The following is a 54817-nucleotide window of genomic DNA, read 5'->3' as shown; positions in this document are numbered from 1 at the left end:
ACCTCGCCTTGAAGAGCTTCGGCACTCCCTTTCACCTCCCATCCGTACTTCTCCTTCAGCCTGAGGAACTCCCGTTTGAGAACCCTCATGGCGAGTGAAACCCTCGGGTCAGGGTTCTTCAGGCAGTAGCCCTGAATGAGTCCGTGTAGCTCCTCCGCGCTCTTGGCTTTCGCGACGAGCCCCATGAAGTCCTCGAGAACCTTCTCCCTGTCGAAGTAGCCAACGACGTACTTCAGCCTCTCCCTAAGGCTCAGGCGTATCCTCTCCTCGATTGGGTACTCGGGAAGCTCGAAGCCGACCTCTTCAGTGTAGTACTCCCCTTTAACCTGCTTCTCGACGAGTCCTAGAGCCAAGGCTACTCCATACAGTATTTCCTCGGGCCTCGGCGGACAGCCGGGGATGTAAACAACGGGGCCAACGTATTCTCCCTCGTCCCTCAAGTCCTGAACCAGCTCGAATATTCCGCCCCTCCTAGGATATTCTTGTCCCTCCCTGCCGCTCTCAGGACGTCTGTATATCGGATAGCCGTTGTAGAATATCCCCCCGCTGCATGCGCACGTTCCTATGGCCACTATTATCCTCGGCTTCGGGGGCATCGCCTTTATTGCCTCTTTGGCCGCGTAGTAGGCCTGCCTCGTGAGCGGGCCCGTTGCGGCCATCGCGTGGGCGTGCCTCGGTGAAGCGGCAAGCCTGACGCCAAGCCTTTCAGCGTCATAATACGGGGTCAGAATGTCGAAGAGCTCTATCTCGCACCCGTTGCAGGCTCCGGTGTCGAGGTGGAAAACATAAAGCGAGCGGAGCCTCATTCTACCACCTCCCTGCTCGCCTCTACGGCATCATCAACGGTGAGCTTCCTCCGGCAGTTCCTGCAGAGGATTGCGCGTTTTCTGATTTCATCCCCGTCAAAGAGCCCCTCTGGGAGTATCTGGAGGGCCTTTTCGAGGGCCCTCTCGGTGTAGTCCGTGTAGCTTCCGCAGTTGGGACACCTGTGGAGCCTTAGCTCAACGACCTCGACGTGGTCTTTCCTGTCAAGGGTTGCCACCTCGAAGTTCCTCGTCATCCTTATCGCTCCCGTCGGGCAGGCCTCGTCACAGCGGGCACAGCGTATGCACCTGCCAACGTCGAGGACGATTTTCCTCGTTCCTTTTTCGTAATCGTCTATCCTCAGCAGCGCATCGGCGGGACAGGCGTTAACGCAGGCGCCACAGCCTATGCAGAGCCTCGGGTTTATGTGCGGAACTCCCCTGTACTCGGGAGGGGCCTCAATCTTCACGAAGGGGTACTTCAGCGTGACGGCCATTTCAGACCCCCCTGCTGGCCTTTCTTGACAGTTCGGTGAGCTCTTTCTCCGTGAGAACCCTCACCTTACCGCTCCTCGCGTCAACGACCTGAACCCTCTCGGTACAGGAGTAGCACGGGTCCATGGAGGCTATTATCAGAACGGCATCGGCCACGCTGTTACCCCTCATAGCGTCTGGCAAAGCGGGGAAGTTATTGTATGTTGACGCCCTTATCCTCCAGCGGTAGAGCCTGTTACCCTCACCCGTCATGACGTAGTGGACGTCTTCTCCCCTCGGCGCCTCGGTGAAGCCTACCGCTTCCTGGTAAGGAGGTATCTCCTTCCACTCCGCGAGGATGTCCCCTCCCGGCATCTCGTCGAGGGCCTGCTCTATTATCCAGATGGACTCAAGAATCTCCTCCGCCCTTACTAAACATCTCGCCAGAACGTCTCCCTCCTTGTAAACCGGAACCTTGAAGTCGAGGTACTTGTAGGCCGCAAACGGGTGGTCCCTTCTCGCGTCGAGGTCCCTTCCCGAGCCCCTCGCCCAGGGCCCGACCGAGCTCCACCTCTTCGCGTCCTTGTAGGAGAGAACTCCAACGCCCTCACAGCGCTTCACGAAAGTTTTGGTTGATAGCGTCTGGTCGGCCCACTTCTGGAAGCCCTCCCTGAGCTCCCTGATGACCTTCTCGATCATGCTCCTCCTGTATTCGAGGAAGTCCCTTCTGACGCCACCGATGACGACCATTCCGTAGGTCTTCCTGTTCCCCGTGAGCCTCTCGGCCAGCCACATCACGTGCTCCCTCAGCCTGAACGCATCCATGAAGCCCTTGTCGAAGCCGACGTCGTGGCAGGCCAAACCGAGGTTGAGGAGGTGGCTGTGGAGCCTCTCTATCTCCGCCATGACTGTCCTGATGTACTCGGCCCTCTCGGGGACTTCCACACCCCCCGCCGCTTCAACAGCCTGAGCGTAGGCGAGGGCATGGGCCGTGCCGCAGATTCCGCATATTCTCTCGGCTATGAAGTTGACCTGGTCGTAGGTCAGCCTGTTCTCGCCTATCTTCTCTATTCCCCTGTGCTGGTAGAACAGCCTGTAGTCAACGTCAACTATCTCCTCTCCCTTGACGTAGAGCCTGAAGTGGCCCGGCTCGTCGAGCGCAACGTGGTACGGCCCGAGCGGGAAGACGGCGGTTCCCTTGGGTGGCTCCCTATAGGGATACTTGGTCTCGTCGGTGAACTCTCTCTTCGGGCTGTCGGTGTAGTGGAAGTCCTTCCTGAGGGGATAGACCCCTTCTGGCCAGTCATCCGGGAGAACCAAGCGCCTCGGGTCAGGATGGCCCTCCGGGATGAGGCCGAGCAGGTCTTTTACTTCTCTCTCGTACCAGTTAGCGCCCGGGTGAATCGGTGTGACCGAGGGGAACTTCGGATCGTCCTCCGAGATGTAGGTCTTTATGCCGAAGAACACGTCCCCGCTTGCTCCGTTTATCGATATCCAGTAGATCAGGCTGAACTTGCCCCTCAGGGGTCTCTCGTCGGCCCCGACCATCGTGGACAGCTGGGTCTCCTTCCACTCAGGGTGGTTTATTATGTAGCCTATGACCTCAGGAAGGTCTTCCTTCCGAATCTCGATCATCCACTGGTTGTCAGCGTTCCTCTCGACGCGGATAATCTTATCCCTGAACCTCTCGATGACCTCGTTAACGTACCTCTCCCGAACCTTCTCATCGGTAATCTTACGCGCCCATTCCTTCATCTTCACCACCCCAGAGCCGCGAGGACGAGGACCGCTATGGAGCAGACGAACACCCCCGCGTTCTGCCTGATGATTTGCTCTATCCTGAGCCTCGCGTTCATGGATTCAATCACCGCTATGCTTGTGTAGAGCAGGAAGAGAACCATCAGCTGGATGACGAGGATTAAGGCCCCGCCGAGAGCACCACTCGCGATGTTCCTCACGAGAGGTATCGAGATGAAACTGCTGAGGAGCCACAGCAGGGCGAAGCGCTTTATCATGAGCGCCCACTTGAATATCCCGAGCAAGTAACCGCTGTACTCCGAGAAAACACCCTCGAGTATCTCCTGCTCCGCCTCTGCCACGTCAAAGGGTATGAAGCCTCCCTCGACGTAAACCGAGTAAGCCAGCAGGCCGTACGCGAGGAGAACCGAGAGCGTAAAGGTTACTGCGAACGGTATGGCCCCAATCCTGAGGGTGTGGGCGTTTAGGGCTAAGGTTCCTATCGCGAGGCCGAGGACGGGCTCTATGCTCAACATTATCATCATTTCCCTGTTGGCTCCGGTGTTGGTGTAGGTGTTGTTGAGGCTGAAGCCCGCTATCATGTAGGCTATCGAGACCATCGCCAGGACGTAGAGGAATACGAAGATGTCGCCGGTGAAGCTTACCGGTATGACCCTTCCGTAGGGGAGCACGAGCGCAGCTGAGACCGCGGAGGCGAAGGCTATATAGGGAGCCAACCTAAAGGCGAGCCTTTCGGTCGGGTAAACCGGCTCCATCGAGAGGAAGGTCACGAGGTCATAGTAGGTCTGGAGTATCGGCGCTCCCTGCCTGAGCTGAATCTTGGCCTTAATTTTTCTCGCTACCCCGTCGAGCAGTGGGGGGAGGAACAGTATGAGACAGACCGCGATGAAACTGAAGGCTATCCTCTCGTAACCGCTCATCTTCACCACCCCGCGAGGATTAGGAGGATTAGACCCAGCACGGCAACCGCAACGGCCAGCAGGAGGTTGTAGTTGAGCGAGAGTTCCTCCAGTCCTATTGCCAGTCCCTTGACCAGCTGGACGAAGGGCGACGCAACGGCCTCGTCGAGGTAAACTTCCTTCCCATTCTCCACGTACCACCTGCCCGCGCTCGTGATGCCTCTTCCAACCTTGTCGGCCCACCTGAGCAGTGTCTTACCAAGGGCAAGGTAGCCCCCCGCGACTGCGGAGCACACTCCGGAACCCCACTCGCTCAGAACATCCCCGCTGTGGTAGAGGCCGTGAATGTACTCCTCGAAGGGTCCGTAGTAGTGCATTGCTTTGAGCTTGTAGTGCTCCATCTTGACCGGCTCGCCCGTCGTCCAGACCTTGACGACTTTCTTCGGCCTGTTCGGGTAAGAGACGAGCATGGCTCCAGCTAAAACGCCGAGCACGCCGACGAGGAGCCAGGGGTTGAAGTACGTCTCGCCACCGCTCGGCATTCCGGGAGCTTTTATCGTCACGAGCCAGTACTTGGTGGATATCCAGCCCGAGAGGTCAGCACCGGTAAGCACCTTTCCAGGCGCGAGGAGGAGAGGTATTATAGACGACGGTATGAGTCCGAAGAGCAGGCAGAGGGCCGCGAGGAAGCCCTTTCCGACGAGCATTGAGGGGGGAACTTCCTCCGCGTTCTCAGTTACCCTGGTGGGCACCCCTCCGAAGGCTGTGGTGTAGAACTTGACGAAAGAGGCCAACGTCGCCGCGCTGATGAAGAGGGCCATCACACCGCAGAAGACGAGCAGTCCGTCGCCCGAGAGGAAAGTCCCCTGGTAAATCATCCACTTGCTCATGAAGCCGTTGAAGGGCGGCTCTCCCGCTATGGACATGGCCGCTATGAAGGTGAAGAGAGCCGTCAGTGGCATGAGCTTCGCCAGCCCGCCAAGGACGTTGAGCTCCCTCGTGTGCGTCCTGTAGAGGACTGAACCCGCTGAAAGGAAGAGGAGTCCCTTGAATATCGCGTGGTTGACGAGGTGGTAAAGTCCAGCGGCCATTGCTATCGCTCCGAAGGCGGCATAGGAACCTCCTTTGGCCATGAGGGCTATGCCCGCTCCGACTCCAAGCCAGATGTAACCCATCTGACCCACCGAGTGGTATGCTAAGAGCCTCTTCGCGTCGGTTTGCTTGAGGGCGTAGAGCGTTCCGACCGTCAGGGTCACCGTTCCGAGTATCGCCACGATGTAGCCGAAGGTTTCATTTAGCCCGAGTATGAAGCAGGTCGTCCTGATGAGGCCGTAGACGGCTACCTTAATCATGGCACCGCTCAGCAGGGCCGAGACGTTGCTCGGAGCGGCTGGGTGTGCATCCGGAAGCCAGAAGTGGAGCGGAACGACACCGGCCTTGCTACCGAAGCCGAGGAGGAAGAGGAGGTAGTAGATTGGGCCGAGGTGGAGTTTTGATAGGTTGTTGAAGTTGAGGCCTTCGATTGAGCCTGCCTTGGCGTAGAGCAGGGCGAGGGCCACTATAAGCGGTAGCGTGCTCGCGACGTGCATGGTGACGAAGTACTTCCATCCAGCTTTTCTGACGTACTCCTCGTCGTTCTCCCAGACCATGAGGAGGTAAGAGGTGAAGGTCATGACCTCCCAGAAGAACACGAACCACAGGAAGTTCGAGGTCGTCACTATGAGCACCATCGAAAGGACGAAGGTTGAGTAGAGAACCACGTAGAGCCAGCCCCTTCCGAAGCGCTCGTAGAACTCCATGTACTTCGGCGAGTATATGGAGGTCGCTAACCCAAGGCTTCCGAGGACGAGGCAGAGGACGAGCGAGAGACCGTCCACGTGGAACGGTATTTCTGCAACCCCGAGGTTGTAGGTGAACTCGATGGCCTTTCCTTTCAGGGCCTCTGGGAGGCTCATCGCAGTGAAGGCCAAGAGCGAGATTGAGGCTAACCCAGTGAAGACGTGGCCCACTGTTATTGACGCCCTGTAGTTCTTCCTTAGCGGGAGTACCGCGAGGATTGAGAGGAGATACAGGATTACGGTCAGGGTGAAGAGCTCCTTCATTTTCACCACCCCGTCCACACGTGGTTGCACACGAACTGGCTCGCGAGCGAGAGAATCAGGAGGATTATCACGGCTATGGCTATGCTAACCGGCAGTTTGCGCTTGACTTCGGGCTTTCCGTCGCTTATCACGTAGACGTGGATTGTTCTCAGGAAAATGATGAACGCTATAACCCATTCGAGCCCCACGAAGAGCGCCAGCCATCCGTTGACTTGGAAGAGCGTTTTAATGGCCTCGACCTTGTTGAGGAACAGGTTGAACGGTGGAACGCCTTCGAGGGCAAAGATTGAAGCTATCAAGAGCCCTGCCGTCGTCTGGTCGGAGTTTATCATGCCTTTCATCTCGTCCAGGTTCCTCGTGCCGAAGACGTAGAGTAGTGCACCAGTCGTCAGGAAAGCGGCCCCCTTGGCAAGGCCGTGAGCCAGAACGTAGTAGCTCACCCCCTTCTCGATTCCCGCAACTCCGAGTAATCCGGCGAGGAGGAATGCGTACATCCAGCCGATGTTGTCTATCGTAGACCAGGCGAAGAGCCTCTTAACGTCCGTCTGGTGCGGGTAGGTTATTATTGCTGAAAGCATGCTCAAGACCGCCATCGCTCCGACGAGCCAGGCTATCCAGCCAGGAACGCTCCAGTTCACCGCATCCAGGACTCTTATGCTCCCGTAGATGCCGAGCTCTACCATCGCACCGCTCATCAAAGCTGAGACGGGACTTGGGGCGGCCGGGTGGGCGTCAGGTAGCCAGAAGTGGAGCGGGAAGAGGCCTGCCTTGGCTGCGAATCCGAAGAGGAAGAGGGCAACTATGGCAGTTTTGTACTCGCTTATCGGGCCGAAGTTGAAGGTGCCCTGGCCGGCGTAGTAGAGCGTGACCGCGAGCATGAGCGGTGAGGTGTCGAAGAGGTGCATCGTTACGAAGTACTTCCATCCTGCCCTCTTGACGTTCTCCTCGGGCCAGTCGTAGATTATGAGGAAGTACGAGGCGAGCGTCATTATCTCCCAGAGGAAGAGGAAGCTCAGCCAGTCCTGAACCATCGGGATGAGTAGCATTGCGGCTATGAAGATGAACAGGGTCGGGTAGTAGGGTATCTTCGGCTTGAAGCGGTAGATTCCCATGTACTTCAACGACCCTATCAGCGCCGCTATTCCGAGTATCGCGACGTTCAGCGCGAAGAGGACTGAAATCCTGTCGAGTGAGAAGGTAAGCGTCACCTCGAACATCCTCACCACCCCACCTTAGCGACCAGCGGGTAGGCTATGTACGGGGCTATTATCGCCAGTATCAGCAGGATTACCATCACGACCTTCATCAGTGGCGTTATCTCGACTCTCTCGTTGCCTTCGCTGAAGACCATCGAGTGCACCCTCTTCAGCGACACCATGAGAAACACCGCCGAGTCCAGCAGGAGGAGGGCGAACATAGCCAGGACGAGCATGCTCTCCCTCATTGCGTTCGCGTTGCTGAGTATGCCGAGCTTTCCAAAGAACACGCCGAAAGGCGGGACGCCAGCCAAACCGAGGAGCGCAAAGGTCCAGCCGTAGCCGACCACCGGGGATTTGATTAGTCCCCTTATCCTGTCCATCTCAAGGGTTCCGAGGGCGTAGCTGAAGGTTCCAGCGGTGAGGAATGCTAAGCCCTTGATGTAGGCGTGGTTGAAGAGCTGGAAGACCGAGGCCTGAAGACCGCTCTCCATGCCGAGGACGGCCGTTGCGAGGGCGACGTACATCAAGCCAGATTCGGCTATCGTTGAATAGGCCAAGAGCCTTTTCGCATCCCTCTGGAAGGGATACATGAGGATGCAGATTAGCTGGGTGGCTATTATCAGGCCCGCCATGACGTAGAAGCCTTCCCTCGGAATCGGTTGCATGAACTGGATGAATCTCGCGAGGAGGAAGACACCCATCTCGACCATCGCCGCGCCGTGAAGGAAGGCGCTCGCTGGTGTTGGGGCAACCATCGCATCAGGTAGCCATGAGTAGAAGGGGAACTGGGCGCTCTTCGTGAAGGCCGCTATAACAACGGCCAGGAACACAATCAGCTTCAAATGGCTCTCGAGGGAGGAGTAGGCGAAGAGGCTCAGATTGTGGAGGTGTGTAATTCCAACGCCAACGGCAGTGTAGAGACCTATCATCGCGCCGAAGTTAGTGACGATGAAGGCCTTGTAAGCGGACCGCTTGGCCTCCTTGCTTCCGTAGTAGCTCACGACACCCCAGCAGGCGAGGCTCATTATCTCGAAGAATATCAGCAACTGGAGAACCGACGACGAGTACACGAAGGCAAGGGTCGCGCCTATGAAGAGCACCATCCAGGCGTAAAAGCGTCCCTTACCCTCGTAAACGGGATGTTCCCTGTTGTTCGGGCTCATGTAATCAACCGCGTACAGCATGAAGAGCAAGCCCGCCGTTGATACCACAAGGCCGACCGCAACGCTCATCGGGTCTATCAAAACGCCGTAAACCTCGCCCAGGCTTTTTGAGGTCAGCAGGGCCTTATGGATGGTTTTCATTCCAGAGGAGCAGAACTCGTAAACCCCGAGGACGTTGAGGAGGGTTGTGATGATGACAGTGATGAGCATGAAATAATCCGCCCGCTTACCATCGAGTTTGAACAGCATAAGCCCCGCGGCGAGAGGAATTGAGAAGGAAAGAAGGAAAAGTTCTTCCATGCCCACCACCTCAGAGGGCTCTCAGGGAGATTCTCTCCCCCTTCTTGGCTATCTCTATCGCTTTCTCCGTGAATTCCCTTCTCCTCATCCGCTGTATATCGTTGAAGTCCCCGAAGAGGAGCGCGTCGGTCGGGCAGGTCTCTACACAGGCCGGGAGCTTTCCTTCGGCCCTCCTGTGGGAGCAGAGGTCGCACTTCATCATTATCTTGTCGAGTACGTCGAGCTCTGGGATTCCGAAGGGGCAGACTATGCCACACATGAGACAGCCGATACACTTCTGCGGAGCGAGCAGGACTGCTCCATCCTCGTCGCGGTAGAGGGCGTTGGTGGGACAGACCTCGACACACGGGGCCTTCTCACAGTGGCGGCAGTTGAGGGCCATAGCGGCCATTTCCTGCCACTCGAAGACGTTGATGAACGACCTGCCGTTGTGCTCTCTCTCACAGGCGACCTCACAGGCGCGGCACTCAATGCACTTTGAAAAATCGATAAAGATGGTCTTCCTGGCCATTCAAATCACCCCTTCACGACCTCAAACTCGGGTATAACCTTTGGAACGGCCTTCATCAGCTCCCTCGCTTCCTCTTCGCTTATCTTCGCTATTCTGCAGGCGCAGGCCTTGGTTTCGGGTATCTTTGAGACCGGGTCGAGGGCGTCGTTGGTGAGGACGTTTGCCCCCCAGTGCCAGGGAACCGCTATTACCCCCTTCTTGACGGTCCTGGTGACCTTGGCCCTGACCGGGTAAGCACCTCTCTTCGTCTCTATCTTTATCCAGTCGCCGGTCTTTATGCCGAGCCTTTCGGCGTCCTCTGGGTGTATCTCGGCCAAGGGCTCTGGCCAGCGCTTGACAAGGGCCTTGCTCCTTCCCGTCATCGTGAGCGTGTGGTAGTGGCCGACGTACCTTACCGTGGTGAGCAGGAACGGGTACTCCTCGTCCGGCACCTCAGCTGGCCCCCTGTAGTCAACCGCCGCGAGGTGGGCTTTTCCGTCTGGAGTCAGGAACCTCTCCTTGTAGAGAACCCTCGTTCCAGGATGGTCTTCGCTCGGACACGGCCAGTGGATTCCGGCCAGGTTGCTCTTGAGCCTCTCGGGCGTTATGCCCCCGTACTGAGGCGTGCACGCGTTGATTTCCCTGAGAATGTCCTCAGGGGAGGTGTACCTGAATCCTCTCGCCCCGTCTCCGGAGAACCCTGCGGCCTTTCCGATTTCGCTCACTATCCACCAGTCGGGCCTAGCTTCACCTGGCGGGTTCAGCGCCTGGAAGCTCCACTGCACCCTCCTTTCCGTGTTGGTGAGGGAACCCTCGTTCTCAAGCATCGCGGCCGCTGGCAGGACTATGTCGGCGAACTCCATCGTTGGAGTTGGCACTATGTCCTGGACGACCATGAACTCAAGCTTCTGGAGGGCTTTGAGAACGTGGTTCGTGTTGGCGTCGCTTATGACCGGGTTCTCGCCCATGATGTAGTAGGCCTTCACCTTGCCCTTCTCTATGGCGTGGGCCGCTTCGATGACGGTGAGGCCGACTTCACCGCTCAGCTCGACGCCCCAGAACTCCTCAAAGAACTTCCTCTTCTCGGGGTCGGTAACTGCCTGGTAACCGGGGAAGACGTTCGGGAGGACTCCGAGGTCGCACGCGCCCTGGACGTTGTTCTGACCGCGCATCGGCGAGACTCCACAGCCCTCCTTCCCCTGGTAGCCACATATTGCCGAGAGCGTTGCGGCCAACCTGACGTTGTCGTGGCCGTGGGTGTGCTGGGTCAGGCCCATCGCCCAGGTTATGACACCCTTTCCAGCGGTTGCGAAGGTTCTCGCGGCCTGGACTATGAGCTCGGCCGGAACGCCGGTTATCTTCTCAACGTATTCTGGTGTGAACTTCTCGACGGTTCTTGCCAGCTCGTCGAAGCCGACGCACCTTCTCATCACGAAGTCCTCGTCGTAGAGGTTCTCCTTGATGATGACGTGCATCATGCCGTTGAGAAGCGCTATGTCGGTTCCTGGATAGTGCTGGAGGAATATGTCCGCGAACCACGCCGTCCTCGTGAACCTCGGGTCGGCGACGATGACCTTTGCGCCCCTCTCCTTGGCCTTTAGAACGTAGCGGAAGCCAACCGGGTGGGTCTCGGCGTAGTTGTGGCCTATGATGAAGATTACGTTCGCCTCCTCGATGTCCTTGTAGGTGTTGGTCATCGCCCCAGCGCCAAAGACGGCCTTCAGGCCGGAGACCGTTGAGGAGTGGCACAAGCGAGCACAGTGGTCAACGTTGTTCGTTCCGAGCATTCTGGCCAGCTTCTGGATGAGGTAGTTGGGCTCGTTGAAGGTTCTCGCGGAACCGAAGAACATCATCGCGTTGGGGTCGTCCTTGGAGTAGGCCCTAAGCCTCTCGGCGACCTCCTTTATGGCCTCGCTCCAGCTTATCTCGACGAACTTGCCCTGCTCCGTTGCCTTCAGAGGCTTCTTGAGCCTGTCCTTCGCCAGGAGGTACTCGAGAACGGCGTTGCCCTTCGGACAGAGCTTTCCGTTCTCGTTTGAGATGCCCGGTATGTCCTTTGCGTACTCGATTCCCCGCGGGTAGCCGTCAAGGCTTTTTATGTACAGCCTGCACCCAACCCCGCAGTACGGACAAACGACCGGTACGAGCTTTTCTTCCAACGGGAACACCCCCTTTATGTATTTTTATAGTCATCAATGCTCATCTATTACCTAGATGTCCATGTTTTCCTTCAGAATCAGCTTCGTGTTTTTGCTTAAAACGGTTTTTTAACAGCTTAGTTTCCAACCAAAGGTTTAGATATGGGAGAACAGTTAAAATAAGGCCCAATTTTCTCCGTTTTACTCTTTTGTATTCTTCCAAGTAGGAGGCAAACAATATAGATTAACAACAAGAGGGGTGTAAAATCATCAAAGAGAAAAGGGTCAGAATAGCTGTGCCATGTTCCTCTGCGCCCTGGCAACCTTTTCCCTCGCCCTCTTCAGAATGTCCCCGAGGACATGGGAACCGTCGCGGAGCTCTATGTAGCCCTCTTTTTCCGCCCCTTTCACAAGCTCCTCTCCGCGGGCGTTTCTCGTTATAAGTACCGTCCATCCTGGCTCGCTCTCGACGAATCCAGCCGAGACGTCGCTCCACAGTCCTGTGTAGTCGGTGCACACCAGACAGCCAGTCTGGAGGTAGGAGAAAGCCTCCTTCAGCGGTATCGCGAGAACCGTGCCGTTGTGGTGAACCTCCAGGAACTCCCTTCCCAGGCGGATGTTCTTTATGTTCTCCGCCCTGACGCCATAGCGGACGCGGAGGTAGTTCAGGAAGGCCTCGAACGCGAAGGTGCCCATGCAGAACAGGCTGATTATGTACTTAATCCTGTTGCCGAAGTCCGTCTCGAGTATCGGGAAGTCCCTCATCTGGCCGAAGAACTGGGCCTGGCAGGGCAGGCAGACTATCGCGACCTCCTTGAGGTCTTCCTCCTCGATCTTCGCCTTTATCCTGGCCGCGAATGGAACTATGCTCCAGCTGTTGCCAGCTGCCTCAAGCAGTTCCTCCTTGTTGCGCGCGACAACGGCTTTGCCCTCGAACCCCTTCACCCTCTTTGAGGTCACGACTCCATCGACGAGTCCCTTATCGAGGGCGTAGCAGAGGAGCGCCGTTACCGCCCCACCGCTCGCGACCTTCCTCTTGAGTATCTCCTCGTCCTTCGCCCGGGCAAGATAAACACCGCGAAACTGTCCGAGGAGGTTTTCACCGATTGGCATCATGGCTTTTCACCTCCAAGGCATATTAACTGGGACGCGCGCGGACAGCGGATGTAGCAGGTTCCACACCTTATGCACCTCTCCTGGATTATGGTTGGCCTCTTCTCCACGAGCCTTATCGCGCCGGTCGGGCAGGACAGCTCGCAGGCGCCACAGCCTATGCACAGGCCCGTGAGAACTATGTCGTCGATGAGGTCGAATCCGCTCAGCTTCTTCAGGCCAGCGGTCACCTTGAACAGCCTGAGCCTCGACTCGTTCCCCGCCATGAAGAACTTGAAGAACGACTGGAGCATCTGTGGCGTTGGGGGACAGCCTGGGATGGAGTAGTCAACTGGTATTACGCTGTTTATCGGCTGGAAGTTCCTGTGGTCTGGCCTCGGCTCTTGGCCCCCTCGGGCGAAGCGCAGTATTCCGCCGAGCGACGCGCAAGAGCCGAAGGCGACAATGACCTTGGCCTTTTCCCTTATCTCCCTCAGCTCCTCGAGGATTCTCGGTTCGTTCATGCAGGCCCCGCCCGTTATTAAGGCAACGTCGTATTCGTCGTACTTGGGAGGGCCGTCGCGGAGGTAGGAGATGTCGAGCTCTATCTCGTTCATCAGCTTGGGATAAGCTCTGATTATGCTGACGTTGCATCCCTCACACCCGGCAAAATCCACGTGGAGAACCTTGAGCTTCTCCATGAGCATCACCTCAACCTCACGACGTGGGTCGTGCAGGGTATACACGGGTCGTAGAGCCTCATAACGGCCTCTGCGGCTTTAACGCTCAGACCCTTCGCCATCTCCTCCATGACCGGGATGTTGAACATGGTTGGAACTACTATCCTTGACTTCAGAACCCTTCCCTCCTCCCCGAGCTCGACGTAGTGGATGAGCGTTCCCCTTGGAGCTTCGTAAACGCCAACACCCTTCCCCGGCCTGAAAGTTATGTCCCCAGCCCTAAAGGGCTCCTCCATTCTAATCTCGTCAAGGATTTCGCCGAGCCTCTGGATGGCCAGCCTCGTGTCCTCTATTCTCGCGAGGTGTAAACCGTAGAGGGATTCGTCCCTGAACTCGCGGTACGTAATCATCCTCGCCCTCGGTCCCGTCTCGACCTTCTCGCCGTTGTAGAACGAGACGAGCGTCGTTGATTCCCTCGCAGCCTCCTCCTTCCTGAATTCGTAGTAGGGAACGCTTGAGACCTTATCCCACTCGATGTTGTACCTGTCCCCGTAGAAGAAGCCGCTCGCGAGGTATTTGAAGGGCCTTTTGGCCCCCCTAAGCTCATCCGCAATCTCGGTCTGGATGTCCTCGTCGATTAGAAGCTCCTCGGTGGCCTCCCAGCTTGCAGTGAGGTCTTTGAACCTCGCCTTCAGGTTGTTGAAGACGCTCCACTTCGGGACTGAGAGCATTCCCCCTATAGTCAGGTTCGGTGGGTGGGTAGCAGCACCACCGAGCTTGAGCAGGTAGTCGCTTATTTTTGCGTGGAAGTCCATGAGCTTGAAGAGCACGTCGTTCCTCTTTTCCTCCTTAATCAGGTCGCCCGCGACCATGAGGAAGAGCAGAGCGTGGCTCTGGGCCCTGTTTATCAGGCCGAGGGCTTCCCGCATGAGCCTGCCGTTCCTCGGGGGAGTGACCCCTATGGCGTGCTCTATGGCTTCACTCGCCGCTATGCCGTGGGAGGCGTGGCAGAGGCCGCATATCCTCATGACGGCCTCGACCGCAAAGAGGGGGTTCTTTCCGACGACCATCTTCTCGAAGCCCCTAACGGGGGCGGTCGCTATGAAGAGGGCATCCTGAACAACTTCGTCTTCCTCGTACAGGATGAGCTTGGCCTCACCCGCAATCCTGCACACTTTGTCAAAGGTTACCTCGCCCAAAGTTTTCACCTCCACTTTCGCCTCATTTTTAGATTCAAAACGCACGATAAAAGCGTTTTTTGAACTAAAGGTTTAGAACTCTAATTTTTCAAGACGGGGAGAGTTTAGGCTATGAATCACTGGATTCACCAACGTTAATGCATTAAAAAAGAGAAATGGTTATCTAAAGGCTTTCAGGGTAGCCTCCCAACCCCCTCGAGCGGTATTGTTGACATCCTCTCCCTCGCTATCTTTTCGGCCGTCCTGCGCCTTATTTCGTCCTCGATTTCCTCGGGCTTTCCAAAGAATATTGCCTCGGCAGGACACATCTCACTGCACGCGGGGGCCATTCCGAGCTTTCTCCTGTCGGCGCACATGTCGCACTTGGTCATGACCTTGAGCTTCACGTCAAAGGTTGGGACGCCAAAGGGGCAGACGGCCAGGCACATCATACAGCCTATGCACTTGTCCGGGTCTATTATAACCGCCCCGTCGTAGTCCTTGAATATCGCTCCAGAGGGACAGACGTCCATACAGGGGGCCTTTTCGCAATGTCTGCAGGTTATTGGAATCGGAATGCCCGTTACCGTGTAGTAGACCCTTATGTTGGGCTTTCCGTGATGGATGAACTCGCACACTCCCTCACAGGTTTCACAACCGATGCAGAGGCTGTAATCCACGTGGAGAATCCTCCTCATTCTCTCACCTCCATAAGCCAGTAGTGGAGGCTCTCGGCCGCGTACAGGCCGTCCTTCACGGCCCTTCCAACCTTCGAGGGCCCGAGCACAACATCGCCGGCCGCGAAGACGCCTTCCCTGCTCGTCATGTGCCTGCTGTCAACGACTATCCTCCCCTTCCTATCGAGGGCTATCCCCGTGTCCTTGGCAAAGGGAGGAGTTGGCATCTGGCCAACTGCACAGACCACGTAGTCAACCTCAATCTGGAAGTTCGAGCCCTCGATGGGTATTGGCCTTCTCCTTCCCGTCTCGTCGGGCTCGCTCAGCTTCGTCTTGACGAGCTCTATGGCCCTGACCTTCCCGTTCTCGCCGATTATCCTCACGGGCATCGTCCTCTCGAGCCACTTCACGCCTCTCTGCTGGAGGAGGTTTATCTCGTAGGCTCCAGCTGGGGCCTCGCGAATGGTCCTGCGGTAGCTGAGGTAGACCTTCTCGGCCCCAAGGTTGACGCTCTCCAGGGCAGCGTCAACGGCCGTGTGTCCCGCCCCTATGACGATGACTCTCTTTCCCTCCACGGGGGGCACCTTGTCCCAGTCCATGTGCCCGAGCTTGGCGCTCTTGATTTTGAACAGGTATTCGAGGGCTGGGAAGACCCCCTCGAGGTCGGAACCCGGTATGGTTGGCACGTAGGCGTTCCACGTTCCCGTCGCTATCAGAACCGCGTCGTAGTTCTTCACAATGTCCTCGAACTCTATCCTCCTCTCCACGAAGTCGTCGCCGTTCTCGTGTGGATTGCCGAAGCACACCTTTGTCCTCGGGAAGAACTTTACCCCGAAGGCGTTTTCCAGCCTCTCACAGCCGTCCCTTACCCTGTAAATCGGAATCCTGAACTCTGGAATGCCGAAGAGCATCAGCCCCCCTGGCTCTGGGAGCTTGTCGTAGACGTGAACCTCGTGCCCCTGGCAGACGAGGTAGCCAGCCGCGGCGAGGCCGGCCGGTCCGGCACCGATTATTGCGACATTCTTTCCAGTAGGCTCGGGTTTCTCCCGGCACAGGAAGGCGAAGTTCATACCTTTCATCTTCATCACCTCACGTAGGCTTCATAACTTCGGGCCACGTCAAATATCCGCTTCCTCTTGCAATCATCGCAAAGGTAGACGAGCGTATCATCCTCACCGGCTTCCCTGAGCTTTGAGGCCATGTATCCGGCCTCTTTGACGGTGTACGGAAGTTTCCTGCCGCAGGCCCGACAGCGGGCGAACTCAAAGGTGAGCGTCACCCCATCTGGAATGCCCCTTATGGCCCCCAGGGGGCACGCTTCGTTGCACTCAAACCCACAGCTACCGCACCTCTCGGGCTCAAAGGTTATCCTGCGAGTGCTGTCGTTTACGATTGTTATTGCATTGAAGGGGCATGCTTCGGCACAGAGCCCACATCCTATGCACTTCTCAACCTTCAGCACGTTTATCCCCTCTCTGGCCCATATTGAACTTTTCAGTGCTTTTATGCCCATATTTTTGTTGGATTCGTTTTCTGTACACTGAAATTTCCATTATCGGGGTTAAAAAGCGTTTTTTGAACCGCTTTTACTGAACCAAAGGTGTCCAACGAAGCGTTGGAGAAAAGGAATTAAGTCAATGCATCCCTTGTCACGCACCTGAGGTGCATGAAATGCTCGCGGTCAGATGGCACGGAAGGAGGGACCTGAGGCTTGAGGACATCCCCGAGCCCCAGCTTAAGCCGGGTTTCATCAAAATCAAAGTGAAGGCCTGTGGAATATGCGGAACCGACCTGAACGAGTACCTCAACGGACCGATTTTCATACCCACAGAGGGGCCCCACCCTCTCACCGGCAGAACCGCTCCAGTAACGATAGGGCACGAGTTCGCTGGGGAAGTCGTTGAGATTGGTGAAGGCGTTAAGGGCTTTGAAGTCGGGGACAGAGTTGCTATCTTTCCGGTAATCCACTGCGGTGAGTGCTACTTCTGCAGGAGGGGAATGGAGAACCTCTGCGTGAACTTTGGAGTTACGGGCCTCAGCGAGGACGGGGGTTTTGCCGAGTACGCCCTGGTCAGACCATATCAGGCCTACAAAATCCCCGAAAGCGTTTCGTTCGAGGAGGCCGCGTTGGTCGAGCCTCTCTCAGTCGGGCTGAGGGCGGTCAAAAAGGCCGGCCTGTTACCGGGGGACAGCGTGGTGATAATAGGAGCGGGTCCGATAGGCCTCAGCGTGCTCCTCGTTGCGAGGGCCTCCGGGGCGGGAAAGGTAATCGTCGTGGAGCCCTCAAAGGTGAGACGGAAAAGGCCCTCGAGCTTGGTGCTGATATTGCAATCGACCCGAGCGGCAGGAGCACGGAGGAAGTCGTTGATGAGATAGTGGGCGAAACTGAACTCGGAGCCGACGTCAGCTTCGAGTGCGTTGGGCTCAACGAAACTTTCAAGACGGCCGTCGAGAGCATAAGGAAAGGCGGGAGGGCCGTTATCCTGGGGGTTTTCAAGTGCCTGACGTCCTTCAACGCAAAAGGCCTCGTCGTTGGGGAGAAGAGTATAGTGGGCTCGGTTTCCCACAGCGCGGATGACTTCTGCAGGGGAATTTCCCTCATTGCATCCGGGAGGGTTGACGTTGGGCCCATGATAACCTCAAGAGTTGGGCTTGAGGAGATAATCGAGAGGGGCTTTGAGGAGCTTGCGAAGAACAGGGAGGGGCACGTTAAGATACTGGCCGTGATGAACTAATGGTGTTGGAATGGACTGGTAAGGTTATTCTTTGAGATTTTTTGTTAAGCGAATGAACGATGCAAACCTTTATATACCCTCGAACCTACTTCCCAACGGGACTCTTCTCGGAGTCTTTCGGGAAGGTTCCAGAAATGTGTAGGTTGTGTTGTGTATGTACGGAGACAGGTTTGGTGGATATGGAAGGGACTACGGAAACGAGGCCCCTGTTAAGGTTGGAGAGCGCTACACCGTCAAGATTGAGAGCCTTGGTAAGGGCGGCGATGGAATCGCCAAGATTCAGGGCTTCGTGATATTCGTCCCGAACACCCAGGTCGGAGACGAGGTTGAGATTGTGATTAACTCCGTCAAGAGGAAGTTCGCCTTCGCCTCGGTCATCGAGTGATTCTTTTCCCTTTCCTAATCTTATTCCCAGTTCTGAACCATATATTTTTTAAGGCCCTCCCTGGAGCGCCCACCGATGGTTAAAGTTCACGTCGAGAGCTACGGTTGCTCAAGGAACAAGGCAGACGGCGAAATAATGGAGGCCCTTCTTCTGAAAGCGGGCCACGAGTTAGTCGAGACTCCGGAGCAGGCTGATTACGTCGTCGTCAACACCTGTGCGGTTAAAGACCCGACCGAGCTCAAGATGGCGAAGAGGATTAGGGAGCTCCTCGATTCTGGAAAGAAAGTAATTGTTACTGGATGTCTCGTCCACGTTAACCCCGGTGCAATAGACCCGCGCGTCTCGGGGATTTTAGGCGTTAAGAGCATAGACAGAATCGCCGAGGCGATTGAAACGGCGGAGCGCGGTGGAAAGCTCGTCAGTGTGGAAGGCTGGCGCGAGAGGAACCCTGACAAGCTCGAACTTCCCCGGTTGTGGAAGCCCGGCGTTTCCTTTGTCGTCCCGATAAGCGAAGGCTGTCTGAACGCCTGCACTTACTGCGCGACGCGCTTCGCGAGGGGCGTTTTGAAGAGCTACAAACCCGAACTCGTCGTAAAATGGGTGAAGGAAGCCATAGCGAGGGGCTACAGGGAAATTATCCTGTCGAGCGAGGACACCGGTTGCTACGGCTTCGACATTGGGACGAACTTAGCCAAGCTCCTTGACGAGATAACCTCCATAGAGGGGGAGTTTAGAGTTAGGGTCGGCATGATGAATCCCAACCACGTCCTCAAGTTCCTCGACGAGCTGATTGACGCCTATCGGGACGAGAAGGTTTACCGCTTTCTTCACCTGCCCGTCCAGAGCGGTGACAACGAGGTTCTCAGGAGGATGGGGAGAACCTACACCGCTGAGGAGTTCGAGGAGATAGTTCGTGCCTTCAGGAAGGAGATTCCGGACTTGAACCTCAACACCGACATCATCGTTGGCTTCCCGGGGGAGACTGATGAGGCATTCATGAACACGGTCGAGCTTGTGAAAAGAGTTAGGCCCGACAAGATTAACGTCTCCCGCTACTCGGCAAGGCCGGGAACGATAGCGGCAAGGTGGAAGCAGTTGCCGGGCTGGCTCGTCAAGGAGCGCTCGAGGCTTTTGCACCGCCTGAGGCTCCAGATAGCCTACGAGATGAACAGGGCCTACATCGGAAGAACCGTGGAGGTTCTCGTCCACGGGCCGGGCAAGAAAGGTGGAGTCGAAGGAAGAACCTTCAACTACAAGGAGGTAATCCTCGACTCGGGCAGTGCCGGGGAGTTCATTGAGGTCAAGGTCACTTGGGCCGGCTCCACTTACCTAAGGGGCGTTCCTGTGGAGGATTAGATTGGGGTTTTCTTGTTGGAGATTTTTCAAAAACTGCTGGTTTTAATTGTGTTCAATCTAATGCAGAAATCGAACCATTAGGGTTCATTTTAGAAAACTATTTATACCACAGCCTCCAAGTGAGAAGAGAAGCTCAAACGGAGGTGGCTTGAATGAGGAGGAACGCCAGGAAGAGGTTGCTCCCGCTTGTTTTTGCCCTTGTGCTTACCGTCGTCGGTGCGGCTTTGGCTGTCCCGCAGATTAGCGTCAAGCTCCAGCCCCTTGGCCAGGGTCAAGAGTCATATCCGAGCCAGTATGACATAACCGCCGCTGTTAACTTCTATCTCAGCAACGATGGTTCTACTGTTACTGGCGTTAAAGTGTATATTGTTGACAATGATCCGAATGTCAATGTCCAGGTAGGCGACACTGTTTATGTTCAGCTCATTGGTTCAGATGGTACCACCGTTCTTTGGTCTGGAAATGATCAGATACAGCAGGATACCAGTGGAAATCTCTACGTTGAAATTACAGGCATTAGTGTCTCAGTTGAGGAACTTAGCTCGGTTAAGGTCACCTATCAGGGCCAGGAGATAACCAGCTGATTTACCTGCCCCAACCCCCTTCTTTTTTCCAGCCTGCGAATATTTGGTGCTCAAATTAGGGTGGTAAAATGAAGAAGCGCGTGGACTGGTATTCCCTGCTTTCATACGCGCTTGCAATTTTTGTCGCGGTCGTGTTAGTCCTCCACTTCGTCTTCGGCTTCCAGTACGTCGTTATACTGACCGACTCAATGAAGCCCCACATAAACCCCGGAGACCTAGTCGTCACCAGGCCGGTTCCTCCCTCCGAGCTTCACGTCGGCGACGTGATACTCTACGAGATTCACCTCGGAAACGCCACTTACAGGATAACCCACAGGATAGTGGCAGTCAAACGTGACGATTCTGGCCGAATCTACTTCGTGACAAAGGGTGACAACCGAAGGTACACCGACCCCTGGCGCGTTTATCCTGAGCAGGTGATAGGCAAGGTTGTTCTCGTGATTCCGAAGGTTGGCATGGTCTGGTACTACACTCCTCTAATAGTCCTCCTTATCTTCCTGTTCATCGTCGGTAGCCTAGCCTACGAGATTGCCCTCATACTCCTCGAAGAAGAGCCTCCGAGGCCCAAGTGGGCCAAACCTTCACTGCTCGCAGTCAAAAGGAAAAAGCTGAAGAGGTACTACCGCCGTTAAGCCCACTCCTCCTCGGGGATGGCCTCTTTCTTGGCCGGAATGAGGCAGAGGAACTCGAAGGTGTCAGTTAGGGCTTTGTAGCCGTGGGGCTCGTTGGGCGGGACGTAGAGGAAGTTCCCGGCCTTGACGTGGTACTCTTCCTTTCCGTTGGTTATTATCCCCTCGCCCTTCATTATGAAAATCTCGTGCTCCCAGTCGTGCTGGTGTATCGGAATTTCGGCGCCCTTCTTGAGAACGAAATAGCGCATCGCGAAGTTCTTCGCTCCGAGCTTCGGAGAAACGAGCCACCTTATCGTCACACCCTCAAAACCGGTGTCCTTCTCGGGGACCTCCTTGTAGTGTCCGACGAACATAATACCACCAATTGCCTTCGGGCGGTTTTGTATTTAAACCTTCACGCTTTTAAGGCTAACACAGAGTTTTGACGGGTGGTTGCATGAGGCGTTTGATTGCACTTGCCTTGGTTCTCGTTGTTCTAGTTAGTGGTTGCATAGGCTCAAACCCTGACAACGGCTCAACGACTCAAACTCCCCAGTCGAGCGGGATTAACTTCGCCAAGTATCCCACCGGGAGGGTCATCGGAAGCTGGTGGGAGCTCTTCAACGAGACGTTCTACGTCAGCGACGGCTACGAGGGTCTGGTTAAGCACTACTTCCCGAACGCAAAGGTCGAGCCCTTCTCCCAGTTCAAGGGAAGCGGGATAGTCGTTCTCTCGCCCGGGGACGAGGTTAAGTCTAGGATACTCTTCGGAAAACCCGTCCAGGTTCAGAGACTTGAGCCCTTCGGCTACATAGCCTACAAGCAGGGGACACACCTTCCGGGCCCCTGGCTCGGCGCAATAGCAGTTCTCAACTCCGATAAGGGCCCCCTCATGGTCGTTACTGGAACGAGCAGGGCCGGCGTCGGTGCTTCGCTCTACTTCCTTAAGGGACTCAAGGACGGAAAGCTTTCCGTTGACCCCAACGCTGTCGTTCGCTCAGGTTCCTTTGAGGGAATTCTCCTCAAGGAGTTCGGCGACGTTAACTTCAACGGAATCCCAGATAGCGATGAGCACTACGAGCTCTACCAGCTCCTCTACGATGAGCCCTTCAACTACTACTGGAGGGTCGTGAAAGGCGAGAACGTCACCGTCAGCGGCGGCTTCATAAGGCTCGTCAACGGCACGACGGTCTACATAAGAGCCCTCGGCTTCAACGTCACCGTGAAGGTTGAGAACCCGAAGAACGTCCAGCTGACATACGTCATCGAGAATGTCAACCCGGAACTCATGGTTCTCCCCGAGGGGGCCAAAGTCCTTGACAACACCACGATAGAAGTCACCACGAGTGAGCCGAGCTTGTCGATAGTGGCAAAGAACGTCAGCGAATACCGCGTCCTCGCTTTCGGCGACCACAGGCCGGCGAGCGGTGACAAGCCACCCAAGGTCTTCCTCAAGATAATGGCTGACGTCAACAACGAGAGCGGGGCCTTTGTCATAGACGGTGGCGACCTCGTTTACTCCGGCACAATCTACCAGTGGGCTGAGCTCATGAAGGTCTGGCACTGGAACAAGCCCATCTTCATAGCGGTCGGAAACCACGAGTACCAGGGCGAGGGAGTTAGCATATTCCACTACTACTTCGGCCCGACTGATTACGCCTTCAGCCTTGGAAACTATCGCTACATCTTCGCCAACGACATAAGCAACGGCTACAGCCTGACCGACGAGCAGGTCGCCTGGCTCAAGAAGCAGTTTGAAATAGCCAAGGAGCGCGGTGAGAGGCCGGTCGTCGTTATGCACGCACCGCCCTACGACCCGAGGCCCGGCGGAGACGACCACGCGATGAGCGAGGAGAGCGCGAAGGAACTCCTAAGGCTCATGAAGGAGTACAACGCCTTCGGAATCTTCAGCCACATCCACATATACTGGAACGGGACTTACGAGGGAGTTCCCTTTATCATAACCGGCGGAGGGGGCGCGCCCCTCTACGCGAAGCCCGATGAGGGTGGCTTCTACCACTACGTTGTCCTCACCATGCGGCCCAGCAAGGAAATTGACGTTAAGGTGGTTAAAGTCTCCACCTGAGCTTTTCTCTTTATTCTATTTGTGTCTATATAGAGACCTTTAGCGGGCTATATTTTATTGCGACAAGGTATTTATTTTGTGCTATTTAGTTCCGCCAGGTGGTGTTGATGGACCCCTGGTTGCTAATCACAATCCTCCTGGGTTTTGCCATGGCTTGGGCGATAGGTGCCAACGACGCCGCCAATTCGATGAGCACGGCAGTGGGAGCGAAGGCGATAACGCCAAAGCAGGCGGTGGTCATAGCCGGAGTGCTTGAGTTCACGGGTGCTTACTTCTTTGGAAAGAGCGTTACCGAGACGATAAGGAAGGGAATCCTTGACCCGAGCGGAATCACCGACCCCAACGTCCTCATTTACGGCTCGATAGCGGCCCTTTTAGCCGCGACGATTTGGCTGATAATAGCGACCAAGTTTGGACTGCCTGTTTCAACTACTCACTCAATAATCGGCGGAATAGCTGGCTACGGCATCGTTTACGCCGGGATGAGTATCGTTAACTGGGGCAAGATGGCCCAGGTGGTCCTCAGCTGGATTCTCTCCCCAATCGTCGGCGCGATAATGGCCTACATCGTCTTTAAGGCCCTCACGCGGAGCATTTTTATGAGCAGAAACCCCGTCAAAAGCGCCCGTGTGTGGTCGCCGTTCTGGATTGGGCTCGCCTTCGTGGTCATAGGGACTATGTTCTACATCAAGGTTCTCCACGGCAAAGACCTGAAGGCGGGCGTTCTCTTCTATGGAATTCCTGCCGGTTTCTTCGTTTTCCTAATTACCTACGCTCTGATACGGCTCAGGTTCCCCATAAACGACCCCTACATCGGTGTTGAGAGCATATTCCGGCGCGTTCAGGTCGTCACATCTGGCTACGTGGCTTTAGCGCACGGTGCCAACGACGTCGCGAACGCCATTGGTCCCGTCGCTGTAGTCTATGCCGTCGCGAGCATGGGAATGGCGGGCATGAAGGTTCCCGTGCCGAGGTGGATTTTGGCCCTCGGAGGTCTCGGCATAGCGGTCGGCGTCGCCACCTACGGCTACCGCGTCATGGAGACAGTTGGGAAGAAGATAACCGAGCTGACGAACACGCGCGGCTTCACGATAGACTTTTCGGCGGCAACTGTCGTCCTCTTCGCGAGCTGGCTCGGAATGCCGATTTCGACGACGCACACAGTAGTTGGTGCCGTCGTTGGCATCGGCCTGGCGAGGGGAATCAAGGCGATAAACACTTCAATCCTGAAGGACATAGTAATCTCATGGTTCGTTACCGTTCCGGTCGCAGGCCTAATCAGCGCCGTCATATTCAAGGTCTTAATGCTCGTGGGGTGATACCATGCAGGTTTGGACAAAGCTCTTCGCGAAGAGCCCCTTCAAGCCCCTGATAAAGCACGCGGAAGTGGTCATCCAGACGGTTGAAACCCTTGAGAAGGCCCTCCAGGCCTGGCATGATGGAAACACGGAGGAGATGGAGAGGCTTGCCATCGAGGTTGACAGGCTTGAGGACGTCGCCGACAGGATAAAGGAGGAAATCCGTGACTCGCTCAGCTCGAAGCTCATGATGGCGGTCTCTCGCGAGGACGTTCTCATATACCTCCACATGCAGGACAAGGTTGCCGATTCGGCCGAGGACACCGCCAAGTGGCTCCTCGTCAAGAAGTCCGTGGACGTTCCAGCGGAGATAAAGGACGTGATTCTACAGATGGGGAGGGAGAGCATAAAGGCTGCCAAGCTCGTCTATGAGGCGATAGTGCAGATGGACAGGGTTATAGAGAGCGGTTTTTCCGAGAAGGAGATAGCGAGGGAGTATGAGCTGATTCACGCCATAGAGGACGTAGAGAAGGTTATTGACGACCTGGACACGAAGCTGATGAGGCTAGTCTTCGAGAACTCGGACAGGCTCGACTGGGGCACGGGCTTCTGCATCCTGAACATAGCGAGAACGGTAAGCAACATCTCGGACAAGGCAAAGGACGCCGCCGAGAGGATAAGGCTGATGATGAACAAGTAAAATCCCCACTGTTTCCTCTTTTCATTCTGAGAAGGCTTTGCGGAGAATAATGCGAGAGAAGAACGAGAGAATCAGATGGCTATCATCGTCGAGGTCATCTGGATTTCCGGCATGCGCCTTATCTTCTCGGTTATGAACTGGTCGAGGTCTTTGAGCGTGTCCGTCTCAACTTTGACAACGAGGTCGTACTCGCCGTAAACGACGTAGGCCTCCTTAACTTCTGGCATGGCGAGAAGCTTCTCCATGACTTCCCTTTCCTTTCCAGCAGCCGTAACCATCAAAATAAAAGCCGTCACCATGGGCTATCACCAAAAATATTTAACCCGCGACCTATTTAAGCTTATCGAGATGACGTTTGAAAACATCATCTGTCGTAAGAAACTGGAGCGGTTTCTGAACCACCTTGAGGTTCTCGGGTTAAGTGAGGTCAGGCCGTTCTCCAAAGGAACCACGAGCCTCGTCTTCCTCGGCGAGTTTAAGGGGAGAAAGGCCGTCGTGAAGCTCCAGAGGCCGGATTCGCCGAGGAACAACTTCGAAAAGGAGGCAAGAATACTGAAGGTGATAGAGCCCTTCGGAATAACGCCCCCGCTCCTCTTCACGGGGGTCTTTGAGGGCCTGCCCTACCTCGTCAGGGAGTTCGCCGATGGTGAGCCCGTTCTCTACGCCGACCTCGAAAAGCGCCACCTCTTCGGGATAGCCGAGAAAACGGCCCTGCTCGACAGGCTTTACCTCGACCACGGCCAGATTCAGGGGGGCAAGCACATCATCGTCGGCGAGGGCGTTTACATCATAGACTTCGAGAAAGCTAACTGGAGGAAGCCGAACAACCTGACCTCGGCCTTTTCGATGCTCTTCGTCGGCAGGAACGCGATTTCTGAAAGGCTCTACATAAAGTTCGGTCTCGACGAGGGTTTCAGAGAGGAGGTAAAAGAAGCGCTGAGAGAGTACAAGAAGACCGGAAAGCTTTCACGCCTTCTGGACCTTCTTTCCGGCCTTTAGCCGGTCGGCGTAGAGGGCCAAGAGCGGAACGACGATGGCAAGGACTATGAGCCCAATCCTCGGGTCGAGGAAGTAGTTGAAGACGAGGATTACCACTATCGAGATGCCAATCATGAGGAACAGGTCCCTGTCGTAGAGCCTCGACTTCGCGAGGATGTTCTGTTCGCGGGCGGTGTAGGCGAGGTACGCCGGTATTCCAAAGGCCGCTATGGCTATCCCGATGTAGTTCTTCAGGACCAATGAAACGACTATTCCCACGGCTAGGATTATCGCTATGGCGCTCGTTTCCTTCATTCTCTCACCTGTCCCGGCACTATCGGCGGGCTCCTTTTAAAGGTTCCCGTGTTCATTGATGTCCATTGGAGTTAAGCTTTTATACCTCGGCGCCTATCATAACCGGGTGATAGCGTTATGAGCGGTATCGAATGGAACGAGAAGACCTTTTCTCGGTTCGCCTACGTGAACGACCCGAGGATTGAAGGCTCGAGAATAGCATACACCCTAACCAAGGTCAACATGAAGGACAATAAGTACGAGAGCACGGTGGTCGTTGAGGACCTTGAGACCGGCTCAAAGCGCTTCATAGAGAACGCCTCAATGCCGAGGCTCTCGCCCGATGGCAGAAAGATTGCCTTCACGAGGCCCAACGAGGAGAAGAAGGAAACAGAGGTCTGGGTTGCCGAGCTCGAAACGATGAGCGCCAAGAAGGTTCTCTCCGCCAAAAACATCCGCTCCCTCCAGTGGAACGACGACTCGAGGAGGCTTTTGGTGGTCGGCTTCAAGAGGCACGACGATGACGACTTCGTCTTCGACGACGACGTTCCTTTCTGGTTCGACGGCATGGGCTTCCTCGACGGCGAGAAGACGACCTTCTGGGTCCTCGACACGGAGAGCGAAGAAATCATAGAGGAGTTTGAGAAGCCCCGCTTCAGCTCGGGCCTCTGGCACGGCGATTCGATTGTAATCAACGTCCCACACAGGGAAAACGGCAAGCTAGCCCTCTTCAAGTTCTACGACATCTACCTCTGGAAGGACGGAAACGAGGAGAAGCTCTTCGAGCGCGTTTCCTTTGAGGCGGTTGATTCGGATGGAAAAGCCATTCTCCTCAGGGGCAAGATGGAGAAGAAGTTCATCAGCGAGCACGACTGGCTATATCTGTGGGACGGCGAGCTCAAGCCCGTCTACGAGGGCCCGCTCGACGTCTGGGGCGCGAAGCTCACCGGGGGCAAGGTCTACTTCCTCACTCCAGATTCGGGCAGGGTGAACCTCTGGCTCTGGGATGGTAAAGCCGAGCGCGTAGTAGCTGGCGACCACTGGATTTACGGCCTGGATGCCAGCAACGGAAAGGCCCTACTCCTCATAATGACCGCCACGAGGATAGGCGAGCTCTACCTGTACGACGGCGAGCTCAAGCAGGTCACCGACTACAACGGTCCGATATTCGCCAAACTGAAAACCTTCGAGCCGAGGCACTTCCGCTTTAGAAGCAAAGACCTGGAGATAGACGGCTGGTATCTGAAGCCCGAGCTCAAGGAGGACGAGAAGGCCCCTGTGATAGTCTTCGTCCACGGCGGGCCGAAGGGAATGTACGGACACCGCTTCGTCTACGAGATGCAGCTGATGGCGAACAAAGGTTATTACGTGGTCTACGTCAATCCGCGCGGCAGCGACGGTTACGACGAGGACTTCGCCCTTCGCGTCCTTGAGAGGACTGGCCTGGAGGACTTCGAGGACATAATGGCCGGCATAGAGGAGTTCTTCAAGCTCGAACCGCAAGCCGACAGGGAGCGCGTTGGAATAACCGGCATAAGCTACGGCGGCTTCATGACCAACTGGGCGTTAACGCAGAGCGACCTCTTCAAGGCTGGAATCAGCGAGAACGGCATAAGCTACTGGCTGACGAGCTATGCCTTCTCGGACATTGGCCTCTGGTTCGACGTCGAGGTCATCGGGCCAAACCCGCTGGAGAACGAGAACTTCAGGAAGCTAAGCCCCCTGTTCTACGCAAAGAACGTGAAGGCCCCGATTCTGCTGATACACTCGCTGGAGGACTACCGCTGTCCGCTCGACCAGAGCCTGATGTTCTACAACGTTCTGAAGGACCTTGGCAAGGAAGCTTATATAGCCGTTTTCAAGAGGGGCCCGCACGGCCACAGCATCAGGGGAAGCCCGAAGCACAGGGCGAAGCGCTACAGGCTCTTCATCGAGTTCTTCGAGAGGAAGCTCAGGAAGTATGAAGAGGGCTTTGACGTTGAGAAGGTTCTCAAGGGCGGGGAGGGCTGATTCCCAGCTCCCTCAGTTTTTCTTCCAGTATTCTTTTGCTCCCCCTGAAGTAGAAGACGCACCACCCGTTTCTGCAGGCGATTTTGAACTCTCCCTCCACGTCGTCGATGTCTCCCTTCAGCCGAGCTATCCCAACGGAACAGCCTTTGTCCCGCCAGATTTCTGGCTTCTCTGGCCTAAGCAGTCCGGCATAAAGCGCCTGTCTCAGGGTCCAGAACTCGAGGGCACAGCTTATTACTCCAAAGTGGTGGTTGTGCTCAAACAGCCTCAGGAGAAAGGCAATGTAATCGTCGTCATCTAAGTCGTAAACGGGGTTGGGAAGCTTTCTCAGAATCTCCTTCGGGACGGGTTTTCCCTCAAGGTACATGATGCCAGCCAGATAAAACGGGACGTAGGGGTCCCCAACTTCAACGATGCGGAGCCCCTTCCTTGCCTCCTCGATGAGCTCTTCTGCCCTGTTAAACCCCGCCACGGTACCCAAGAAGAGGTACTTGCCCAGGAGTTCGAGGAAGGACTCGCCTTTGTACTTCACCAGCCCCTCCATGAAGTAGTTCCTCTCGAATTCCCTTAGAACGGCCTCGAACTCCCATCTGTTCCCGTCAACTAAAGCCCTGCTTGCCCTGGCGACGAGTACCGGGTGAAGGACGTACCTTTTCCTGTCTGTAACCACTATGACCCTCATATCTTCACGGTCTCGTTGGAGTTTAAGTTATTTTCCCACCACGTAAAGTTCTCTCTTATTCAAACCTGCCCAACCCTGCATTATTTTGACACGAAAGTGTTAAAAGGGAAGTCCATCAACTGGGTTGCTACGTCAAATAATCCGGAGGTATGGTCATGACCGAGAAGAAAGGTGAGAAGAAGCTCTACTATCATGGGCTGAAGGAACAGAAGAAGCTCGACGTTTCGAGGCTCAAGTACTTCTCCCTTCTGCTCTCGATAATAGGGGTTGCGGTTCTACTTGTCGCGGCCCAGGGCGCCCAGGCCCCGCTTGTGAAGGTGAGTGACGTCTACGGTAACTACCTCATGAACTACGCGGTCGTCAGGATAAACGGAACAGTCACCACAGTCCCCTACGTCTCCCAGACCGGCGGAAAGCTGAGCATCACATTCACTGTGGACGATGGAACGGGACAGATGGACGTTCGCGTCTACTCTCCCCTCGCCGACGAGATGATAAAGAAGGGACTCGTCCCGTTCCCCGGCGACGAGGTGACGGCTGAAGTTCAGCTCCGCGTGAGGGAAACTTACACGTACTCGATGCTTCAGTATCTTGAAGGTCTCCACTTCCGCTCGAAGCTCTATTCCGACAGGCCACCCCTTGTAAAGTCCCTCAACGCCAACATGAGCAACACTTACGTGGCGGTTGAGGGCATCGTCACCGAGTTCTCCAACGTCAGCTCCGGCTACCTGATGACCGTCGACACCGGTGAGTCCCTCGTTTCCGTGCTCGTCCCGAGGGTTCTTCTCGTCTTCAACAACCTCTCTGTCAAGGTCGGCGACACGCTCTACGCCCCGGGAATAGTCTACCTCTACAAGGGCACCTCACCGGAGATAGTCGTCAGGAACCTCTCACAGCTGTCCGTCACGCCCATTGAGGAAGCCCCGGTCGTTCCGATAGGCGAGGCTCATGGCTATCCGGGAATGGTCATGGCAGTGGAGGGCTCCATAGCCGGAATAACGTACGAGAACGGTCGCTACGTTCTAACGCTTACCGACGGCCAGAACTACCTCGAAGCCCTCGTCCCGCGCGAAGTTCTCGCCAACCTCAACCCCTTCAACGCGTCGAGTGAGAGCACCGTCAAGGTTGCGGGAAGAATGGGCGACGACGGCAGGCTCGTCGCGGCCTACCTGGAGGTCGTTAGGCCAGTTAAAACCGAGTTCAAGCCAATCGGAACCCTAACCCTCGACATGCGTGGCTCAATAGTTGCCGTGAAGGGCAACATAGAGGACGTCGCCAGAATCGGCTCGAACCTTAAGCTCGTCATTGACGACGGAACGGGTAAGATGGACGTCTTCATACCCTCGGCCACTTTGGCGGAACTTTCCAACGAGACGAAGGATGGTTTGAAGGAGGGCCTCGGCGTCGAGGTTGCGGGTTACCTTGAGGAGTACCGCGGGAAGCTCGAAGTCGTGGTTTACACGGGAGAGGGAATAAGGGCCCTTGGCGAGCCACTTCCACCCCAGAGCATAGAGCTCCCGAGGGTCACCGCGGCTCAGCTCGCTGACTACGAGGGCCAGCTTGTGGACTTCGTTGGTTCCATAGAGGGCGTAACGTACGCCAACGGCACCTACTACCTCACGGTGGACGGCGTTAGGGCCTCTCTTCCGAGGGAGGTACTGCTCAACCTCAACCCGCTCGATGCGGGAACGGGCAGTCAGGTTGTCATTAGAGGTCTGGTGGAGAGCCCAGGCCTTGTAAAGGGGGAGAACCTCACCGTTGAGGTTCCGATAGCGCCGATTCCGCTCAGGCCCGACGAGGTCACCGCGGAGATGGAGGGACAGCTCGTCATTGTCGTTGGCAAGGTCACCGACGTGGCGAACCTCAGTGGCAACCTCAAGATAGTCATCGGCAACCTCCCGGTCTTCGTCCCGCGCTCAACTGCCAACGAGCTTGCATACGTTCCCGAGGAGGGCGACCTTGTTCAGGTCGGGGGATACGTTGAGCTGTACCGGGACAGTCCCGAAGTCGTGCTCTTCAATCCTGAGGCGATTGAGAAGCTTCAGGAATCTGGACCTGTGGAGGGGACCGTCGCTGAGCTCAAGACTGCCACAGAGCCACTCCTATTGACCGTCACCTGGGACGCCCTCGGCTACCAGAAGCCCGACTACCTCATGACGGTGCACGACTCCACTGGAAGTGCAACCCTCACAATCGACCGCTTGCTCCTCCCGAACCCCCTAAACGCTGGAACGGGAAGCGAACTTAAGGTCGTCGCCGACCCGCTGAGCGGCTCGATAATCGCCCTCAACGTCTCGAAGGCCATCCCGGCGAAGCTCGTCAAGACGGGTTCAGTAAGCCTTGAAATGAAAGGAAAGACGATAGCGGTCAACGGAACCGCGGTGGACGTTGCGGTCATCGGTAAGAACCTCAAGCTGACGGTAGACGACGGAAGCGGTGGAATAGCGGTCTTCGTACCCGGCGGTGCGAACCTGAGCATTGAGAAAGGTCAGGGCGTCTATTTGGCTGGCTACGTGGATGAGTACGACAAAAAGGCCGAGATTGTGGTCTACACCCTCGATGCCATCATAGTCCAGGAGAAGCCCTCCGGTGGGGTGGAGGAGATAACCGTTTCCGAGCTCTCCAACGCATCGGGCAGGGTCAACCTCACCGTCGTCTGGGACGGGCTGAGCTACGAGAACGGTGCCTACTACTTGGCCGTCCACGACGACACTGGAAGCACGAAGCTCAAGGTGGCTAGGGAGCTCCTTCCCGACCCGAGGGAAGCGGGAACGGGAAGCACGCTCAGGATAACCTACGACGCCGACAAATCCGAGGTTGTCTCATTGACCGTTATCGAAGCGGTTCCAGCCGAGAAGCTTGGCACGGGCGAGGTTACCCTTGAGTTGCTCGGACAGACCGTGATTGTTGAGGGAACAATCCAGGACGTTTACACGGGCAGGAGCTTCGTCAAGCTGACCATCGACGACGGAAGCGGGGAACTGGTGATATTCATCCCGAAGAGCGTTGCAGGAGACATGAGCTTTGAAAAGGGCCAGACGGTCAGAATAGCGGGCTACGTCGCCGAGTACAAGGGAACCGTCGAGGTCATCCCCTACAGGGGCGACTGCATCGAGGTGAGGTGATGGCCATGATTCCCCTCTCCGAACTTTTAATCTGGTCCCTTGCGGGGGTGCTCTTCGGCTCCCTCATCTCCTGGATTCCTGGCTTCCACATATTCAACATAATGGCCCTACTGGTGGCTGTCTTCGGTGTCGGTGAGCTGATGCCCGTCCAGGCCTTTCCATTCTTCGCCATCGGGGCAATAGTGGCCTACGCATACGTGAGTGCAATATCGAGCGTCTACTTCAGCGTCGCCGACGAGAGCGCGGTGTTCCTCCTCTTCCCGACCCAGCGCTACCTCCTCCTCGGCAGAGGACATGAAGCAGTTCTCCTCTACCTCATCGGGGCAGTCGCGGGAACCCTAGTACTGGTCCTCGGCGCCCTCTTCATCTTCCCGAGGGTTCTGCCCCCAATCTACCAGGCGACCAGTCCGTACATAACCTACTTCCTCGTCGCCATAGTGGTCTTCATGTTCATGAGCGAGTGGCCCAAGGAAGGAGACCGCGGAAGGACACCTGCGGAGAGGCTCTGGCTGGCCTGGAGGCAGATACTCGGCGGAATCCTGGTGTTCTTCCTATCGGGAATACTGGGCTTCATCGTCATGAACACCAACCTCCTGCCGACGACGAGCGCCTACACGAGGCTCACACCGATGTTCATCGGCTTCTTCGGAATGTCTTGGGTGATACTCAACATACTCTCCAACCCGCCGATGCTCGAGCAGGTTCCCGACGACAAAGTTGAGAGCAGCGTCTACAACACCCTCAAGGCCACCTTCGGTGGCGCTCTGGGAGGAACCATAGCGGCGGTCTACCCGATAATCACGGGTGGAATGGGTGCCCTCGTTGCGGGCCACATGACCAGCCAGCGCGGTGACGACGCCTTCATCATAAGCCAGGGCGTGAACAGGGTCATCTACTACGTCGGGGCCTTCACGCTCCTCTTCCTGCCCCAGCTGAGGCTCACGAGGGGAGCGGCGGCGTGGCTCGTCAGCTCAATCTACACCCCCAAGAGCTACGCGGAGTATCTGGCCGCGATAGGCGTTATACTTCTCAGCGCGGGGATAAGCTTCCTCTTCACCTACTACCTCTCCAAGTTCATAGCTAAGAGCTTCAACGTCGTCCACATCAAGAAGCTCTCCTACGTGGTTGCAGTGACGCTTGTGGTGATAAGCTACCTCCTCACGGGCCCCATGGGCATTGCCGTGCTCCTCGTCTCAACGGCTATAGGAATGATGGCGGCAGCGTTCAACACCAGGAGGAGTTACTGCCTCGGTGGGCTCATACTGCCCGTGCTCATCAGCATGACGGGCCACACGGGCTACTTCATGCACCTGCTCGGACTGGGGTGATGGAAGATGAGAGGGTTCACCCACTACATCTCGGGCCTCGCGGCCGCAACCTTCTTCGCGGCACTCGTCGGTGATTTGAGGCTCGGCATACTCATTCCCGTCATAGCGGCGGCAGCCGCTTACTTCCCCGACTTCGTGGACTTCAAGTTCGGGAAGTTCCTTGCGAGGAGGGATTACGAGATAGACCCTGCCCCCTGGGACGAGAAGAAGCACTACGCTCCAAAGCTCGTCAAAATTAGCGAGCTGAGCGAGAAGAACCGCTACCAGTTCTTTGCCGTCGAGGGAACGGTAGAAGAGATACTCGTCAGGGGTTCGGGAAAGGTTACGTACAAGGTGCTCCGCGAGGACGGGAGCGAGGAGACGGTGACCGAAAACTACAACAGCATAGTCTTCACGCTCAACGACGGAACAGGGAAGATAACCGTCGAGGCCTTCGGAGATGACTACGAGTTCTTCGAGGAGGAGTTCGGAAAAATCGAGGAAGGCAAGGAGATGCTCGTCTTCGGCTACGTGGACGTTGAGGAGGACGGTTCGCTCAAGCTCGTCGTCAGCGACGCACCGCACCCGCAGGGCATAGCTGACACCATAGCGAGGGCCATCGAGGAAGCCTACCGCGAGGGCGAGAGGATAGTCAAGATACACAACATTCGCCTACCTGGAGACGTTTACAGGCGCTTCTGGGTCCACCTCGACCCGCCCAGGAGGGAGGTCAGGGTTGAGATGGGGCCGATAGTAACGCCCGGAGGGGTCGCCATAGGCGGCGACGTTCCCGAGTACAGGAAGTACGGCATAGCGAAGGTCAGCGTGCCCTTCATCAAGACCTACCCCAAGCCCACGAGGATAGACTCCTTCTCGGGCCCTGAGATAGCCTTCAGAAAGGCCGAGTTCAGGGGCAAGACCGTCGTCAAGGACAGGTTCCTGCCCTGGCACCACGGCTTCAGCCACTCCCTCACGATGGGCATTATAATAGGCCTCGTCGTCTTTGCCTTCTTCAAGCTGATAGGCTACGAGCACGCGACGGAGTTGGCACTCGCTTCAATGATAGGTCAGTGGCTCCACGTCTTCGAGGACCAGCTCGGCTTCATGGGAAGCAACCTGCTCCCACCGATAACCAAGGACGTCATCCCTGGCTTCAAGCTCGGTGAGAGTGGTAGCGGGCTCACCAACTTCTCCACCGCCTGGCTCATGATAGCCTTCATGATATGGAACTTCAATCGCTTCACTGAGCCAAGGCCCATACCGATAAGCGACGCAAAGTTGCTTCTCTACCTGATATGGCCGTCCATAATTGGCTTCGGGATAGCAATAGTCAGGAGCTTCAAGCTCAGAAAGGAAATCTCGGAGCTCATGGACTACTACACGAACTTAGAAGCCTTCGAGGAGCTGGAGGAGGTCGGGGGGATTTAGTTCTTCCCTTTTCTCTCCCCAGGTTTTCTCGCGACGACACCAAGCGCCTCTTCAACGCGCTTAACGCCGACGAAGCCGGCCCTCCTCAACCGCTCCATAACACCCTTCTGGAGGTCCTTTCTGCGGTATTTCTTTCCGGGGTTGCCAACGTAGTGGAAGAGCCTTCCGCCGGGCTTCAAAACCCTGAAAAGCTCGCGGTAGAACTCCTCCGAGTAGAGCTGTCCTGCTAAAGAAAAGCGCGGGGGGTCGTGTATTACCACGTCGAAGCTCTCCTCGTTGAACTTCTTCACCACCTCAAAGGCGTCGCCGTGAATCACCTGTATTTTACCGCCCGTGAAGAGCTCCCGGCTCCAGGGGTTTATCTTCGCGAGCTCGATGACGTTTTTATCCTTCTCGATTGTTATGACGTAGGCCCCCCTCTTTGAGGCCTCTATGGCGGTGTAACCGAGTCCCATGCAGGTATCTAAGACCGTCTCGCCTTCCTTTGGTTTTACCGTGTTAACCTTGTTCCTTGTGTCCTGGAGCGGGTTTACTCCCTTCGTCCTGTGCATCCTGATGCCGTTTATCTCAATCGTCGGCGGAATCGTCGGGACGAGCTTGTAGAAGCCCTCTCCAGCGATGGCGGCCTTGTAAACTCCCCCCTCTTTAACGAAGTAAACGCTACCCTCGTCCCTTGCTATCCTCTCGATGACGTCTCTCGAAACTCGCGTTCCGTCGGGGAAGATGAACTCATCACCTTCCCGCGTTACCTCCCACGTCCTGTTGGTCTTCCTGAGGTCGAGGTTGAGCCTGACCGCCCCTCGTGAGAGGAGCATCCTTCTCGCGTCCCGAGCAGTTAAAAAGTAAGCGTTCATGGCCTTTCCCTCTTCCAGGATGGGACACCTTTTTATATAGTTTTACCTCACTTATTAATAAGCGGGAGGCTGATAGGATGAGGGCCGGCGAGAGGGTTCGCACCGGAATCCCTGGCTTTGACGAGCTTATCGAGGGTGGCTTCGTTCCTGGAAAGGCCTACCTGGTCACAGGTCCTCCCGGGAGCGGTAAGACCACCTTTGCCATGCAGTTCCTCGTGGAGGGTGCGAGAAACGGCGAGAGGGTTGCGTACATATCACTCGTCCACAATCCCGAGGAGGTCATCAAAGACTTTGAGCGCTTCGACCCGGAGGTTAGAGACCACATCGCCCACGGGAACCTAATCCTCTACGACCTTGGACGGGAACTCTGGGGCTCCACTGCCAAACCTCCCCAGTGGAGCAGCGTTATGTTCCGCATCAAAGACCTAGCGAGGGAGGCGAAGATTTCGCGCCTTGTCATAGACCCGCTTACCGCCGTAGACTTCCCCACAACAGACCCCGCCGAGAAGAGAGCTGAACTCGCAACCTTCTTGAGGACGATTGAAGACCTCGGCATAACAACTATACTCGTTGCCGAGCTGACCGAGCTCGACCGCTACACAGAGGAGCACTACCTCGTTGATGGTGTCATAATGCTCCACTACTACCTCGACGGCGTCAAGATGGTTCGCGCCGTTCAGGTTCTCAAGATGCGCAGGACGAACCACGAGACGAGGATGTACCGCGTTGAGTTTGGTTCCCGCGGACTCTCCGTCAGGGGGCCACTCATATGAGAAGGTTTCGAAAAAAACCCGTGACAATAGCAGAAATACTCTCAGAGGAAAGTCCTGTTCGAAAGGCCTATTTGCTCGGCTACTTTCTGGGCTATTCTGGCCACTTGGCTTGGAGTGGCTGGTCGAGGGAGCTTAAGGAGCGCGTCCTTCGGGAGGCGGAGGCGAGGAACGTCCTCGGCCCGGCCCTCGACTCCTTCAGAAAAGGAAGAACTGAGGGTGCCTCGGACAGGGAGCTTGACGTCATGCTTGGAGTTTACAGGCCTCCCGTTCTTGAGGCGGAGCTCAGTGCGGAGTCAGTTCGCTCGGTCGTTGAGCGCTCAAGGATTCTGGGCATGCTCTCCGTCCGGCTTACTGGTGAAGCGAGGTTCCTCGGCTTCGTGCGCTTTTCCAACAGCAGGGGGCATCTGGGGATACCCTCTTTTCTCAGGAGGCCTTAGGTTATTCTCTCAAACACCCTTTCAAAGTTCTTAAAGGCTATCGCCTCCACCTCTTTCTCGCTGAAGTTTTCTCTCAGCTTTTCAATGAGCGCAGGAATCTTTGACTCGTTTTCAAAGCCCTCGACGTTCCTCCCACTCCATCCGCTCAGGTAGTAGACGAAGTCGAAGCCGAGGCCTACGTGTTTGTAGCCTATGAGGTCGGCCATGTAAGTTATGTGCTCGACGTACTTTTCCAGTGTCGGCTTCTCCTTATCCACGAAGCCCGGTATAGCGACGGCACCAACAACGCCGTCCCTCTCGGCTATCGCCTTCAACTGCTCGTCGGTCAGGTTCCTTGGGTGGTCGCAGAGCTTTCTCGCGTTGGAGTGTGATGCTATGACCGGGAAGGATGTGACATCAAGGGCGTCCCAGAAGCCTGCCTCGTTTATGTGGCTGAGGTCTATCACTATTCCAAGCTCCTCGGCCTTTCCAACGACCTCCACGCCGAAGTTGGTGAGGCCTCCGTTCGTTCTCTCGAAGACTCCGTCGCCTATCGCGTTCCTCAGGCTCCAGGTGAGCGTCAGAACGCGGAGCCCTAGGCGGTGAAAGACCTCGAGGAGCTCTAAACTCTCGCCTATTGGCTCTCCCCCTTCGAGGCCGAGCCAGAGCGCGACCCTTCCGGCTTTTATCGTTTTCCGCATCTCCTCAACGTTCCTCACGAGCTCGAAGCGCTCGCTCTCCTCGATGTCCTTGAGAAAGGCGTTCAAAACCTCGAAGCCGTAAACGGTTGCGTCCTTTCGCCTGTCCGGCCTCGTCCATATCGCCATGACCCTAGAACTAACCCAGCCGTTGAAGAAGTGCCAGTTCCCTTCGAGGACGCGCGTTTTCCCTGCCTTCCTCTCGTCGTAGATGAAGGTGGGCAAATCCGAGTGTGCGTCGAAAATCATGGGCTCACCCAAGGGTCATCGTCTCGACGTCCCTTAAGGTTTCCGCCCTGACCTCTGGCAGGGGTATTGACTCGGCCACCTTTTTGGCCTCGTCGTACTCCTCCCTCTCGGCGAGGGCAATCGCTATTCCCCTGAGGGCGCTGCTCTTCCTTCCCGGGTCTTCTATCATCCCCGCGAAGGTCAGCGCGTCCCTGAGGCTTCCAAGCTGGGTCAGGAGCATCGCCATCCTCTGGGCGCTCGCCGGTGAGAGCTCAACGTTGCCGGCCTCGCGGAGTGCCTCTTCAATAACCTCTACGTAAGTCGGTTCGTTTACGCGCTTCATCCAAAGGGCCGCTTCGAGTTCCCCAATGAGCTTCGACGCACCCTTGAACTTCCTCCTTATCAGGGCCAGAGCGTAGTGGTAGCGTCCCTCAAGCAGGGCGCGCCTTATCTCCGGCAACCCAGTCTCGCTCATTATCTCGGCGAGCTGGAGCTTCTTTTCTGTGACGCCGGCCCTCTGGTTCACGTGGAGCTTGTCGAAGATGTCAAATGCAGTCCGGTAGAAGCCTATTGCGTTTTTAGAGAACAGCTCATCACCGGCGTTCTCCATGAGTTCAGCTATTTTGAGAAGGCCGTCAACTTTAGCCCGGTATTCTACCTCCGCCCTGGCTATAACGTCGAAAGCAACATCGAAGAGTTCCATAGCGGTTTCGGCGTCGCCGGTCGTGGCAACGTAGTAGGCTACCGTTGCCAGAGCTTCCCCCTTCAGCAGTGGGTCCTTTATCTTACCGGCCTCCTCTATGGCGGTGTTGAAGGTCTCGGTAGCCTCTTTGTAGTATCCGAGGGCATGAAAGGCAAAGGCGATTATGCCGTATCCCACCGCCCTCGTGTACGGGTCTTTTGAGTGCTCGGCGATGTATTCAGCGTCCTCGAGGATTCCGGGAATCCAGTCCTCGGGGCCGCCTTTCTGTCTTATAGCCAAGGCAACGTTGATGAGGGCCTCAATCTGGTCGAGCTCATCACCTAGCTCCCACACCCTCTCAAGCGCGTCCTCGAACTGTCCCCTCTCTGCCAAAGCCCTAATCTCTTCGAGGTCGGTCATGGCAACTTTTAATTAACTTCCAAATCCTTATAAACCTTCTCGGACGTCATACAACCATGCCGATGCTAACTTTGGCCCTCTACAACACCTACGATGCCAGAAGGCTCCACGAGGCCCACCTGCGCGCAATAGCCCGCTCCGCCCCGATAGCGTACGCCTACGGCTTCCATCTGGCCCTAATCGGCTTCCCTCTCGATGGAAAGCCCCTCGACGTTGCCGAGGAGGTTAGCGAGCACACGACGATAGGGGAGGGTGGCAAATACCTCGTTGAACTCGCCAGGGGAAACCGCTTTCACCTCCTTGAGTTTCCGAAGAAGGGATTCCCTCCGCAGTTTGGCATTCCCGTTGCCACAACGAGAAAGCCCTCGGAGGAAAAAGAACTCACGCCCCTTGAACTTGCTGAGAGGGCCCTCAACGGCGAGCGTTTTCTCCTCCTCATAGGGCTCGGAAGGCACGGCCTCCCAAAGGAAACCTTTAAGTTGGCGCGCCACCATATGGACGTCACGGGAAAGAGGGTCAGCCTCGAAACCTGCACTGCCATAGGTGCGATAGCCGTCAGAATCGCCACCTATATGGAGGCCTTGAAATGGAGGAGTGGAAGAAGGAAGTAGCGTGGTTTTTGGTGGCAATCGTTGTCGTTTTCGGAATTCAAGCGGGCCTCAGGGTGGCCCTTCACACGGACTCGCCCCTCGTTATAGTGGTGAGTGGCTCTATGGAGCCCGTCTTTTACAGGGGGGACGTCGTCCTCCTTAATGGGGTTACCAATCCCGACCAGATAAAGGTCGGTGACGTGATAGTTTACAAGCGTCCCGGCTATGAGTACCCGATAATTCACCGCGTTCGCTACATTTACACTGTTAAAATCAACGGGAAGCCCGAGAAGTGCTTCGTGACCTGGGGTGACAACAACCCCGTTCCAGACCCGCCGTACCCAACTTCGGACGGCCTGCTGGAGGTTCAGCTCCCCGACGGTTACATAGCCGGATGCGTGCCGACATACGCTGTCGAGGCCAAGGCCGAGTTCGTATTCCCGAAGATAGGCCTCATCCCGCTCTGGATTCGCAACGCCCTCGGCCTGGGATGATGTGAGGGTAGGTAACTGAGCCGTGATGAGCTAATCGGCCCCTGACCGCTTTTTGTCAATTTTTCTTCCCATCGAAAGGCATTTTAACTTTCTCATGCCAACCCCTCCGGTGGTCGAATGGACGCGAGAGATTTTCACCGGGGCAACTTCATAGGCAACGGCAAGATAGAGGTCATTCCAAAGGTTCCGCTAACGAGGAAAACTCTTCCATTAGCTTACACCCCAGGCGTCGCCGAGGTCTCGCGCGAGATAGCTGAAGAGCCCGAGAAGGCCTTCGAATACACCAACAGGGGCAACACGATAGCAGTAGTCAGCGACGGAACCCGCGTGCTGGGTCTCGGGGATATAGGCCCCCTTGGAGCTTTACCTGTGATGGAGGGCAAGGCCCTGCTCTTCAAGGCCTTCGGTGGCGTTGACGCGTTCCCGCTCGTTTTAGCAGAGAAGGACCCTGAAAGGTTCATAGATGTCGTTAAAGCCGTCTCCCCGTCCTTCGGCGGGATAAACCTCGAAGACATAGCCTCGCCCAAGTGCTTCTACGTACTCGACAGGCTGAGGGAGGAACTCGACGTTCCTGTCTTCCACGACGACCAGCAGGGCACGGCGAGCGTCGTTTTAGCGGGCTTAATCAATGCTCTAAAGGTAGTTGGTAAGAAACTTGACGAGATAAGCGTCGCGCTCTTCGGGGCAGGGGCGGCCGGCTTCGCGACGCTCAGATTAATCGTCAGGGCAGGCGTCAAGCCGGAAAACGTCCGCGTCGTCGAGCTCGTGAACGGGGAGCCGAGGATTATAACGCCGGATTTGCCCCTTGAGGAGCTCTTCCCCTACAGAGGCCAACTCCTCGCGAGGACCAACGGCGATGGGATTGAGGGAGGCCCGGCAGAGGCGCTCACGGGAGCTGACGTTCTCATCTCCTTCACGAGGCCGGGACCGGGCGTTATAAAGCCCGAGTGGATAAGGAACATGGCCGACGACGCGATAGTCTTTCCCCTCGCCAATCCCGTTCCGGAGATTCTTCCGGAGGAGGCCAAAAAGGCCGGCGCGAGGATTGTGGCAACGGGGAGGAGCGACTACCCGAACCAGATTAACAACCTACTCGGCTTTCCAGCGATTTTCAGGGGTGCTTTGGACGTTAGGGCCAGGACGATAACGGACGGCATGATAATCGAAGCCTCAAAGGCCATGGCCTCCGTGATAGAGCCGAGCGAGGAGGAGATAATCCCCTCACCCTTCCATCCCGACGTTCACCCCACTGTGGCGAAGGCTGTCGCTGAGGAAGCCATGAAGGAAGGCGTTGCAAGGGTTCGCGTTAATCCAGAGGAGGTCGCGGAGAGGCTAAGGAAGTGGAGGGAGTTCTACTCCAGGTTCATAGTCCCCATGAATGATGAGCGTAAGGCCTACCGGTAGAGCGAGTTCCCGTGCGCGTCGATTGCAACCAGCAGGGGGAAGTCCTCCACCTCAAGGACCCAGAGGGCCTCAGGTATTCCAAGGTCAAGCCAGTGGACGGCCCTGACCCGCTTTACGCTTTTGGCGGCGAGTGAGCCGGCCCCTCCAGTAAAGGCGAAGTAAACCGCTCTGCCCCTGAACGGCTCAGCTTTCATTCCTCCCTTCCCTATTATCCCCCTGATACCCAGGTCAAGAACCCCGTCGAGGTAGCGGTTCATTCTCGCGCTCGTCGTCGGCCCTGCCGAGACTATCTCGTAGCTCCCGTGGGTTTTCCTCACGACGGGCCCGCAGTGGTAGATTACGGCCCCCTCAGGGTTGAAGGGCAGTTTCTCCTTTGGAAGGCTCAGAATTCGCCTGTGGGCCGAGTCCCTCGCGGTAACGATTTCTCCCGACAGGTAAACGACGTCCCCCGCCTTCAGTCTAAGGACATCCTCCGTGCTCAGCGGGGTTCTCAGCCTCACTGCCACACCTCGACCCTCCCGTCGGGTTTTATCCTCACGAAGGCCCGCCTGTTGGCCCAGCACTGGACTATTAGACCAACGGGGAAGCTCGCAGGATGCCTGTGGGCGACCTCTATCTTCACGTCCAGAGCGGTCGTTTTCCCGCCCATCCCCATTGGACCTATTCCGAGGGCGTTTACTTCCTCCAGAAGCTCCCCCTCGATTTCTGCAATCCTTTCATCAGGGTTCCTCTCGCCGACCCGCCTGAGGAGGGCCTTCTTCGCCAGCAGGAGGGAGTAATCGGCGCCACCGCCGACGCCTATGCCCAGGACAACCGGTGGACAGGGTTTTCCACCGCAGGCCTTAACCTTCTCGACCACGAAGCGCTTAACGCCCTCCCAGCCCTCGCCTGGGGTGAGCATTGCCAAGGCGGAGCAGTTCTCGCTTCCACCTCCCTTGGGCAGAACTGCCATCTCGATTTCATTGCCTCCAACAAGCTCCCAGTGGATTATCGGAACGCCTCTGCCCGTGTTGTCGCCCAAGTTCTTTCCCGTGAGAACATCGACAGCGTTGGGCCGAAGCGGGACTTTTTCAGTCGCGAGCCTCGTGGCTTCCACGATTGCCCTCTCGATTTCCCCCAGAAACGGACTCCTTAAGCCCGCCTTCACGAAGAACATAAGCGTCCCCGTGTCCTGACAGACGGGTATGGACTCGGTTCTGCCAATCTCTATCGCCCTCAGGATGTTCCCGAGGTTGAAACGCGCCACCCCGTTTTCCTCACGCTCGTAAGCCTCTCTTAGAGCGGAAACGACGTCATCTGGAATCCTTGTCACCGCGAGCCTTATCGCCTCGACGATTGCCTCTATCAATAGGCACTCACCTGTTTAAGGCCGGACGTGGGAGTTAAAAATATTGACGTGAGAATGCCATAAGAACTCCCCAAAGTTCACCACTATGCTGGTAAACTTTCAGCCAAAACTCTACCACCATACTGGTAAACATTTCGCCCAGACTGTTACACTATACTGGTAGCTTCTGCTCCAGGGCATCGAACCTGCTTCAGCGGGCGCCAGAATTGGGAAGTAAGAAGGGAAAGGGCCTCAGCCCTTCAGAATCTCGACTATCTGCTCCGCGACCTGGACTCCAGCGCGCATCTGGGCCTCCTCGGTGGATGCTCCGATGTGGGGCGTTAGGACCACGTTGTCGAGCTTAGTTAGTGGGTGGTCAGCGGGGAGCGGCTCCTCCTCGAAGACGTCGAGGCCCGCTCCGTAAATCCAGCCCTCCTGAAGTGCCTTGACGAGGGCGTTGGTGTCAACGACGGCCCCGCGGGCGGCGTTTATGAGTATCGCGGTCTTCTTCATGAGCTTAAGGCGCTCCTCGTTTATGAGGTGGTAGGTGGCATCAATGAGCGGGACGTGGAGCGTTACGACGTCGCTCTCCCTGAGGAGCTCCTCAAGCTCGACGAACTTTCCATCGACCTCTTTAGCGCGCTCCTCGTTTGGCTTGGGGTCGTAGAGGAGGACGTTCATTCCAAAGGCGTTCGCTATCTTCGCCACTTCGTAGCCTATCCTTCCGAAGCCGATTATACCTATCGTCTTGCCCTCGAGCTCGATTCCCATGCACTGCTTCTTGGCCCAGACGCCTTCCCTCATCTTCCTGTCGGCGAAGGCCACCTTTCTGGCAACTGCAAAGAGCAGGCCGAAGACGAGCTCCGCAACGCTCCTTGAGCTTGCCCCAGGGCTGTTGACGACCTTAATGCCCCTCTCCTTCGCGGCCTCAAGGTCTATGTTGTCCAGGCCGACGCCTGCCCTTCCGATGACCTTGAGCTTGGGAGCGTTTTCGATGACCTTTCTCGTCACCTTTGGCTTGCTCCTGACGATAATCGCGTCAACATCACGGACAAGCTCTACTAATCTCTCCTCGTCCGGGTACTCCTCGTAAAGAACCTCAAAACCTGCTTCCCTCAAAACCTCCAAAGCTTTCTCGTGCAGTGGCGCCGCAACGAGAACCTTCATGCTTTCACCCCCTCCGTTTTATTGCCATCAGCATTACTTGGTCTGAAGCGTCTTCCGCGCGGTCGGCTATGTCGCCGACCTTCGTGATTGCCTGGTTCCATATTAGCTTTGCGTAAGTTGTTATCGTCTCGCTCTCAAACACCATCGCCTTGAGCTTGTACTCGACCTTGTCAGCGTTCTCCTCGAGGTCTTCTGTCTCCTTTGCGAGCTCCAAAGCCCTGTCAACGTCCTCGTTGAGGGCCTTTACTGCCTCCATGAGCTTCTCGTAGGTTTTTACCGCCTCCCTCACGAGGGTCATTATCTCGTCTTTGAGCTCCTCGGGGACCCTCGGCTTGGCGAGAATCAGAGTGTGGGCCGCGCTCTCGGCCGCGTCCGCCACCTGGTCTATGAGCTCGCTCAGCCTTACGTAGTCCCCCCTGCTGGCGGGCAGAAAGGCTCCCTCGTAGAGCATGAGCTCGATGCTCCTTCTCAGCTTGTCGGCCTCGCTCTCAAGTCTTGTTACCTCTTCCTCAAGCTCCTTCGCGCCATCAAAATCTCCGTTCAGGTACGCCTCGATGAGCCTTTCAAAGGCCTTAACGGTTTCGTAAACGACGTTGAGGTGCCTGTCTATGGCGTCAAAAACGTTGCTTTCCTTACCCCCAAAGAGTGGCATTTTCACACCCCGTCTAAAGATGGGTTGAACCCCTATTTAGGTTTTCCTTCGCCTTGATGAGTGCCCACAGGAGTTCGTTCCTTGGGGCTTCCAAACCAACGGAGTTGGCATATTCAACGATTTTGCCGTGAATGTAGTCCACCTCCGTCCTTCTTCCGCGCATTATGTCCTGGAGCGTCGAGTTGTAGTTCTCCCGCGTTCTCTCTATCGTGTCCCAGAGCAGTTCGAGGGGGTGAACCTCGAACTCTATGCCAAGCTGCTGAGCAACCATACACCCTTCCCGCGCTATCTCTATCGAGATTCCCTCCAGCTCTGGGATGTCACGCAGGGCCCCGTTCTTGACTTCTAAGACCGTTCCAAGTCCGTTTATGACGGAATTTACTATCGCCTTCGCCCACTTCCAGCCGACCGCGTTCTCCGTGACCTTCGTCTCTATTCCTGCCTCGTTGAAGGCCCTCGCGACTTCCTCGACGAACTCAGCTTTTCCCGTTGGATACTTCCCGATGACGGTTATCCCCTTCCCCGTCCACTTGACGACACCCCACTCCACGAGCATCGCGCCATTGGTGGTTATCCCCCCGATGACGTTGGGTGTAACCTTCAGCGCCAGCTCCTCGTTTCCGAGGCCGTTCTGGACGCTCAGAACCCACGTTTCCGGCCCTATGCAGTTCCTCGCGCACTCTAAGGCGGTCTTCGTTGAGTAGGACTTCGTGGTCAGGAGGAGAAGCTCAGGTGGCTCGTCCGGAGCGTGGGGGGAAGCCTTGGCCTTTACCTCGAACTCCTCTATTCCGATAACCTTCAGTCCTTTCTCGTTTACCGCCTTAACCTGCTCCTCTCGTCCTATGAGCAGGACGTCGTTTCCGGCCCTCGCCAGGAGCGCGCCTAAGAGGGAGCCTATGCTTCCAGCTCCGAGCACGTAAATCCTCATCCTCTCACCTCAGGAGTTTTCTCAGGTGGTTGAGCGAGTAAACGTAAACCAGCGCGAAGAGGGCCAGCTTAACCCTCTCGGGAACCTGATAAGCTCCGATTAGGTAGAGCGCCGACGCCGGGAGGAGTCCGAAGGAAGAGAGAACCCTGTTCCTTAGGAGGAGGAATGGAATGGCAACCCCGAGAACCGCCCTGGTGCCCCCGAGGTTGTAGAGGCCAAGCGCTATGGCAAGACCCGTCCCCCCGATTACCGCGTTGACGAAGCGCTCCCAGAACTTTACCGGCTGATTCTCGTAGGGATAACCGAGTGCCAGGAGGAGGGCCGAGAGCGCTATTAGCGCGTACCTCTCTTCTTCCCCGAGCGGGTAAGTCAGCGCAAAGGCGAGAACTGCGCCGGCCGAGAAGGGTCTGGCCTTTTTCTTTACCGCCGGAACGATGAGCGGAAGGTATAGGTAAGGAATCCCCTCCATGCTCCCACCGCAAGCGTTTAAAGAGTCCTCCTTAAATGCATACCGATGCTCTCGGTCGTTCTCGTCGAACCTGAGGGGCCGGCGAACATAGGCATGGTGGCGCGGACGATGAAGAACTTCGGCTTCTCCAGATTAGTCCTCGTGAACCCGAACCTGACGGCGGAGAGTTACAGCTACGCGGTCCACGCAAGGGATGTTCTCAAGAACGCAACCATCGTGGACACCTTTGATGAAGCTTTGAAGCTATTCGATTTGACCGTTGGAACCACCGGAAAGCCCGGGAGGAGGTTCATACCCTACCGCACACCGCTCTACCCCTGGGAGCTGAGGGAAACCCTGAAAGGCTACACCGGTGAGGTCGGTCTGTTCTTCGGCAGAGAGAGCATAGGGCTTAAGAACGAGGAGCTTGAGAGGCTCGACATAATCGTCACGATTCCGACGAGCGAGGATTATCCCGTCATGAATTTAGCTCAGGCGGTTGCGGTTATACTCTATGAGCTCTCGAAGGCTAAACCCGAACCCTCTGTCGAAGCCCTAAAACCTGCGACGAGAGATGAAAAGGAGGCGCTCGTTAGGGTGTGGGCCGAGCTTTTAAACGCTCTCAACTACCCCAAGGACGAGGAGAGGCGAGAGGTTTTCGTTAAGGTCTTCCGGAAGGCAGTCGGTAAGGCCTTCCTCTATGGTCGGGAGGTTCACACCCTCATGGGCCCGCTGAGAAGGGCCGTTAAGAGGCTGGAGGAATGCTGAATGCTCGCGGTGGAGAGGTTTAGGGTCAACGGGAGAGACGTCTGGATTGGGGTAATCTTTCACGGGAGGATTCAGGGTGTAAGCTTCGCCTTCACGAGGGGCGAGCTTTTGGAGAGAATCAGAAACCTCGCCGAATTCCTGCGGAGGAGAAACGTTGCCGTTTCCCTCGACGTCCAGCCGAGCAACTACACCGAGCTCGTTTATCGCGTTATGGTTGGGGAGCTCGACAACGAGAAAGCCCTTTCCGAGCTCTCCTTCGAGGGTGTAACACCCTTTGAGAGGCGCGTTTACGAATGGCTCACGAAAAACGTTAAAAGAGGGGCTGTTATAACCTACGGTAGCCTTGCAAAGGCCCTTGAAACGTCGCCGAGAGCGGTCGGCGGGGCGATGAAGAGGAATCCGTATCCAATAATCGTCCCCTGCCACAGGGTTGTGGCGAATGACGGCATAGGCCACTATAACCTTGGGATTGAAGAAAAGAAGTTCCTGCTCGAACTTGAGGGGGTGAAGGAATGGACAAGCTGAAAGCCTATATAATCGGCTTCCTCGTTGTCCTCCTTGCGGTGGCCGGTTTCATAGTTTACAACTGGGGCTTCTGGAAGCTGGTGCAGGTTGTCCTCGCGATAGGCTTCGTCGGTTTCACGCTCGCGCTGCTCTTCTTTACGGCGCTGACACTCTACGCCGAGAGCTGGAAGTACGGGGCCATTCTGGCAGTCCTCACCGCGATAGCGGGCTACGGCTCCTACCTCGTGCTCACCTGGCAGAAGCTCGAAATCGTCGGGGGAATCATAGCGTTCTTCGTCCTCCTGCTGGCCTTCGGAATATGGTACATAAGCGAGCCCGATTTGAGCATAGCGGACCGCTTCCGCTCGGCTGAAAAGCTTGAGAGGATGGGACGCTACAAGCAGGCGGCAAGAAAGTACGAGAAAGCTGGAAACTATGAGAAGGCGGCTGAGATGTACCTGAAGCTCGGCTGGCTTGAGAGCGCGGCGTGGGCCTACGAGAAAGCTGGAAAGTACGAGAAGGCCGCTGAGCTCTATGAACAGCTCTACGAGAAGGAGAATGACACCTACTACCTGAAGGAGGCCCATGAGTACTGGAAGAAAGCTGGAAACATGGAGAGGGCCGCCAAGGCGCTTGAAAAGTACGCCGAGGAGGAGCCCTGGTTCTGGGAGGACGTGGCGAAGCTCTACGAGGAGCTCGGAAACGAGGAGAAGGCCAGGGAAGCCTGGGAGAAGGCCCTTGAGTACTACACCAAGGAGGCCCAGGAGGAGGGCGTCTTCTGGGAGGACGTCGGCAACATAGCGAGGAAGCTCGGAAGGGAAGAGCTCGCGAGAGAGGCCTACCAGAAGTTCCTCGAGTACTGCCTCAAGGAAGCTGAAAATGACCCGATGTGGTGGAAGCACGTGGCTGAGGCCTACGAGTACCTCGGCGAGAAGGAGAAGGCCGAAGAGGCGCGGAGGAAGTACGAGGAGTACAGGCAGAGAATCCTTAAGGCCAACGAGGAGACCTCACAATTCCCTGAGAATTAAAGGGGTTGACTTTCCTTACTCTTTTGGTACCCTCGTTACACCACCGCTCCTGAAGCTGGCCTTTAAAGAGGACTAAAACACGTCCCCAGTGTCCTCGAGCTCCTTCAGCTCCCCTTCGATTTCCTTCTCTTTTTTCTCCGCATAGTGTTCCATCCAGTTGAAGAACATCCAGTTAAGGAACAGCAGAAGAGCCAAGCCTAAGATGCCCAACAGGAGCTGTGAGTCCGTGGGAACGCTCCTGGGAAATGAGGCCATCTACACCACCACCCGGGATTCGTCGAGGGGACTAAAAACTTTGCCAACCTTTTTAAAATCGCGTAGGAATTCCCTTTAGGTGGTCAGGATGATGGGAATGAACCCGAGACAGATGAAGAAGCTCATGCGCCAGCTCGGCATAAAGATGGAAGAGTTAGAAGGCGTTAATGAGGTCGTTCTTAAGCTTGAGGGCAAGGAAATAGTCCTCAAGAACCCCGTTGTCACGGTTATGGTCGTCCAGGGCGAGAAGACCTACCAGATTGTCCCCGGGAGCGAGGAGGTAAGGGAGGTAATTGAGATTCCCGAAGAGGACATCGAGCTCGTCATGGAGCAGGCCGGCGTTGACCGGGAAACCGCGCTTAAAGCGTTGAAAGAAACGAAAGGGGACATAGCGGAGGCAATCCTCAAGCTGAGCGGGGAGTGATTACTCCTTCTTGAACTTCTCTATTGCCTTCATGAGCGGTATGAGGTGCATTAACGCCGGGCCTCCTGCCATCAGCACGGCAACCAGACCGGCCTCTATGAGTTCCTCCGGCTTCGCTCCAGCATCTAAAGCCTTCTGGGTGTGGAGGTAGATGCACCATTCACAGCCTGCGGCTATTCCGAGGGCGAGCGCTATGAGCTCCTTTTCCCTCGTTGTAAGGGCCTTGGTATCGAGGGTCTCGCGGAGGAACCTTGAGAAGGCGGCAATCTCCTTCGGGTGCTCCTTTCCGAGCCTGTCGAGGAGCTCCTCAATCTCCTTAAGCTTAACTTCCACATCCCCGTTTTCCATCGAAACCACCGTGATAAGTTGGGGAAAAAGAATCTTAAGGCTTTCCTGAACGAAACGTTCTCAACCACTCGTTGGAACTATCCCCTGCCTGCGCATCTTCAGGATGTCGTCTATAACGTCTATTAGCCCGGCTATTATCTGGTCGTACTTGCCCCCGTCCTTTCCGTAGATTTCCTTCAGCTTGTCCTCCAGCGCGAAGAGGTCTTCGGTGTCGAGGTCAAGGAGCTTCTGGGCTTCCCTCGCGAGAACGCGGAGCGTGACTCCCCTGGTTCTGTCGTCGTCGAGCAGTTTTAGAACGAGCTTGAGCATACCGGAAAGCATTTCCCTCGATGGTATCCTATCGGTTAGGCGAGCCACGAGCTCAAGGGCACCTTCAACGTCCCTCTCCTTACCAGACTTGAGGAGCGTATCTAGTAAACTGCTGAAGAACTTGGACGTTCCTGGGTAGAGGGCGTAGATGTCCGCTAAAACCCTCGCGGCGGTTTCCCTTGCCCATGGGTTCTTGCTCTTCAGGAAGTCTCCGAGGACCGGGAGAATCCTGTAGGCGTCGCTCGGTGTCAGGTGACTCGCCACCCTCGCCACAATCCAGAGCGCGTCCATTCTCCTGCTGTAGTCGTCGCTCTCCAGCATGCCGAGAACCCTGTCCATGACCTCTGGGTCGAGCTTCGCCATCTCCGCCACTATCTCCGTTTTTCCGGCATCCAAGAGCCTCTCGATGTCGTCTATGCTGTATTGGGCTATTTCAAGCTTTTTCTTGGCTTCGATTTCGCTCACGAGTTCTTCGCTCGTTACCGCGCTTTTTTCGAGCTTCTCAAGGACCTGCGACGCCTTGACGCCGAGCTTGACGTCTCCCTTAAGCTCCTTTATCCTCGTTATTGCCTTCAGCTTGTTCCTCGTGCTTATCTCCCTCTCACGGGAGAGCATCCTCTCGATGGAGTACAGCGCTCTCTCAACGACGTATGGGTCGGGGTGGGCAAGTAAATCGGCTATTCCGTCGAAAACTTCGTTCAGGACCTTTCTGTCGTCTGTCTTCATCGCCATCTCAGTAAGGGCTGTTATCGCCGCGCCCTGAACTTCCCTCTTCTTGCTCGACCCTATGAGCGAGAACAGCCAGTGGATAATCTTGTATGCTATCTTCGCGACCTTTGCGCCGAGCTTCCCAAGTCCCTCCGCCGCGTACTCGCCGAGGACAGGCATTCCGGACTTTACCACGTCCTTCAGGGCTTCGGTGACCTTTTCGTACTCCTTATCGGTGAGCTCACCGGTTTCGAGGAGTGCGTTTATGAACTCCAGCGCCTTCAGCGCCACCCGCTCATCATCGTCCTTCACGAGCTCAAGGACCGCGTCCAGCGCGAGCTTCTTTCTCTCGCCCTCAAGCTTCCCCTCTGAGAGCATGTCTATAAGCACTTGAACCACGTTGGCGCGCACGTGGGGGTTCTCGTCGTTTAGCAGTTCGAGCAAAACCTTGAAGACCTTGTCGTACTCCTCTGCCAATGCGCGAACTTCTTTGATGCGCCAGGCGAGCAAATCTTTTCTAAGGCCCTCCTTGTCAACTATGATATCGCCACCCTTTAGCACGGCGAGAAGCGTCAAACCCAGCATAGTCTTCCCCAACAGTATTACGGTGCGTTAGAATTTAAGCTTAGCCCAAAGGTTATTAAGGGTCCCTCCGATGGGTGGACGATGAGGGCAGTAGGTGTCATAAGGTACTCGCGAAGGGAGAGGCTCAGCAGGGAGGAGTTCGAGGAGCTCTTGAGGAGCGCTGGTTATGAAGTTCTGGCCGTTCTCGAGCAGAACAGGGAGGAACACCCGCGCTACAACATTGGAAAGGGAAAGCTGGAGGAGCTCAAGGAGCTCGTCAAAGAGCTCAAACCCGACAAGGTGGTTTTTGCGAACCGCTTAACGCCTTCTCAGGCCTACAACCTCTGGAAAGAGCTTCGCGTTGAGGTCATCGACCGCTGGCAGCTCGTCCTTGAGATTTTCGAAAAGCGGGCCCACTCAAAGGAGGCCAAACTTCAGGTTGAGCTTGCGAGCCTCCAGTACGAGGTCCCGCTCGTGAAGGAAGCCATACGGCGGATAAAGCTCGGCGACAGGGCCGGTTTCAAGGGAATGGGTGAGTATCAGACACAACAGTACCTCAAGCACATAAGGTACAGAATGGGCAAGATAAGGAAGGAACTTGAGAGGGTCAAGGCCGAGCGCGAGGTCAGGAGGAAGAAGCGCGAGGAGGTCGGCTTTATCCTCGTCTCCTTAGCTGGCTACACGAACGCAGGAAAGTCAACGCTCCTCAACGCCTTGGCCGGAGAGAGTGTCGATGCGAGGAATCAGATGTTTACGACCCTCGACACGACGACGAGGCGCTTCAAGCTCGGGAGCAAGAGGGTTCTAATCACTGATACCGTCGGCTTCATAGATGGCCTTCCCCCATTCATAGTTGAAGCCTTCCACTCGACGCTGGAGGAGATTGTCAAGGCCGACATAGTTCTCCTCGTCCTCGATTCGAGCGAGCCTTGGCGCGAGATAGCGAGGAAGTTCCGGGCGTCGGTAAACGTTCTCCGCGAGCTCAAGGCCCTCGACAAGCCCCTGGTCGTTGTCCTCAACAAGGTCGACCTGATTGAGAGGGAAGATGCCGAGGAGAAGGCGAGGCTTTTGACTGAGCTGAGCGAGAACCTCGGGGTCTCGATTGAAGGGGTGGCGAAAGTTTCGGCCAAGGAGAGACAGCTTGATGAGCTATACTCGCTCCTCGAACGGGTTCTCCTCAAGCTTCCCAAGTACGGGGCCTTTGAGATAGTGGTTGAAGACCCCTCAAGGGTTCCGGCGGTGATGGCCTTCCTGAGCTCGGTTGGTGAGGTTCTGTCGGTTGAGTACGGCGACGTAACGAGGATTAGGGCCTACGTTCAGACGGGCATGCTGAAGGAGCTCACGAGAATGGGGGTAAGGATAGAGAGGCTAAAGCATGCCGGCGAAGCTGAAGAGCTTAACTAGCGCGAAAGATATCCCTATCGCCGTTAGCGGCGTTGCCACCCAGCCGAAGAGTATGTCAACGACAACCTTCCTGTCAACCCCCTCACCAACGAGAAGCCCAACTCCGACGACGCCACCTACTATTGACTGGCTTGAACTCACCGGAAGGCCGAAGAAGTTGGCCAGGCTCACCGCTATGGCCGAGCCGAACTGGGCTGCGAAGGCTGAAATCGGGCCGAGGGCGGTAATCTTCCTGCCGACGGTGTGCATGACGGCGTAGCTGAAGGTTAAGGAACCAACTGCGAGACTTATCGCGACGAGGATTCCAGCGGTTTTGGGCTCCATGAAGCCAGCGCCAACTATCGGGCCCGAGGCGTTCGCGACCTCGTTGGTTCCAAAGTTGAATGCCATGTAGGAACCGCCCAAAATCGCAAGGGCCTTGTAGAGGGCCTCAATCGTCGAGACGCTCTTTATTCCAGAAATCACTTTGGAGTAGAACTTGTAGAGAACCATCGCGAGGATTCCTGAGAGTACCGGTGAGACGACCCACGCGGCAGCTATTTTACCCAAGGTGAAAAAGTTGACGGGGACGTTCATCGCCAGGCCAACACCTATGACTCCACCGACTATCGCCTGGGTGGTTGAGACTGGCAGGCCTTTAACCGTTGCTATTGTCACCCATATTCCCGCTGAAAGTAGTGCTATGAGCGCCATCTCCATCGTGAGGGAACCCTTGGGGACTATGCCTTCTCCCACGGTCTTCATAACCTTGTAGCCCTTCAGGTACGCTCCCAGGAGGACGAATATCGCTATCGTGAGCGTCGCCTGGCGGAAGCTCAGTATTCCCGACCCGACCGCCGTCCCCATGGCGTTCGCCGAATCGTTTGAGCCTATATTCCAGGCTATGTAAAATGCAACCGCAGTTATTGCCACCGCTAGTCCATCCATTGCCCATCACTGGCTATATAGTCTATATAGTTAATTAAAAAAGTTTTCGGGAAACGATGAGCGAAAAAAACCATCGGAGGAACTGAAAGTTCACCTTTACCCAAAAAATCCCGTTTAGGGTTCCTTAACTCGATACCGAAACCTAAATAAACCTTTCGGACTAACTGAGGGTGAAAAACCCACAGGAGGCAGGGAAGATGATTGAGATACGTTTTCACGGTAGGGGTGGACAGGGTGCCGTTACGGCCGCAAACATTTTAGCCTCAGCTGCCTTCAAGCAGGGAAAGTACGTCCAGGCGTTCCCCTTCTTCGGTGTTGAGAGGCGTGGAGCACCGGTTACCGCCTTCACCAGAATTGATGACAAGCCGATAAGGATTAAGACCCAGATTTACGAGCCCGACATCGTCGTTGTCCTCGACCCGAGCCTTCTCGAGACCGTTGACGTCACCGCCGGTCTCAAGGACGGTGGAACCGTCATCGTCAACACTGAGAAGAGCAAGGAGGAGGTTCTTGAGAAGCTCAAGAAGAAGCCGGCCAAGCTGGCCCTCGTTGACGCCACCACCATCGCCCTCGACATACTCGGCCTTCCGATTACCAACACTGCAATCCTCGGTGCCGTTGCCAAAGCCACTGGCGTCGTCGAGCTCAAGTACGTCCAGGAGGCCATTAAGGAGACCTTCTCAGGAACCCTCGGCGAGAAGAACGCCAAGGCTGCCGAAGAGGCCTTCAACAAGACCGTTGTCTACGAGCTCTAATCTTCTCTTCCCTTCCTTAACCGAGGCGGGTGGTGGTAAAGTTGAACACCTTGTTTGGAGAAAAGAAAGCTCAGGCTGAGAAACTCGTCTTCACGAGCGTTGAGCAGTACCCCGAGGCGCCTATAACTCTCGGGACTACCCTCAGCAACTTCACCGGCGACTGGAGAACTTTCATTCCTGTTGTGGACGACGACAAGTGCGTCAAGTGCTACATCTGCTGGAAGTTCTGCCCCGAGCCTGCAATCTACATCCGTGAGGACGGCTACGTTGGCATAGACTACGACTACTGTAAGGGTTGTGGAATCTGCGCGAACGAGTGCCCGACCAACGCCATAACGATGGAGAAGGAGGAGAAGTGATATGGCCGAGTACAAGCCTATTAGGAAGGTTGTGAGCGGAAACTACGCGGCTGCTTACGCGGTGAAGCACGCGCGCGTTCAGGTCGTCGCCGCTTACCCAATCACCCCTCAGACGAGCATCATCGAGAAGATAGCCGAGTTCATAGCGAACGGGGAGGCCGATATTCAGTACGTCCCCGTCGAGAGCGAGCACTCGGCCATGGCCGCGACCATAGGTGCTTCCGCCGCTGGGGCGAGAGCCTTTACCGCGACCGCCGCTCAGGGTCTCGCTCTTATGCACGAGATGCTTCACTGGGCGAGCGGTGCGAGACTGCCGATAGTTATGGTGGACGTTAACCGTGCTATGGCTCCCCCGTGGAGCGTCTGGGACGACCAGACAGACAGCCTGGCTCAGAGAGACACGGGTTGGATGCAGTTTTACGCTGAGAACAACCAGGAGGTTTATGACGGCGTTCTGATGGCCTTCAAGGTAGCCGAGACCGTCAACGTCCCGATAATGGTCATCGAGAGCGCCTTCATACTGAGCCACACCTACGACGTCGTCGAGATGATTCCGCAGGAGCTCGTTGACGAGTTCCTCCCGCCGAGGAAGCCCCTCTACGACCTGGCCGACTTCAGCCAGGCAATCTCGGTCGGTGCACTTGCAACTCCCAATGACTACTACGAGTTCCGCTACAAGCTCGCGAAGGCGATGGAAGATGCGAAGAAGGTCATCAAGGACGTCGGTAAGGAGTTCGGCGAGCGCTTCGGCAGGGACTACAGCGAGATGATTGAGAAGGGCTACGTTGACGATGCCGACTTCGTCTTCATGGGCATGGGCTCCCTCATGGGAACCGTCAAGGAGGCCGTCG

General features: G+C 56.1%; 60 protein-coding genes (2 of these 60 running past the window's edge). 27 read left to right on the top strand and 33 right to left on the bottom strand.

Annotated elements, in window-relative coordinates; translation table 11 throughout:
- Window positions 1-25, bottom strand: partial view of a hypothetical protein gene (locus MVO87_RS07985; RefSeq protein WP_297552814.1) — the start only. It extends 254 nt beyond the left edge of the window; only the first 25 of its 279 coding nucleotides appear in the window; it begins with the start codon at window positions 23-25; its stop codon lies beyond the left edge, outside the window.
- Window positions 1-806 carry the 5' portion of an NADH-quinone oxidoreductase subunit B family protein gene (locus tag MVO87_RS07980; RefSeq protein WP_297552812.1) on the bottom strand. The gene continues 46 nt to the left of window position 1, outside the view, so 806 of the gene's 852 nt are visible here — the first part of the coding sequence; its start codon is at window positions 804-806; its stop codon lies beyond the left edge, outside the window. Before MVO87_RS07980 ends, MVO87_RS07985 begins: the two co-directional genes overlap by 71 nt.
- Window positions 803-1300, bottom strand: coding sequence for a 4Fe-4S dicluster domain-containing protein (locus MVO87_RS07975; protein ID WP_015857683.1), 498 nt, complete (start codon window positions 1298-1300; stop codon window positions 803-805). Before MVO87_RS07975 ends, MVO87_RS07980 begins: the two co-directional genes overlap by 4 nt.
- 1 nt (window position 1301) lies before the next feature.
- Entirely contained in the window at window positions 1302-3032 is a 1731-nt protein-coding gene (locus MVO87_RS07970; protein ID WP_297552841.1) for a hydrogenase large subunit, read from the bottom strand.
- A gap of 2 nt (window positions 3033-3034) precedes the next feature.
- Complete coding sequence (locus MVO87_RS07965; RefSeq protein WP_297552839.1) at window positions 3035-3955, bottom strand: respiratory chain complex I subunit 1 family protein; 921 nt, start codon at window positions 3953-3955, stop codon at window positions 3035-3037.
- 2 nt (window positions 3956-3957) lie between these two features.
- Complete coding sequence (locus MVO87_RS07960; RefSeq protein WP_297514641.1) at window positions 3958-6036, bottom strand: proton-conducting transporter transmembrane domain-containing protein; 2079 nt, start codon at window positions 6034-6036, stop codon at window positions 3958-3960.
- A gap of 2 nt (window positions 6037-6038) precedes the next feature.
- Complete coding sequence (locus MVO87_RS07955; protein ID WP_297514638.1) at window positions 6039-7253, bottom strand: complex I subunit 5 family protein; 1215 nt, start codon at window positions 7251-7253, stop codon at window positions 6039-6041.
- Between the two features lie 2 nt (window positions 7254-7255).
- Window positions 7256-8698, bottom strand: coding sequence for a hydrogenase 4 subunit D (locus MVO87_RS07950; protein WP_297552837.1), 1443 nt, complete (start codon window positions 8696-8698; stop codon window positions 7256-7258).
- 10 nt (window positions 8699-8708) lie between these two features.
- A complete protein-coding gene (locus MVO87_RS07945) occupies window positions 8709-9209 on the bottom strand; it encodes a 4Fe-4S dicluster domain-containing protein (RefSeq protein ID WP_297514632.1) in 501 nt (166 codons plus the stop codon).
- 5 nt (window positions 9210-9214) lie between these two features.
- Window positions 9215-11347 (bottom strand): formate dehydrogenase subunit alpha, encoded by a 2133-nt coding sequence (gene fdhF, locus MVO87_RS07940; protein ID WP_297552810.1) that lies wholly within the window; start codon window positions 11345-11347, stop codon window positions 9215-9217.
- 264 nt (window positions 11348-11611) lie between these two features.
- Window positions 11612-12442 carry a Coenzyme F420 hydrogenase/dehydrogenase, beta subunit C-terminal domain gene (locus tag MVO87_RS07935; protein WP_297552808.1) on the bottom strand — a complete coding sequence of 277 codons (831 nt, stop codon included), beginning with the start codon at window positions 12440-12442 and terminating at the stop codon, window positions 11612-11614.
- The gene (locus tag MVO87_RS07930) at window positions 12439-13125 is read right to left on the bottom strand and encodes an NADH-quinone oxidoreductase subunit B family protein (protein WP_297515628.1); all 687 of its coding nucleotides are present in this window, start codon (window positions 13123-13125) and stop codon (window positions 12439-12441) included. Before MVO87_RS07930 ends, MVO87_RS07935 begins: the two co-directional genes overlap by 4 nt.
- Complete coding sequence (locus MVO87_RS07925) at window positions 13125-14306, bottom strand: nickel-dependent hydrogenase large subunit (RefSeq protein WP_297552806.1); 1182 nt, start codon at window positions 14304-14306, stop codon at window positions 13125-13127. The genes MVO87_RS07930 and MVO87_RS07925 overlap by 1 nt, the downstream gene beginning before the upstream one ends.
- Before the next feature lie 164 nt (window positions 14307-14470).
- The gene (locus MVO87_RS07920; protein WP_297515633.1) at window positions 14471-14974 is read right to left on the bottom strand and encodes a 4Fe-4S dicluster domain-containing protein; all 504 of its coding nucleotides are present in this window, start codon (window positions 14972-14974) and stop codon (window positions 14471-14473) included.
- Window positions 14971-16032, bottom strand: coding sequence for an FAD-dependent oxidoreductase (locus MVO87_RS07915; protein WP_297515642.1), 1062 nt, complete (start codon window positions 16030-16032; stop codon window positions 14971-14973). Before MVO87_RS07915 ends, MVO87_RS07920 begins: the two co-directional genes overlap by 4 nt.
- Before the next feature lie 5 nt (window positions 16033-16037).
- Window positions 16038-16415 carry a 4Fe-4S dicluster domain-containing protein gene (locus tag MVO87_RS07910; RefSeq protein WP_297515636.1) on the bottom strand — a complete coding sequence of 126 codons (378 nt, stop codon included), beginning with the start codon at window positions 16413-16415 and terminating at the stop codon, window positions 16038-16040.
- Between the two features lie 209 nt (window positions 16416-16624).
- Between MVO87_RS07910 and MVO87_RS07905 the strand changes: the two genes are divergently transcribed.
- From MVO87_RS07905 to MVO87_RS07880, 6 genes are all read left to right on the top strand, one after another.
- Window positions 16625-17329, top strand: coding sequence for an alcohol dehydrogenase catalytic domain-containing protein (locus tag MVO87_RS07905; protein WP_297552804.1), 705 nt, complete (start codon window positions 16625-16627; stop codon window positions 17327-17329).
- Window positions 17278-17688: a zinc-binding dehydrogenase gene (locus MVO87_RS07900; protein WP_297552835.1), complete on the top strand. Its 411-nt coding sequence runs from the start codon at window positions 17278-17280 to the stop codon at window positions 17686-17688. The genes MVO87_RS07905 and MVO87_RS07900 overlap by 52 nt, the downstream gene beginning before the upstream one ends.
- A 154-nt stretch (window positions 17689-17842) precedes the next feature.
- Window positions 17843-18073, top strand: coding sequence for a TRAM domain-containing RNA chaperone (locus MVO87_RS07895; protein WP_042692243.1), 231 nt, complete (start codon window positions 17843-17845; stop codon window positions 18071-18073).
- A 75-nt stretch (window positions 18074-18148) separates the two neighbouring features.
- Window positions 18149-19429, top strand: coding sequence for a tRNA (N(6)-L-threonylcarbamoyladenosine(37)-C(2))-methylthiotransferase (locus MVO87_RS07890; protein ID WP_297514472.1), 1281 nt, complete (start codon window positions 18149-18151; stop codon window positions 19427-19429).
- 152 nt (window positions 19430-19581) lie between these two features.
- Entirely contained in the window at window positions 19582-20013 is a 432-nt protein-coding gene (locus MVO87_RS07885; protein WP_297514468.1) for a hypothetical protein, read from the top strand.
- Between the two features lie 68 nt (window positions 20014-20081).
- The gene (locus tag MVO87_RS07880) at window positions 20082-20645 is read left to right on the top strand and encodes a signal peptidase I (RefSeq protein ID WP_297552802.1); all 564 of its coding nucleotides are present in this window, start codon (window positions 20082-20084) and stop codon (window positions 20643-20645) included.
- On the opposite strand, the gene MVO87_RS07875 is transcribed toward MVO87_RS07880, so the two are convergent.
- Window positions 20642-20998, bottom strand: coding sequence for a cupin domain-containing protein (locus MVO87_RS07875; protein WP_297514462.1), 357 nt, complete (start codon window positions 20996-20998; stop codon window positions 20642-20644). The genes MVO87_RS07880 and MVO87_RS07875 overlap by 4 nt on opposite strands.
- A gap of 83 nt (window positions 20999-21081) precedes the next feature.
- Between MVO87_RS07875 and MVO87_RS07870 the strand changes: the two genes are divergently transcribed.
- The 3 genes from MVO87_RS07870 (at window position 21082) to MVO87_RS07860 (ending at window position 24708) form a co-directional block, all read left to right on the top strand.
- Window positions 21082-22710, top strand: coding sequence for a metallophosphoesterase family protein (locus tag MVO87_RS07870; protein ID WP_297514459.1), 1629 nt, complete (start codon window positions 21082-21084; stop codon window positions 22708-22710).
- 107 nt (window positions 22711-22817) lie between these two features.
- Complete coding sequence (locus MVO87_RS07865; RefSeq protein ID WP_297514479.1) at window positions 22818-24029, top strand: inorganic phosphate transporter; 1212 nt, start codon at window positions 22818-22820, stop codon at window positions 24027-24029.
- 4 nt (window positions 24030-24033) lie between these two features.
- Window positions 24034-24708: a TIGR00153 family protein gene (locus tag MVO87_RS07860; protein WP_297514456.1), complete on the top strand. Its 675-nt coding sequence runs from the start codon at window positions 24034-24036 to the stop codon at window positions 24706-24708.
- A 71-nt stretch (window positions 24709-24779) separates the two neighbouring features.
- Here the strand turns inward: MVO87_RS07860 and MVO87_RS07855 are convergent, their stop codons facing one another.
- Complete coding sequence (locus tag MVO87_RS07855) at window positions 24780-25007, bottom strand: Lrp/AsnC family transcriptional regulator (RefSeq protein WP_014122803.1); 228 nt, start codon at window positions 25005-25007, stop codon at window positions 24780-24782.
- 49 nt (window positions 25008-25056) lie between these two features.
- Between MVO87_RS07855 and MVO87_RS07850 the strand changes: the two genes are divergently transcribed.
- Entirely contained in the window at window positions 25057-25707 is a 651-nt protein-coding gene (locus tag MVO87_RS07850; protein WP_297552800.1) for a phosphotransferase, read from the top strand.
- On the opposite strand, the gene MVO87_RS07845 is transcribed toward MVO87_RS07850, so the two are convergent.
- The gene (locus MVO87_RS07845; protein WP_297514768.1) at window positions 25675-26001 is read right to left on the bottom strand and encodes a hypothetical protein; all 327 of its coding nucleotides are present in this window, start codon (window positions 25999-26001) and stop codon (window positions 25675-25677) included. The genes MVO87_RS07850 and MVO87_RS07845 overlap by 33 nt on opposite strands.
- Before the next feature lie 117 nt (window positions 26002-26118).
- On the opposite strand from MVO87_RS07845, the gene MVO87_RS07840 reads away from it, so the two are divergent.
- Window positions 26119-27990, top strand: coding sequence for an alpha/beta hydrolase family protein (locus MVO87_RS07840; protein WP_297514771.1), 1872 nt, complete (start codon window positions 26119-26121; stop codon window positions 27988-27990).
- On the opposite strand, the gene MVO87_RS07835 is transcribed toward MVO87_RS07840, so the two are convergent.
- A complete protein-coding gene (locus tag MVO87_RS07835; protein WP_297514774.1) occupies window positions 27971-28672 on the bottom strand; it encodes a hypothetical protein in 702 nt (233 codons plus the stop codon). The genes MVO87_RS07840 and MVO87_RS07835 overlap by 20 nt on opposite strands.
- Window positions 28673-28827: 155 nt before the next feature.
- Here MVO87_RS07835 and MVO87_RS07830 point away from each other — a divergent pair, with 155 nt between their 5' ends.
- Genes MVO87_RS07830 through MVO87_RS07820 form a run of 3 tightly spaced genes read left to right on the top strand, consistent with a single transcriptional unit; the run spans window position 28828 to window position 34532 of the window.
- On the top strand, window positions 28828-31797 hold the full coding sequence (locus MVO87_RS07830; RefSeq protein ID WP_297514777.1) for an OB-fold nucleic acid binding domain-containing protein: 2970 nt from the start codon (window positions 28828-28830) through the stop codon (window positions 31795-31797).
- Between the two features lie 5 nt (window positions 31798-31802).
- The gene (locus MVO87_RS07825; RefSeq protein WP_342765118.1) at window positions 31803-33125 is read left to right on the top strand and encodes a tripartite tricarboxylate transporter permease; all 1323 of its coding nucleotides are present in this window, start codon (window positions 31803-31805) and stop codon (window positions 33123-33125) included.
- A 6-nt stretch (window positions 33126-33131) separates the two neighbouring features.
- Window positions 33132-34532, top strand: coding sequence for a metal-dependent hydrolase (locus tag MVO87_RS07820; RefSeq protein WP_297512189.1), 1401 nt, complete (start codon window positions 33132-33134; stop codon window positions 34530-34532).
- Here the strand turns inward: MVO87_RS07820 and MVO87_RS07815 are convergent.
- A complete protein-coding gene (locus MVO87_RS07815; RefSeq protein WP_297552796.1) occupies window positions 34529-35386 on the bottom strand; it encodes a class I SAM-dependent methyltransferase in 858 nt (285 codons plus the stop codon). The two genes, MVO87_RS07820 and MVO87_RS07815, sit on opposite strands and share 4 nt — an antisense overlap.
- A 77-nt stretch (window positions 35387-35463) precedes the next feature.
- On the opposite strand from MVO87_RS07815, the gene MVO87_RS07810 reads away from it, so the two are divergent.
- Window positions 35464-36159: an RAD55 family ATPase gene (locus MVO87_RS07810; protein ID WP_297512183.1), complete on the top strand. Its 696-nt coding sequence runs from the start codon at window positions 35464-35466 to the stop codon at window positions 36157-36159.
- Between the two features lie 20 nt (window positions 36160-36179).
- Window positions 36180-36596, top strand: a complete 417-nt coding sequence (locus MVO87_RS07805; RefSeq protein ID WP_297552794.1) for a hypothetical protein — start codon at window positions 36180-36182, stop codon at window positions 36594-36596.
- Here MVO87_RS07805 and MVO87_RS07800 read toward each other — a convergent pair.
- Both MVO87_RS07800 and MVO87_RS07795 read right to left on the bottom strand, forming a co-directional pair.
- A complete protein-coding gene (locus tag MVO87_RS07800) occupies window positions 36593-37522 on the bottom strand; it encodes a dipeptidase (protein WP_297512457.1) in 930 nt (309 codons plus the stop codon). The two genes, MVO87_RS07805 and MVO87_RS07800, sit on opposite strands and share 4 nt — an antisense overlap.
- Window positions 37523-37526: 4 nt before the next feature.
- Window positions 37527-38603, bottom strand: a complete 1077-nt coding sequence (locus MVO87_RS07795) for a hypothetical protein (protein ID WP_297512459.1) — start codon at window positions 38601-38603, stop codon at window positions 37527-37529.
- 62 nt (window positions 38604-38665) lie between these two features.
- Between MVO87_RS07795 and MVO87_RS07790 the strand changes: the two genes are divergently transcribed.
- The 3 genes from MVO87_RS07790 to MVO87_RS07780 all read left to right on the top strand — a co-directional run bounded on the left by MVO87_RS07790 (window position 38666) and on the right by MVO87_RS07780 (window position 41091).
- Complete coding sequence (locus MVO87_RS07790) at window positions 38666-39214, top strand: DUF531 domain-containing protein (RefSeq protein ID WP_297512462.1); 549 nt, start codon at window positions 38666-38668, stop codon at window positions 39212-39214.
- Window positions 39190-39687, top strand: coding sequence for a signal peptidase I (locus tag MVO87_RS07785; RefSeq protein WP_297552792.1), 498 nt, complete (start codon window positions 39190-39192; stop codon window positions 39685-39687). Before MVO87_RS07790 ends, MVO87_RS07785 begins: the two co-directional genes overlap by 25 nt.
- A 117-nt stretch (window positions 39688-39804) precedes the next feature.
- Window positions 39805-41091, top strand: coding sequence for an NAD(P)-dependent malic enzyme (locus MVO87_RS07780; RefSeq protein ID WP_297552790.1), 1287 nt, complete (start codon window positions 39805-39807; stop codon window positions 41089-41091).
- Here MVO87_RS07780 and MVO87_RS07775 read toward each other — a convergent pair.
- From MVO87_RS07775 to MVO87_RS07750, 6 genes are all read right to left on the bottom strand, one after another.
- Complete coding sequence (locus tag MVO87_RS07775; protein WP_297513174.1) at window positions 41082-41597, bottom strand: FumA C-terminus/TtdB family hydratase beta subunit; 516 nt, start codon at window positions 41595-41597, stop codon at window positions 41082-41084. The genes MVO87_RS07780 and MVO87_RS07775 overlap by 10 nt on opposite strands.
- On the bottom strand, window positions 41588-42439 hold the full coding sequence (locus MVO87_RS07770) for a fumarate hydratase (protein ID WP_297513176.1): 852 nt from the start codon (window positions 42437-42439) through the stop codon (window positions 41588-41590). The genes MVO87_RS07775 and MVO87_RS07770 overlap by 10 nt, the downstream gene beginning before the upstream one ends.
- A 231-nt stretch (window positions 42440-42670) precedes the next feature.
- On the bottom strand, window positions 42671-43585 hold the full coding sequence (locus tag MVO87_RS07765) for a D-2-hydroxyacid dehydrogenase (RefSeq protein WP_297513178.1): 915 nt from the start codon (window positions 43583-43585) through the stop codon (window positions 42671-42673).
- A gap of 4 nt (window positions 43586-43589) precedes the next feature.
- Window positions 43590-44237, bottom strand: coding sequence for a TIGR00153 family protein (locus MVO87_RS07760; RefSeq protein ID WP_297513180.1), 648 nt, complete (start codon window positions 44235-44237; stop codon window positions 43590-43592).
- 13 nt (window positions 44238-44250) lie between these two features.
- The gene (locus MVO87_RS07755) at window positions 44251-45165 is read right to left on the bottom strand and encodes a 2-dehydropantoate 2-reductase (RefSeq protein ID WP_297513182.1); all 915 of its coding nucleotides are present in this window, start codon (window positions 45163-45165) and stop codon (window positions 44251-44253) included.
- Window positions 45166-45169: 4 nt separating this feature from the next.
- On the bottom strand, window positions 45170-45634 hold the full coding sequence (locus MVO87_RS07750; protein ID WP_297513184.1) for a hypothetical protein: 465 nt from the start codon (window positions 45632-45634) through the stop codon (window positions 45170-45172).
- A 45-nt stretch (window positions 45635-45679) separates the two neighbouring features.
- Between MVO87_RS07750 and MVO87_RS07745 the strand changes: the two genes are divergently transcribed.
- From MVO87_RS07745 to MVO87_RS07735, 3 genes are read left to right on the top strand one after another with little or no spacing between them, the layout of a single operon-like run.
- Window positions 45680-46381 carry an RNA methyltransferase gene (locus MVO87_RS07745; RefSeq protein ID WP_297513185.1) on the top strand — a complete coding sequence of 234 codons (702 nt, stop codon included), beginning with the start codon at window positions 45680-45682 and terminating at the stop codon, window positions 46379-46381.
- Entirely contained in the window at window positions 46382-46906 is a 525-nt protein-coding gene (gene otg, locus MVO87_RS07740; RefSeq protein WP_297513187.1) for a methylated-DNA--protein-cysteine methyltransferase, read from the top strand. It begins immediately after the preceding gene.
- Complete coding sequence (locus tag MVO87_RS07735) at window positions 46894-47913, top strand: tetratricopeptide repeat protein (protein ID WP_297513189.1); 1020 nt, start codon at window positions 46894-46896, stop codon at window positions 47911-47913. Before otg ends, MVO87_RS07735 begins: the two co-directional genes overlap by 13 nt.
- A gap of 72 nt (window positions 47914-47985) precedes the next feature.
- Here MVO87_RS07735 and MVO87_RS07730 read toward each other — a convergent pair whose 3' ends face one another.
- Window positions 47986-48168 (bottom strand): hypothetical protein, encoded by a 183-nt coding sequence (locus MVO87_RS07730; RefSeq protein ID WP_297513191.1) that lies wholly within the window; start codon window positions 48166-48168, stop codon window positions 47986-47988.
- Between the two features lie 88 nt (window positions 48169-48256).
- On the opposite strand from MVO87_RS07730, the gene MVO87_RS07725 reads away from it, so the two are divergent.
- Window positions 48257-48592: a nascent polypeptide-associated complex protein gene (locus MVO87_RS07725; protein WP_297513199.1), complete on the top strand. Its 336-nt coding sequence runs from the start codon at window positions 48257-48259 to the stop codon at window positions 48590-48592.
- On the opposite strand, the gene MVO87_RS07720 is transcribed toward MVO87_RS07725, so the two are convergent.
- Both MVO87_RS07720 and MVO87_RS07715 read right to left on the bottom strand, forming a co-directional pair.
- The gene (locus MVO87_RS07720; protein ID WP_297513201.1) at window positions 48593-48940 is read right to left on the bottom strand and encodes a carboxymuconolactone decarboxylase family protein; all 348 of its coding nucleotides are present in this window, start codon (window positions 48938-48940) and stop codon (window positions 48593-48595) included.
- 60 nt (window positions 48941-49000) lie between these two features.
- The gene (locus MVO87_RS07715) at window positions 49001-50542 is read right to left on the bottom strand and encodes a hypothetical protein (protein ID WP_297552788.1); all 1542 of its coding nucleotides are present in this window, start codon (window positions 50540-50542) and stop codon (window positions 49001-49003) included.
- Between the two features lie 81 nt (window positions 50543-50623).
- Between MVO87_RS07715 and hflX the strand changes: the two genes are divergently transcribed.
- Window positions 50624-51925, top strand: a complete 1302-nt coding sequence (hflX, locus tag MVO87_RS07710) for a GTPase HflX (protein WP_297513195.1) — start codon at window positions 50624-50626, stop codon at window positions 51923-51925.
- Here the strand turns inward: hflX and MVO87_RS07705 are convergent.
- A complete protein-coding gene (locus MVO87_RS07705) occupies window positions 51890-52852 on the bottom strand; it encodes an inorganic phosphate transporter (protein WP_297552786.1) in 963 nt (320 codons plus the stop codon). The genes hflX and MVO87_RS07705 overlap by 36 nt on opposite strands.
- A 197-nt stretch (window positions 52853-53049) precedes the next feature.
- Between MVO87_RS07705 and MVO87_RS07700 the strand changes: the two genes are divergently transcribed.
- The 3 genes from MVO87_RS07700 to porA all read left to right on the top strand — a co-directional run.
- Window positions 53050-53607 carry a pyruvate/ketoisovalerate ferredoxin oxidoreductase subunit gamma gene (locus tag MVO87_RS07700; protein ID WP_297513408.1) on the top strand — a complete coding sequence of 186 codons (558 nt, stop codon included), beginning with the start codon at window positions 53050-53052 and terminating at the stop codon, window positions 53605-53607.
- A 41-nt stretch (window positions 53608-53648) separates the two neighbouring features.
- Window positions 53649-53966, top strand: coding sequence for a 3-methyl-2-oxobutanoate dehydrogenase subunit delta (locus MVO87_RS07695; RefSeq protein WP_042692334.1), 318 nt, complete (start codon window positions 53649-53651; stop codon window positions 53964-53966).
- A gap of 1 nt (window position 53967) precedes the next feature.
- Window positions 53968-54817, top strand: an 850-nt coding sequence (porA, locus tag MVO87_RS07690; RefSeq protein WP_297552785.1) for a pyruvate ferredoxin oxidoreductase, incomplete at its 3' end; no start/stop codon positions are given.

The sequence above is a fragment of the Thermococcus sp. genome, assembly GCF_027063845.1.
In the GTDB taxonomy this organism is placed as follows: Archaea; Methanobacteriota_B; Thermococci; order Thermococcales; family Thermococcaceae; genus Thermococcus.
This window is presented reverse-complemented; position numbering and strand designations above follow the sequence as displayed.

Excerpts from the sequence above, each read along its gene's own strand:
- MVO87_RS07880 (WP_297552802.1), top strand. The coding sequence starts at position 20,082 with ATGAAGAAGCGCGTGGACTGGTATTCCCTGCTTTCATACGCGCTTGCA.
- MVO87_RS07865 (WP_297514479.1), top strand. The coding sequence starts at position 22,818 with ATGGACCCCTGGTTGCTAATCACAATCCTCCTGGGTTTTGCCATGGCT.
- MVO87_RS07800 (WP_297512457.1), bottom strand. The coding sequence starts at position 37,522 with ATGATTTTCGACGCACACTCGGATTTGCCCACCTTCATCTACGACGAG.
- MVO87_RS07780 (WP_297552790.1), top strand. The coding sequence starts at position 39,805 with ATGGACGCGAGAGATTTTCACCGGGGCAACTTCATAGGCAACGGCAAG.
- MVO87_RS07810 (WP_297512183.1), top strand. The coding sequence starts at position 35,464 with ATGAGGGCCGGCGAGAGGGTTCGCACCGGAATCCCTGGCTTTGACGAG.
- MVO87_RS07875 (WP_297514462.1), bottom strand. The coding sequence starts at position 20,998 with ATGTTCGTCGGACACTACAAGGAGGTCCCCGAGAAGGACACCGGTTTT.
- MVO87_RS07730 (WP_297513191.1), bottom strand. The coding sequence starts at position 48,168 with ATGGCCTCATTTCCCAGGAGCGTTCCCACGGACTCACAGCTCCTGTTG.
- MVO87_RS07855 (WP_014122803.1), bottom strand. The coding sequence starts at position 25,007 with ATGGTGACGGCTTTTATTTTGATGGTTACGGCTGCTGGAAAGGAAAGG.
- MVO87_RS07735 (WP_297513189.1), top strand. The coding sequence starts at position 46,894 with ATGGACAAGCTGAAAGCCTATATAATCGGCTTCCTCGTTGTCCTCCTT.
- MVO87_RS07830 (WP_297514777.1), top strand. The coding sequence starts at position 28,828 with ATGACCGAGAAGAAAGGTGAGAAGAAGCTCTACTATCATGGGCTGAAG.
- MVO87_RS07915 (WP_297515642.1), bottom strand. The coding sequence starts at position 16,032 with ATGAAAGGTATGAACTTCGCCTTCCTGTGCCGGGAGAAACCCGAGCCT.
- MVO87_RS07960 (WP_297514641.1), bottom strand. The coding sequence starts at position 6,036 with ATGAAGGAGCTCTTCACCCTGACCGTAATCCTGTATCTCCTCTCAATC.
- MVO87_RS07860 (WP_297514456.1), top strand. The coding sequence starts at position 24,034 with ATGCAGGTTTGGACAAAGCTCTTCGCGAAGAGCCCCTTCAAGCCCCTG.
- MVO87_RS07905 (WP_297552804.1), top strand. The coding sequence starts at position 16,625 with ATGCTCGCGGTCAGATGGCACGGAAGGAGGGACCTGAGGCTTGAGGAC.
- MVO87_RS07705 (WP_297552786.1), bottom strand. The coding sequence starts at position 52,852 with ATGGATGGACTAGCGGTGGCAATAACTGCGGTTGCATTTTACATAGCC.
- MVO87_RS07765 (WP_297513178.1), bottom strand. The coding sequence starts at position 43,585 with ATGAAGGTTCTCGTTGCGGCGCCACTGCACGAGAAAGCTTTGGAGGTT.
- MVO87_RS07745 (WP_297513185.1), top strand. The coding sequence starts at position 45,680 with ATGCTCTCGGTCGTTCTCGTCGAACCTGAGGGGCCGGCGAACATAGGC.
- MVO87_RS07825 (WP_342765118.1), top strand. The coding sequence starts at position 31,803 with ATGATTCCCCTCTCCGAACTTTTAATCTGGTCCCTTGCGGGGGTGCTC.
- MVO87_RS07760 (WP_297513180.1), bottom strand. The coding sequence starts at position 44,237 with ATGCCACTCTTTGGGGGTAAGGAAAGCAACGTTTTTGACGCCATAGAC.
- MVO87_RS07870 (WP_297514459.1), top strand. The coding sequence starts at position 21,082 with ATGAGGCGTTTGATTGCACTTGCCTTGGTTCTCGTTGTTCTAGTTAGT.
- MVO87_RS07950 (WP_297552837.1), bottom strand. The coding sequence starts at position 8,698 with ATGGAAGAACTTTTCCTTCTTTCCTTCTCAATTCCTCTCGCCGCGGGG.
- MVO87_RS07720 (WP_297513201.1), bottom strand. The coding sequence starts at position 48,940 with ATGGAAAACGGGGATGTGGAAGTTAAGCTTAAGGAGATTGAGGAGCTC.
- MVO87_RS07845 (WP_297514768.1), bottom strand. The coding sequence starts at position 26,001 with ATGAAGGAAACGAGCGCCATAGCGATAATCCTAGCCGTGGGAATAGTC.
- MVO87_RS07815 (WP_297552796.1), bottom strand. The coding sequence starts at position 35,386 with ATGAACGCTTACTTTTTAACTGCTCGGGACGCGAGAAGGATGCTCCTC.
- MVO87_RS07790 (WP_297512462.1), top strand. The coding sequence starts at position 38,666 with ATGCTAACTTTGGCCCTCTACAACACCTACGATGCCAGAAGGCTCCAC.
- MVO87_RS07715 (WP_297552788.1), bottom strand. The coding sequence starts at position 50,542 with ATGCTGGGTTTGACGCTTCTCGCCGTGCTAAAGGGTGGCGATATCATA.
- MVO87_RS07755 (WP_297513182.1), bottom strand. The coding sequence starts at position 45,165 with ATGAGGATTTACGTGCTCGGAGCTGGAAGCATAGGCTCCCTCTTAGGC.
- MVO87_RS07835 (WP_297514774.1), bottom strand. The coding sequence starts at position 28,672 with ATGAGGGTCATAGTGGTTACAGACAGGAAAAGGTACGTCCTTCACCCG.
- MVO87_RS07795 (WP_297512459.1), bottom strand. The coding sequence starts at position 38,603 with ATGACCGACCTCGAAGAGATTAGGGCTTTGGCAGAGAGGGGACAGTTC.
- MVO87_RS07890 (WP_297514472.1), top strand. The coding sequence starts at position 18,149 with ATGGTTAAAGTTCACGTCGAGAGCTACGGTTGCTCAAGGAACAAGGCA.
- hflX (WP_297513195.1), top strand. The coding sequence starts at position 50,624 with ATGAGGGCAGTAGGTGTCATAAGGTACTCGCGAAGGGAGAGGCTCAGC.
- MVO87_RS07885 (WP_297514468.1), top strand. The coding sequence starts at position 19,582 with ATGAGGAGGAACGCCAGGAAGAGGTTGCTCCCGCTTGTTTTTGCCCTT.
- MVO87_RS07850 (WP_297552800.1), top strand. The coding sequence starts at position 25,057 with ATGACGTTTGAAAACATCATCTGTCGTAAGAAACTGGAGCGGTTTCTG.
- otg (WP_297513187.1), top strand. The coding sequence starts at position 46,382 with ATGCTCGCGGTGGAGAGGTTTAGGGTCAACGGGAGAGACGTCTGGATT.
- MVO87_RS07930 (WP_297515628.1), bottom strand. The coding sequence starts at position 13,125 with ATGCTCATGGAGAAGCTCAAGGTTCTCCACGTGGATTTTGCCGGGTGT.
- MVO87_RS07955 (WP_297514638.1), bottom strand. The coding sequence starts at position 7,253 with ATGTTCGAGGTGACGCTTACCTTCTCACTCGACAGGATTTCAGTCCTC.
- MVO87_RS07700 (WP_297513408.1), top strand. The coding sequence starts at position 53,050 with ATGATTGAGATACGTTTTCACGGTAGGGGTGGACAGGGTGCCGTTACG.
- MVO87_RS07840 (WP_297514771.1), top strand. The coding sequence starts at position 26,119 with ATGAGCGGTATCGAATGGAACGAGAAGACCTTTTCTCGGTTCGCCTAC.
- MVO87_RS07975 (WP_015857683.1), bottom strand. The coding sequence starts at position 1,300 with ATGGCCGTCACGCTGAAGTACCCCTTCGTGAAGATTGAGGCCCCTCCC.
- MVO87_RS07725 (WP_297513199.1), top strand. The coding sequence starts at position 48,257 with ATGATGGGAATGAACCCGAGACAGATGAAGAAGCTCATGCGCCAGCTC.
- MVO87_RS07945 (WP_297514632.1), bottom strand. The coding sequence starts at position 9,209 with ATGGCCAGGAAGACCATCTTTATCGATTTTTCAAAGTGCATTGAGTGC.
- MVO87_RS07820 (WP_297512189.1), top strand. The coding sequence starts at position 33,132 with ATGAGAGGGTTCACCCACTACATCTCGGGCCTCGCGGCCGCAACCTTC.
- MVO87_RS07965 (WP_297552839.1), bottom strand. The coding sequence starts at position 3,955 with ATGAGCGGTTACGAGAGGATAGCCTTCAGTTTCATCGCGGTCTGTCTC.
- MVO87_RS07970 (WP_297552841.1), bottom strand. The coding sequence starts at position 3,032 with ATGAAGGAATGGGCGCGTAAGATTACCGATGAGAAGGTTCGGGAGAGG.
- MVO87_RS07920 (WP_297515633.1), bottom strand. The coding sequence starts at position 14,974 with ATGAGGAGGATTCTCCACGTGGATTACAGCCTCTGCATCGGTTGTGAA.
- MVO87_RS07895 (WP_042692243.1), top strand. The coding sequence starts at position 17,843 with ATGTACGGAGACAGGTTTGGTGGATATGGAAGGGACTACGGAAACGAG.
- MVO87_RS07785 (WP_297552792.1), top strand. The coding sequence starts at position 39,190 with ATGGAGGAGTGGAAGAAGGAAGTAGCGTGGTTTTTGGTGGCAATCGTT.
- MVO87_RS07935 (WP_297552808.1), bottom strand. The coding sequence starts at position 12,442 with ATGATGCCAATCGGTGAAAACCTCCTCGGACAGTTTCGCGGTGTTTAT.
- MVO87_RS07750 (WP_297513184.1), bottom strand. The coding sequence starts at position 45,634 with ATGGAGGGGATTCCTTACCTATACCTTCCGCTCATCGTTCCGGCGGTA.